Origin of the sequence: Streptomyces sp. NPDC001137 (assembly GCF_040298885.1) — a bacterium.
In the GTDB taxonomy this organism is placed as follows: domain Bacteria; phylum Actinomycetota; class Actinomycetes; order Streptomycetales; family Streptomycetaceae; genus Streptomyces.
This window is the reverse complement of the sequence record NZ_JBEPBA010000022.1, coordinates 56,688-114,358: the sequence shown is the minus strand read 5'-3', so window position 1 is coordinate 114,358 and position 57,671 is coordinate 56,688. Positions and strand designations below refer to the sequence as shown.

Below are 57,671 nucleotides of genomic sequence, written 5' to 3'. Positions count from 1 at the left end.
GTGCGGTGCCACCTTCACCAGGGTGTTCGACGCCGACGGCGGTGAGCCGGAGTACCCGGGCCGGTCCTCCTGACTCACGCCTGGCCAACTCCATGGCACGGCCCTTGCCGGTGATCGCGGCCCGGGCCCCTCGTAGGGGCGGGGCATACCTCCAGGCCTCACCCGGACGGCGGAACCGTCCCCACACGGACTCCACACCCGCGACAGCCGGGAAAGCCCGAGTCCAGCGCCGGCGTTGCCACATGACGAGCGTGCTCCCAGCCGGGTGATCTTCGCGTGAACCGCGCAGGATGGTTCCGGCTGCTCAGCCGTCGGAGGACAGCGGGCTGGGTGGTCGCTCGACGCCACCCGCCACCGCATACAGGGAGCAGTCCCCTATGGCGATGACACAGACCTTGATACCGGTGCTGGAGGATGCCCGCCACGCCCATGCCGCAGCGCGCGACCGGCTGCGGGCGGATGCGGCACTCGCACCGCCCGGCACCCACCGGCAGATGCTCGAGCGCGAGGCCGACGAGATGGAGGAGCGTGTGCACCGCATCGAAGGCCATGTCCGCGGCCTTCGGCCCCGTGGCCTGCTCGGCGGCGCGACCGACATGGCGCGGTTCGCCGCCCGCACCACCTGGAAAACAGCCACGCTCCCGCTGGCCATGGGGCAGAGGACGGTGGCGGGGGTGATGCACGGCCGGGGGCCGGCCGACGACCAGAAGGTGCTGAGGAACACGGAGGACGAGTACGCCGCCGCGGCCAGGGCCCTGGCCAGCGCTCGGGCCGGCGAGGTCCTCGCCGATCAGGCCCAGGACCAAACCACTCTCCACCTGCTCCAGGAACTGCGCAGCCAGGACGAGGAACTGCTGGCACTGCTCGAGGACAGCCTCGCCCGGCAGGCCCGGATCGTGGCCGTCGCAGGCAACGGCTTCCGCGTGGAGCAGACGACGAATGGCAGCCTCGCCGATGCGGCCACCCGTCCGCTGCGCGCCGTCGCCGACCGGCTGCTCCAGGCGGCACGCCCCGGGCAGAGGTCCGACGACGAAGGGTCGGTGGCAGAAGAGCCGGAAGTGACCGCCGCGGCCGAGCAGATCCAAGGCGCGGTCAGCAGCGAGGAAAGCCTGCCGATCGTCGGCTTCAGCCAGCTCAGCGTCGAGGAGATCGAGCGGCGTCTGCCCTCCTTGTCCGGCTCCGACCTGCGCGTTCTCGAGGGCTACGAGCGCACGCACGCGCGCCGCAAGCATGTCCTGGAAGCGATTGAGCGGCTGAGCTAGCTGAAGTCGGGTCCTCACTCCGCAGGCGTACCTGTTTCGGTCACACCGCCACGAGGGGAGGCTGTTCCTTCGTTCTTGGTCTGCGTTCCGCGTCCCCCCGCATGCGATGCGGCCGCACCACGTGGGCGGTGTCGCCTTTGTGACGGCAGTCCATGTCACACGGTGTGCGAGGTGCACGACGATGGCCTGGGTATCTGCTCTCCTTGCCGCTGCCGGCCACGGCGGTGACCGGGCAGCACGGCTCGCGACGTGCCTGCGCCGTCCGAAGGCCCCCGCTACCGGTGGGGCTGACGGCGATCAGGGCCGCATCCTCCCGGAGCCACGGCCGACCTGGTACGTCCGGGGCGAGGCAGCCGGCCTGGGCCCTGTGACGGTGGCGTATGACCGGGAGGGGTCGGGCGAACCGGTCGTGCTGCTGCACCGGCAGCCGGCCCGGCCCGCGTGATGCTGGCTCCCCTCGACCGGCGGAGGCGGTCGGTGGGGGCGACGGCTAAAGCGAGATGCAAGCCGAGCGGCATCGCCCGGCACAGTGCGGGCCGGGCGCATGAGAAGAAGGGGCGGCCGGCTCATGCGGCGACAGTGCCGGCCGCCCCTGCGCTGCCCATCCTCAGCCTCGGAGAAGAGGACGGGCATTCGGCTTCTACCGTGCAGGAACACAACAGGACCGGCGAGCTGGACTCGGCCGCTTCAGTGATCATTGCGCAGGCGCGGGACACGGCCCTCAGCGCCCGCAGCCGAGAACAGGAGCTACGCGGTGGCGGCGAGCACACCGACACCGGCGTGCCGCAGCATGCGCTGCGGATTCACCGTTCGTCGAACCCGGACCGTGATGATCGACGGAATGCGGACTGGGGCCGGGGCGCATCCTGTTGGCAGGAACGGCCTGGGGCCTTCCGGTACAGCCAGGCCCCGGCTGGGCGCCGGGGCCTGGAGCGGTTGTTCGCTGCTCAGTTACCGAGTTCCTTGCGGTCGCTGCCACCGCTGATGGCGATCTTGCGCGGCTTGGCCTGCTCGGCCACCGGGATCTGCAGCTTGAGAACGCCTGCCTCGTAGGAGGCTTCGATGCGCTCGGTGTCGAGGGTTTCGCCGAGGAACAGCTGCCGACTGAACGTCCCCGCAGGCCGCTCGGTGATCACCGTGTCGGTGCCCTCGCCGTACGTCGGCTTGCGTTCGGACCTGACAGTCAGGACGTTGCGCTCGACATCGAGGTCGACGGACTCCGGGTCCACGCCCGGCAGATCCAGCTCGACGAAGAACGTGTCCCCCTCGCGCCAGGCGTCCATCGGCATGCCGGCCGGATGTGCCGCTGTGCCCCACACCCGCTCGACGAGCCGGTCAAGATCGCGGAAGGGATCGGTACGCATCAGCATGTTCATCCCTCCTTGGCGTCGTTTCCATAGCCCTTCGCTCTACTTCTGATATACCACAGCGTCGGAAAGTTGACACCCTTCGACTCAACTTTTTTCCGCTACAGGGGCCCGTCCGCGGCAACCGACGTCCACACCGATCCAGAGCAGAAGCAGATCCGAGCCGCCAAACACGGACAAAACCCCAAAAAATCTTCGGACCGAATGCATAGATATCCCAGAGTCCGGAAACAACCATGGTGTCAGTGCAGTCGGAAACCGTGCAGGAGAGGGAGGTGGTTGGACCCTGCTCAGCACAGATCCACGTCAGGAACGCGGACGCTGGACGAGGCAGCGGCTCGGCCTGTCCGGCCGCCTCGCCGGTGCCCACGAAAATCCGGCGTAGCGGCGGCTGCCCCGTCTCGCCCCGGCCTCGGCCGCCGCGGCACACCGCAGACCTCACGGCTGACGCGATCCGCCAACGCCACGGCGCTCACAGGCGGAGCACACCAGGGCCCGGGGAAACCAGGCAGAGGTCCCGGCGCAAGCGGCGGCCTGGCCGGCACGCCGGCAGTTCGCGACCAGACCCCCAGGGTGGCCTGGGGGTCACCTATGCCGCAGAAGGGAGGGCAAACCCATGACTCTACCGAGGTGGCTCCTTGCACCCCTGGCAGCCGGCATCGGCGCCAGCGGCAGGTGCGCACCCGTCAGGCACCCGCGGCCGAGTGAGATCTGGACCGACGTCGACTGGTACGACCGCCTCCGCGCCCGCCGGCCACCTCTCCCCCTCCCGGCGGGCCGCGGCGGCTGACACGGGCCGACGTCCCGCTCGGACCGCACCTTTCGGCGAGCTCCCCGCGACGGCGCAACGCGAGCCAAGAACGCGCCTTCACATCCGCGCCGACGGCACCTGCGCACACGCGGCGCATGGGCAGGGCAGGGCTGCTGCACCACCGGGATTGCGGTGCTGTCGGCCGGGCGCCCCCGCAGCCTGTGCAGAAGCCGCGGGATGCGCGGGCGCCGCCGGGGATGCGGGCCCACTGCCCCGCCCGTCCGCGGGATCGTCCTGCAGCCCGTCGGGGGGCCGGCCGGCTGCGGTGCGCCAGCATCGCACCACCGGTTCCCCGAACAGCTCATAGACGCTCACCGGGGAAGGTCACGCACCACGGCGGACACCACCGCGACGATCACGGTGGTCACCGCGATGCCGACCATCACCATCCGCCCATGCAGGCGCCTTCTGCCGCGTTCGCAGAGGGTGACACCGGTCTGATCACCGGCCCCGGGCGTAAGCCGGTCGGCCTCCGTCAGGCCCGCCAACGGCTCCACCACACGACCGCGAGCATCCATGCACGGCCCAACGAACGATCAAGGGCCTTCATCAGCGCAATATCACCCGACTGGCCTACTGCCTTCGCGTCCGGCGTGCGAAATTCCCCCAATCGGCCCAGTCTTGGACCAGGAGTCCGTCCGCCGCGTTCCCGTGATCACTGCTTCACCGGGAGGCGTCATGGTTGCGATAGCTCTGGTCCTGCCGGTGATTCTCCTGCTCATGCTGTTCGGGCTGGACGCCTTCGAGAGCTTCCTCTTCCCCCCAACGTCAGCACCCCCGCCGGGCGACATCGGCCCGACAGCAGGCCTGTCCGTCGTCGATGCCGACACCGACGCTCAGCTCGAACCGGCACCATGGGTGAACAGTGAGTTCCCCGTTCCAGCAGCCGAGCCCTGCGACCCCTAGACGTGCATGCCCGCACGCGCAACAGAGTGGATCAGGGCACTCGTCCTGGCCCTGGACATGTGTCATGCGATGCTCACGTCATGACTGATCAACACGCCGTTGTCGTCGCCCGCCGGCCAGGTCGGGCCCTGTCCGCCCAGGATGGCCTGGCAAGTCTGCTGGCTGCCTACCACGTGCAGACGCAGGCCGAGAAGGGTGAGGCCGTCGCCGGTGTGGATGGGTTGCCGGACCGCTACCGGTCAGAGATCGCGGATCCACAGGCCGCATTCGTCGACGATGTCGTGCTGCTGGCGATGAGCGGGGACACCGCGGTGGGCTGCCTGGTGGTGACCGCGCCGGTCGACGGACGTACCGAGGTCAAAAGGCTCTGGACGGATCCGGCGTTCCGGGGGCTGGGCGTCGCGTCCAGCTTGGTGAGCACCGCCCTCGTACATGCTGCGGAAAGCGGCCTCAGCGCGGTGCGGCTGTCGGTGTGGAAGTGGCGGACCGGCGCGATCGCTCTGTACGAGCGGCTCGGATTCACCGCCACCGAGTCGTGGGACGCGCGGGATCAGCTGGTCTGCATGGAACGTGCCGTATGAGTGGTCACAGCCGTTCGTCGCCACCACCAGTACGGGACCGGCCGCCTCGAACCCGACCGGCCCGCCGAGTTGGGCAAGCTCGTGACCGACACCGCGGCGGAGATCACCGCACCGGCACCGCCAGGTACTGGTACTCCAGGAACTCGTCGATCCCGACGCGGCCGCCCTCGCGGCCCAGACCGGACTGCTTGACGCCGCCGAAGGGCGCGGCCGGGTTGGAGACGAGACCGGTGTTGAGGCCGACCATCCCGACCTCCAGCCGCTCGCTGACGCGCAGAGCACGGTCGAGGCCCCCGGTGAAGAGGTAGCCGACGAGGCCCCACGGGGTGTCGTTGGCGCGCCGGACGACCTCGTCCTCGTCGTCGAAGGTGAGAATCGCGGCGACCGGGCCGAAGATCTCCGTGTCCATCAGACGGCTCTCGGCCGAGACATCCATGAGCACGGTCGGCGGGTAGAAGCAGCCCGGTCCCTCCGGCGTACGTCCGCCGACGAGCACTCGCGCGCCGCGCTCCACCGCATCGGCGACCAGCTCCTCGACCTTGGCCCGGCCGGCCCGGTCGATCAGCGGGCCGACATCGACCCCGTCCCGGGTGCCCGGGCCGACGACGAGCGCGCCCATCCGCTCGGCCAGCCGCCGCCCGAACTCCTCGGCCACCGAGCGGTGCACGAAGAAGCGGTTGGCGGCCGTGCACGCCTCGCCCATGTTGCGCATCTTGGCGACCATCGCGCCGTCCACGGCCTTGTCCAGGTCGGCGTCCTCGAAGACGATGAACGGCGCGTTCCCGCCCAGCTCCATCGAGGTCCGTACGACCGCCTGCGCACTCTGGGCGAGGAGCAGCTGCCCGACGGCCGTGGAGCCGGTGAAGGACAGCTTGCGGATCCGCCCGCCACGAAGGAGCGGTTCGCACACCTCCCCCGCGCGGGAGGTGGTGACGACGTTCAGCACGCCGTCCGGCAGCCCGGCCTCTTTGAGGATCGCGGCCAGGGCCAGGCTGGACAGCGGGGTCTGCGGGGCCGGCTTGAGCACCATCGTGCAGCCGGCCGCGACGGCCGGACCGATCTTGCGCGTGCCCATGGCCAGCGGGAAGTTCCACGGGGTGATCAGCAGGCAGGGGCCGACGGGTCGGCGGGAGAGCAGCATGCGGTTGCGGCCGTCCGGCAAGGTGGCGAGGCCGCCGTCGATACGGACGGCCTCCTCGGAGAACCAGCGGAAGAACTCCGCCGCGTACGCCACCTCTCCCCTGGCCTCGGCCAGCGGCTTGCCCATTTCGGACGTCATCAGGTGGGCGAGCTCGTCGGTGCGCTCGACGATGAGCTCGTAGGCACGGCGCAGGATCTCACTGCGCACGCGGGGTGCCGTACGGGCCCACTCCTCCTGCGCCTGCACGGCCGCTTCCTCGGCCAGCTTGGCGTCCTTCGGGCCGGCGTCGGCCACGTGGCAGAGCACCTCGCCGGTGGCAGGGTCGACGACGGGCATGGTGGCACCGTCCGCGGCGTCCACCCAGACACCGCCGATGAACAACTGCGTGGGTGTGTCGGTCATGAGCTTGCTCCTGGTCGGTCGGCGGCGGGGTCGCGCAGTTCCGCGAGGTGAAGGGCGCGGATGCCTCGGTCACCTGCGAGGTGGTCGATCTGGGTGGCGCAGCCGGAGCCGTCGGCCACGGCGACCGCCGGCGTCTCCTGGTCGATGGCGTCGAGGCGCGGCTTCAGGGCCAGGTCGGCGACGGCCGTCGAAGTGTCGTAGTGCTGGGCCTTGAAACCGAAGTTCCCGGCGAGCCCGCAGCAGCCCTCGGCCTCGTCGACGTTCCGTACGCGTTCGTCGGCGCTGCGGGGAAGGACCACGGCCCTCCGCGGGACCCGGTAGTTGGAGACCTATGGACCCGCGCGACCAGCGGCTCCAGGGCCGTGGTGGTGTCCGTCATCACCGTGCGGCTCCCGCGGTTCCGGCCTCGACCGCTGCCGCCCACGCACGGAGTCCCTCGTCCACCCCGATCTCGTCGATGACGAGGGCGGGGATCATGCGGACGACCTGGTTCCAGGCGCCGCACAGCAGCAGAAGCAGGCCCTCGTCGACGGCGGCCCGCTGTACGCGGGCGGCGGTGTCGGGGTCGGGGCTGCCGTCCTCGGTGACGAACTCGCAGGCGAGCATCAGGCCGAGACCGCGCACGTCGCCGATGGCCGGAGTACGCTCCGCGACCGCCTCCAGTCCGGTGCGCAGCCGCTTGCCCATCGCCTCGGCGTTCTCCACGAGTTTCTCCTCGCGCACGACGTCGAGCGTGGCGCAGGCCGCCGCGCAGGCAACGGCGTTGGCGCCGTAGGTGCCGCCCTGCGAGCCGGGCCACGCTCTGCTCATCAGTTCCTCGGAGGCCGCGATCCCGGACAGGGGGAAGCCGCTGGCCAGGCCCTTGGCGGTGACGAGGATGTCGGGCGTGACCCCGAAGTGGTCGTGGCCCCAGAAGCGGCCGGTGCGGCCGACGCCGGTCTGCACCTCGTCGAGGATCAGCAGGAAGCCGTGGCGGTCGGCGCGTTCGCGCAGGCCTTCCATAAAGGCGCGGGTGGCGGGCACGTAGCCGCCCTCGCCGAGCACCGGCTCGACAACGACCGCGGCGGTGTCGGCGGGCGAGGAGATGGTCTGCAGGGTGTAGTCGAGTTCCTTCAGCGCGAAGCGGGTGGCGGTGTCCTCGTCCCAGCCGTAGCGGTAGGCGGTCGGGAAGGGGGTGACGACCACTCCGCTCATCAGCGGCGAGAACCCGGAGCGGAAGCGGGTTCCGGAGGTGGTCATGGAGGCGGCGGCGACGGTACGGCCGTGGAAACCGCCGTGGCAGACCAGCACGTTGGGGCGGCCGGTGGCCTGGCGGGCCAGCCGCAGTGCGGCCTCGACCGCCTCGCTGCCGGAGTTGGTGAAGAACAGACTGTCCAGGCCGGCCGGCAGCACCTCGCCGAGCTTGTCGACGAGGCGGCGCAGCGGCTGGTGCAGGACCGTCGTGTACTGGCCGTGGACGAGGGTGGCGACCTGCTCCTGAGCGGCCGCCACGACCCTGGGGTGACAGTGGCCGGTGCTGGTGACGCCGATGCCGGCGGTGAAGTCGAGGTAGCGGCGGCCGTCCTCGCCGTAGAGGTGGACGCCCTCGCCCCGGGCCGCCACGACGGGGGTGGCCTGGCGAAGGTGCGGCGACAGTGCGGTCATGTTCGTCTCCCGGCCTCGGTGTTCGGTCTGCTGCACTCCCCCGAGCATCTCGGCGGACCAGGGCCGCGCCGAGGCGCGATCTGTCCGGCCGGGACGCGATATCCGGACGTTGTGTCAGGCCACGTCGTGCCATGCCGGACGCCGCTCGTCCACGGAGCGCTCTTGCGCAGGTCAGCGACGCTTGTCACAGTGACCGGGCACTCCCCCGAGCTCTCGGCTCAGCCCGGGCCTCTCTTACGGATCAGGTCGGCTGCGAACGACGGTGTCTTGTCGCGGGGCCCGACAAGGTGCGAAGGGGAGGCCCGCGGCACGGCCTCCATGGAGACATCGTGAACGACAGCCATCCGGCCGGCCAGGGGCCCATCCGTCCGCTCACCGTGGCCGACGTCCTGGCTCTCCCCGTCCTGACTGCCGGACAGCCTCAGGTCGTCACCGGCTTGCGTCACCTGGACCGGCCGGTCAGATGGGTCCACATCACCGAACTGACAGACCCCGCGTCCTTCCTCAAGGGCGGCGAACTCGTCCTCACCACCGGTATGCCACTTCCGGAGGACTCGGCCGGCGTGCGCCGGTACGTCGACGAACTCGCCGGCATCGGGGCGGCGGCCCTGGTCATCGAACTCGTACGGCGTTATCACCGCCCACCGGAGGCGCTCGTCGACGCCTGCCATGTGCACGGCCTGCCCCTCGTCACTCTGGCCAAGGACGTGAACTTCCTCGAGGTCACCCAGGTCGTGCACGCGCTTCTGCTGGGCAACCAGGCAGACGTCATGCGCCGTACGCAGCGCATCCACGAGGCATTCACCTCCCTCACGCTGCGCGGAGCCGGCCCGGAGGACGTGGTGCGCGCGGCGGCGGAGATGAGCGGCCGCACGGTCGTCCTGGAGAACCTGGTGCATCAGGCCCTGATCTGCGAACCGTCCGCAACCACGGTGGAGGAAGCGCTCGCCGACTGGGAACAGCGCTCGAGAGCCACCGGTCCCGGCGATCCTGCGGCGATCTGCGGCCCGGAGGGCTGGCTTACGGCACCCGTCGAGTACCAGGGCGAACGCTGGGGCCGTGTGGCCATGCTGCCCGCCCGCACCGGCGACGGAGGGGCCTTCGGCCCTGAGGACACCATCGTGCTGGAGAGGACGGCCATGGCGCTGACCGTCGCCCGCCTCATCCACTCCACGCCCTGGGAACGTGGCGCACACCGAAACGCCCTGCGCGACCTGGTCGAACAACGCCACCGCTCCGCCCAGGACGCAGTCGCCCGTTGCTCGGCACTGGGCCTGCCCACGGATCGAGGCCGCTACCTCGCCACCTTGCTGGACGTGAGCTCGGGGCAGCGGGGAAAGGAACCCGGAGCCGAGTTGGAAACCCGTCTGTTCGAGGAGCTGCGCACGGCAGGCATCCCGGCGCTCGTCGGCGAGCTGGCCCCCGCACGGCTCGGTGTTCTGCTGGCTCTGCGCCCCTCCCAGCCCTGGCGCCCCGTTCTCGAGCGATTGTGCGACGCGGCCCTGGGCGTCGCCCCGCAAGCGGTCGTGAGCGTCGGCTCGGAGGTCGGGGAACTCGCCGACGCTGCCCGCTCCTTCCGTGAGGCGGCCTGGGTCGCCGAGGCCACTCCGCCGGGCCAGCCCCTCCCCCTTGACCGCTCCTTCCACGAACTGTCCGACATCGGCCTGCGCCGGCTGCTGTACGCCCTCCGGCAGGACACCCGGCTCCAGGACTACACCGAACGACAGCTCAGCCGGCTCATCGACCACGACACAAACCACGGCACCGAGCTGCTCGCGACCCTGCGCCACTACCTCGAGGCCGCCGGCAACAAGACCACCGCCGCCCGCCGGGGCGGCCTCTCCCGCGAAACCATGTACCAGCGCCTGCGCACCATCGAGCGTCTGCTCGACTGCGACCTCGAATCCGGCGCCCAGCGCACGGAACTCCACGTGGCCCTTACGGCACTCGACGTGCTTCGAGCCCATTGACCCGCTCGTCTGCTTGAACAGGTTGAACAGGTTGAACAGGCGAAACGGCCAAGGATGCCACTACGTCGTCGTGCCGTAACGGACGCGTCAACTACGGCGTGTGGGTGCGAGGGGGGGAGGTGGACAGTGACAAGCTGCCGACCCCCTCACAGGACAACCAAGGAGTGCGCTGTGGAACGTCTGGGACTCGTGGCCGTGCTGGTCGCTCTGGCCGTCGCATCGGGCTGCTCGTCCCCTGCCCCTGACGACAAGGCCGCACCCCCAAGCCCTTCGAGTTCGGCATCCGCCGATGGGGCGCGCGAGGCCGTCGAAGCCTATGTGACCGCACTGAACTCCCGCAGTGCCACGGACCTGATGGCCGTCGGCGGTGTCCCGGACGCGAAGTGGTCAAGGCAGGAGGCGACACAGATCCTCGCGGACCGGGGCGGGCGCGGATGGAAGATCAAGGAGGTGCAGATCGAGCACGACATGGGCCCGGACACCGGCTCCGCCCGCCTTGTGGCCGAGGACAAGGCGGGTAAGCCGTTACAGGACACCTTCACCGTGACGCGGCAGCAGGGCACCTGGCACGTCGTGGTCTTCACGCACCAGCCGACCGGGCCGGGCAAGGAACCCGCCTCAACCGACAAACATGGTTCCTGACGTCGGTGCCTTCGGCCTGCTCCGGATTGACCAGGCCGCAGGGGTTCTTGTCATCCTGGTCGGGGTTACGAAGGCGACCGGCAGCGGTTGCCGAACGGTTCAGGCTGCTGCGGCACCCCCGTGGTTCCCGGTGACGAAGGCCAGGATGTGCGGGACCGCCTCGCGCAGGCTGACGAAGTGGCGGTGCACGCCCTCCACGGCGGTGGCGGCGTTCACCCCCCACACCGTCATCCCGGCCCGCAGCCCGGACCGCACTCCGGACGGGGCGTCCTCGATGACCAGGCAGTCTCCGGGCTCCGCTCCCAGCCGTTCGGCGGCCTGAAGATAGGGGACGGGAGAGGGCTTGCCCTCCGCCAAGGCTGCGGCATCCACGATCACCGCCGGCATCGGCAGGCCCGTCCGCTGGAAACGCCCGCGCACCCGGTGCTCGTAGTTCGAGGTCACCAGCGCCCAGGCCCCGGGGGGCAGGCCGTGGAGCAGCTCCGACGCGCCGTCGAAAGCGGCATAGACTCCGGAGCGGACGTCTTCGTCCTCCAACTCGTGCAGTACGGCCAGGCATTCCTGCGGATCGCGGCCGGCAGCGACCTGGGCGAACGTCTCCACCGGCCGCGTCCGCAGGGCGACCTGGTAGACCTCGTCCGCGTCCAGTCCGTATCGCTCCGCCCAACTCCCCCAGACCCGGCGCTGGTTGCTCACCGCGTCGATCAACGTGCCGTCGACGTCGAACAGGACGTACTTGCTGTGCAGTCCACTGGTCACGCATCGATCATGCCAGGTCGCGGGCGGGCGGCCACGGGCGCGCGGCAGTGGGACGCATCGTCAGAGGGGTGTCGACGCCGACAACACGAACACGGTCGGGGGCGAAGCGGTCGCCGCCCGGGCCCTCGGCGGTCCACCGCAGATGGGTCAGGACCACCAGGCCCTCATCGGCCGTGACCAGGGTGCTGGCGTCCTCTGCGGTGTGACCGGGGGTCGTCATGAGCGTGATCGACGGGGAGAGCCGGTATCCATCGGGGTCGTGAGCCAAGGCCCCCGGCCCCGTCGCGTGGCGCGAAGTCACCGCGGCGGGGCCGCCGAGACCTGAGCCACGCGTCCCGCTCCGACGCCGTAGAGAAGGGATGGGCAGATCCGTGCCGGCCGGAGGCGCCCTCGCCCGCGGTGAGACCTCCACGGCCGGCCTCTCCTCACCAACCAACTGAGGTCTGCCACCGGGTCCGTCGGCCTTACGCCCCGGCCGCCTCGATGAACTCGCGTACGGCAGTGCGCGGGTCTCCCGAGCGGACCAGTGCCTCGCCGACCAGAACCACGTCGGCTCCCCAACCGCGGTACTCCGCGACGTCCTTGGGTCCCGTCACTCCCGATTCCGCGACCTTGACCGTGGCCTCGGGGATGGCCGTCACGAGGTCGGCGAACACGTTGCGGTCCACGTCCAGCGTCGTCAGATCCCGGGCGTTGATGCCGAGAAGCTCGGCCCCCGCGGCAGCGGCACGCCGCACCTCGTCGGCCGTGTGTGCCTCCACGAGCGGCGTGAGGCCCAACTCCTTGCACAGCCCCATCAGATCGGCGAGTTGGCCGTCGTCCAGCGACACGACCATGAGGAGCGCAAGGTCGGCGCCGTGTGCGCGGGCTTCCCACAGCTGGTAGGGGTCCACGATGAAGTCCTTGCGCAGGACGGGCACGTCGACCCGGGCGCGTACGGCGTCGAGATCGGCGAGCGAGCCGCCGAAACGCCTGCGCTCGGTCAGCACACTGATCGCGGCGGCACCGCCGGCCGCGTACTGGGCCGCCAGGGACGCAGGGTCGGGGATGTCGGCCAGCGCACCCTTGCTGGGGCTCTTTCGCTTCACCTCGGCGATGACGGACACCCCGGGTGCCCGGAACGCGGGCAGCGGGTCGAGCGCGGGTGCCGCGTCGGCCACCCGGGAGCGCAGCTCCGCCAGCGGCGTCGCCCGCTTACGCTCCTCCAGGTCTTCGCGAACTCCCGCGAGGATGCCGTCAAGAACGCTCATCATTGTCTCCCTGTATCGAAATCGTCTGCCGCGTGGGACGTGCCTCGGCCGGAGTGAGGCGGTGCGCCGTCGTCGTCCCGGTTGTCCTCAGAAGACGGTCCCATCCGGATCGATCATGGTGTGCATACCGGCCTGCGCGAAGCGCGGAAGGTGAACTTCTCGCGGATGATCCATGAAATGCCGTGATCCCGGCAGGAGCGAACTCGAGGCTGCATGCAAGCGCTCGGCGTTTGCATGCAGCCTCGGTGTGTTCGATCGATACCGTCGCGGGCGGCTCAGGCCAGGCCGAACCGCTCGGCGTGGATCTGCCGCTGGGGAACCTTCAGCGTGCGCAGTGAGCCGAGCACGGCCGCGGTCATCCCGGAGGGGCCGCAGACGTACACGTCGCGTTCGGCCATGTCGGGAACCAGTGCAAGGAGAGCGTCCGGTCCGAACGGCGAACTCCCTTCCCTCGTACGGCCGGTGAGCAGGTGCAGCTTCCCACCGCGGTCGGCGACCAGGTCTCGTACCTCGTCGGCCAGCACGGCGTCGTTCTCGCTGCGCACCCGGTAGAGCACGACGACGTCGCCGGGCGTTTCCTCCTCCAGCAGGGCCCGGACCGGCGTGATCCCGACCCCTCCAGCGATGAGCAGCGCGCCGGGCCGCGTCCGGTGCAACGAGGTGAACGCACCGTACGGCCCCTCGACGAACGCGCGGGTCCCGATCGGGAGGTGCCGCAGACCGGCGCTGGTACCGCCGACCGCCTTGGCGGTCAGGCGCAACGTACGGCCGTCGGGTGCCGCCGACAGCGAGAACGGGTTCGCCAGCCACCAGTGGTGGTGCCCGGGAAAGCGCCAGATGCAGAACTGGCCGGCCCGGGCAGGCAGCCTGTCCAGGTGGCGGCCGGTGACATGCACCGACACCACGTCGTCCGACTCCGGCACCACAGCCGAGACTTCGAACCGATGATAGGCGTTGCGCCACACAGGTATGACGATCCGCCCCGCGACCAGGGCACCGAACGCGAACAGCCACAGGGCCCACCAGTAGATCTTGGCGAACGCGGAGGAGCTGAAGGTCGTGGTCTCCTGCAACTGATGAACGAACGCCAGCCCCAAGGCCACGTAGAGCAGCAGGTGCAGGCCGTGCCAGACCTCGTACGGCAGCCGCTGCCTCACATACCGGGCGGAGACCGCGGCGATCACGACGACGATCGCCGCGGCGCACATACCGAGCAGGGAGGCCGGCACTCCGGCCAGCGAGAAGAACGTCTTCGCCATCGACGTGTCACCGAGCCTCGCGAAGCCCAGCACGATCAGCACGGCGTGAGTGAGGACGGTCCACAGCAAGGTGAAGCCGAGCCACCGGTGCCACACCGTCAACCGGTCCATGCCGATACGGCGGTCGAGCCACGGCAGCCGGGCCACCAGCAGCAGCTGGAACAACATCAGCACGGCGGCGTGCAGGCCGAAGAACTTGGCGACGGTGAGCACCCCGTTCTGGCCCGTCCCGGCGGTGAGAAACAAGACCTCGACGATCACCAAGTTGACGATGACGAACGTCCACAGCGCCCGCCGCGCCGCGACCACCGGAGGTATGGTGCTCTGCCGCACCTGCGAAATCGTCGCCTCCACCGCTTCCCCTCTTGTCCAAGTGACGCACTCGCGCCCGGCACACAGGCCTCGAGAACCCCAGGGTCCTCACCCGGCGACCGTCCCGGCCGGTGTCGCTGGGTACGCTGCGTGATTAAGGGCTTAACCACAAGCCGTCACAGGGCTGTTGAGGTACACATGACGAGCTCGCGTGCCTGGCGGCGTCCCACGCTCGGCGCCGTGGCCGCACGAGCCGGGGTCTCCACCGCCACGGTGTCGAACGCGCTCAACGGCACCGGCCGGCTCTCCGAGGCGACGAGGCAGCGCGTGCTCGCCGCCGCCCGCGAACTCGGATACGCCCCGGCCAGTACGGCCCGTGCCCTGGCCCGCGGCAGAACCGGAGTCCTCGGCCTGACCATGACGACGTACGGCGACCTGCCCGTCCCGTACATCGAGATCCCGTACTACGCACAACTGGCACTGGGCGCCATGGCGGCGGCCCATGAACGCGGCTACCTGCTGACGGTGATGCCGAGTTCGATGTCGCCGTGGATGTGGCTCAACACGCCGATGGACGGCGTCATCCACGTCGGACCGCGTGCCGAGGACCCGGTGCGTGCCATCCTGCGGGAGCGCGGCATACCGATGATCAGCGAGGGCCGCCCGCCCGAGTGCAGCTGGCGCGACGCATGGGTGGACGCCGACCACGGAGCGGGGGTGCGCCTGCTGCTCGACCACCTCACGCACTCCGGCGCCCGGCGGATCGCGCTGTCCCTGCCGGTTCACGACGACGCGTATCCGCATCTGATCGCGGACGCCTACCGGTCCTGGTGCGGCGACCACCGAAGGCCCGTCCTCCTCGAGGAATACGCCACGCTGCCCGACTACTTCACGGCCGAGCAGAACGCGGTCAGCCGGCTGCTCCGCCACGATCCACAACCCGACGCCGTCATCGGCGTCTACTCCGACTCCGGCCACAACATCCTCGCCGCCGCGCGCCAACACGGCCTGCGGGTGCCGCGAGACCTGCTGGTGGCCTGCGTCAGCGAGGACCCCGACTACGCGGCGACCACCCCGCCCCTCACCACCGTCAGCCTCTGCCCGGACCAGGTGGGCGCCGAAGCGGTCGACCTGCTGATCGCTGTCATCAACGGCCGCAGCGGCGTGGACCGGCGCAGACTCGTCGCACCCGCACTGGTCCCTCGTCGCTCCACCTGGCGGCCAGGACGGCAAGACATGGGATGTCAACAGGGGTAACGAGACAGAAAACAGCCCCTCCTTGCCATCGGTCCCAGACTTCCAGCTATTCATGGGATGTCTAAGTCGGCGTCGTGGTATCCCATACGGGTGCGCTTCGCACTCGCAGAAGGGACGCTGCATGAGAAGAACCTGGTTAATACCGCTGATCACGCTTGTCGCTGTCGCGCTCGGGGTGACGGCGGCAGGGGTGGCCCCCGCCTCCGCCGCCTCCAACACGCCCTTGCGGGTCATGCCGTTGGGCGACTCGATCACCTGGGGCGTGGGCAGCAGTACCGGCAACGGCTACCGCGGGCCGTTGTGGAACCAGCTCGCGGCGGACGGCCATCCGCTCGACTTCGTGGGCACGGTGCGGAACGGTTCGATGTCCGACCCCGACAACGAAGGCCACTCCGGCTACCGCATCGACCAGATCGCCGCACTCGCCGACGCCTCGCTGACCCGCTACCGGCCCAACGTCGTGACACTGCACATCGGTACCAACGACCTCCAAGGGGCCTCCGAGGTCAACACCGCCATCGCCCGGCTGAGGTCGCTGGTCAACCAGATCACCGCCGACGTTCCCGACGCGACCGTCCTCGTCGCCTCCCTGGTCGTGTCCACCAGCAGCTCGGAGGAACAGTTCCGGGGCGCCTACAACCAGGCCACCCGGCAAATCGTCAGCGACGCCCAGGCCGCGGGCAAACACGTCGGATTCGTCGACATGAGCAGCCTGACGACGGCCGACCTGGCCGACCCCCTGCACCCCAATGACTCGGGCTACCAGAAGATGGCCGACGCCTTCCACCGCGGCATCCAGTCCGCGGACGGCGCCGGGTGGCTGAGGAACCCCGCCCCCGCTCCGGCGCGTGTGCAGTCCGGCATCGCCGGCAAGTGCATGGATGTCAACGGCGCCAACACCGCCGACGGCACCGCCGTCCAGACCTGGAGCTGTGGCGACAGTGCCAACCAGCTCTGGTCCGCCTACACCGACGGCACCCTGCGCTCCATGGGCAAGTGCCTCGACGCCGCCGGAGGGGCCACCGCCAACGGCACCAAGGTGCAACTGTGGGCCTGCCACGGCGGCGCCAACCAGGTCTGGCAGCCCTACAACGGCGGCTACCGCAACCCCGCCTCCGGCCGCTGCCTCGACGTTCCGGGCTTCTCCACGACCGACGGCACGCAGCTCCAACTGTGGGACTGCAACGGCGGCAACAACCAGAAGTGGACCACCCTGACCGCTGGATAACCCCCACTCCCGGGATCCGGCCCCGCTCCGGGCTCGGATCCCGGGAGACCATCGATGGCGGGCGGACCTGCTGCCGCAGCGGGGCGGTCCCGCAGACAAGCTCGTCCCCTGCCGGCCCTCATAGGAGTGCTCCGTGCTGGGCGGGCCGTAAGCGCTGGATGCGGCGCTCGGCGGCAGAGGGATCCTCACCGGAGTGCAGCGGCTCCCGGATCCTCGGCCGACCGCCAACTCCCCCGGCGGGAGTACGCCTACGGCGCGTTCCGGAATGCCCTCCGGCCCGGGAGGCCGAGGTGCTCTGCCAGGTCGGACAGGATGAGCCAGCCCTCCCCGCCTGGGCGGAGGTGGGCGGACTGTCCGTCGAGGAAGCTGTGGAGCATGGTGCTGTCAGGGTCGTAGACGCCTTGCTCGATGGGACCGGCCGGACGGGCAGGAAGCCAGGGCGGGTTGCACACGACGAGGTCGGCGCGGCCTGACGGGAACAGGCCGGGGCCCGACACCTCGATACGGTCACTCAGCGCGAGGCGGTGGACGTTCTCCCTGGCGCAGGCAAGGGCGCGCGGACTATGTCGGTGGCCACGACTCGTGCGACACCCCGGTGGGCAAGGACCGCAGCGAGGACGCCGGTTCCCGTGCCGAGCTCGAATGCCGTACTGGTGGCAAGGCTGCGCCGGTTGCCAAAAACACAGTCAGGGGAAGCCTGAGTGCCGTAGCCGGCCGCTACGGCACTCAGCCCTGCGTACCGTCGAGGCCGACGGAACCGGCGGCCTCACCCGGCGCGGTGCGGTGTTCAGCGCTGCAGCGTGAGCACGCCCGGTCGGTACGGCAGCTGCTCGTACGGGGCGCCGTCCGAGTTGGGAGACCTGCCCTGGTAGAGGAGCTGCAGGTTGCAGGGGTCGATGGTCATGGTCTGGTCGGGGTTGTTGCGGACCAGGTCACCGTGGCTGATGTCGTTGGTCCAGGTGGCACCGCTGTTGGCCTTGCCCGCGAACGGGTTGGACTCGGTGGCGGCCTGCGGCGTCCACGAACCGCTCAGGCTGGAGGCCGTGAACGAGCGGAAGTAGCGCTGTTCACTCGCACCCCGAGCCTCGACGATCATGAGGTACTGATTCTGGCCCTGCACCTTGTAGACCTGCGGCGCCTCGAACAGGTTCTTCACCGTGTCGCTCATGACCGTCGTGTACGACGAGCCGAAGCTGCCCGGGAAGTTCCCGATCGGCATGCTCGACCTGTAGATGCTGCCGTTGTCACCGGCGAAGAACATGTACATGTTCTGGCCATCGGCGATCAGGGTCGGGTCGATCGCGCTCCCGCTGGGGAGACTGCCGGTGAACAGCGGCTGCGGCGCGGACCAGCCGTTGGCGTTGGTGGGGTCGCTGGACGTGCGGTAGGTGAAGGGCCAGGCGGTGCCCCAGCCCAGTGAGGCCAGCACCCAGATGTTCTTGGGCGCGAAGTAGAACAGCGTGGGCGCCACAGCGCCCTGGCTCATACCGGTCTGCGTGGCCGAGGCCATGTCGGACCAATTCGTGAAGGGACTGAACGTCATCGAACCCCATCCCGATCCCGAGGAGTTCGTCGCGTAGACCAGGTGCTTGCCGTTGTACGTCACGTTGGTGAAGTCCTTCAGCGAGTACCACCCGTTCGACGGCTGCGCCAACGGACCGGTCGAGCTCCACCGGTAGGTCGACGGAAGGGAACACGAGTTGGACGTCCCGGACAGGCCGGTCCACTTCTGGTTGCCGGCGCCGGTGCAGTTCCAGAGCTGCACCGCCGTGCCGTTGGCCGTACCGGCGCCCGAAACGTCCAGGCACAGCCCGGACTCCACACCGACGACCGTGCCGTCCGCGTTCACCCGCCACTGCTGGTTCGCGCCGCCGTTGCAGGCCCAGATCTCCACCCGGGTTCCGGCAGTGGTGGCATGGCCCGGAACATCCAGGCACTTGTTGCCGTAAACCGTCAGCTGGTTGCTGTCCGTCAGCGTCCACTGCTGGTTGGACCCGCCCGTGCAGTCCCAGATCTGCAGGAGGGTGCCGTCGGCCTGCCCGGCGTTCGGCACATCGAGACACCGGCCGGAACCAGTGCCGCGCAATGCGCCGCTGGTGGCCGCCTGAGCCGGGTTGGCGACGAGCATCGCAGCCATTGAGATCAGGGCCGCGACCACGGCGGCGAGCATCACAGACAGATGTCTGCGGCTGAACGGTCTTGTGTGCATGGGAACCTCGCATCCCTCGAGTTAATGTTCGTCATGTCGAACGTCGGTCGAAGTGTCGAGCAAGCCGAAGGACCAGAACGAACGAGTTGAGGCAGCGATCTAGCGGTCGGCCACGCTCGAGCCGTTCCACTGCGGAGCGCTGCCGCCGTCGGCCCTGTGATGCGCGCGAGGCTCATCCGGCACCGTGGTTCGTCCTCTTCGATCGTCGGAACCCCGCCCGAACTCAAAACCTTGGGCATGACAACAGCCCGGCTCGGCAAGGAGGTTCGGGATCCATATGGGGTTCGGCTCCATCGCTCGTCTCCACTGCGACATGGGATGGATTAACGGATATGAACGTTGCCTGTGTCTAGTCTTGTGACGCAACTTCCTTTGCAGTGCAGGAGAACGTCCTCACTATGTCCTGAGGCCACGGAAAACATTGGGTGTTTCGACGGCTGTTTCGACGGGTGTTCGACAACGCACGGCGACCCGAGCGTGAGGTGATCGAGCGCCGCGCGGCGGCTTCCTCAGTGGTGAGGAATGGATGCCGCCGCCGCAGCCGATGCACCGCCGTCGCGGGCGGTGCATCACGTTCCACCGCCTATTCGCTCTCCAGTTGTGCCTTGTTGATGGCGGCTTGAAGTCGAAGCCAGGTCGGATCGGTTGCGTCGGCGGCGGTCACCGTCGCCAGATCGTCTGCTTCCCATGTGCGGGTTCCGTCGGTCAGGACGAGGTGCGACTCCAGGTCGTCGCCGTCGTCCGGAATCTCGGCGGTGGACTCCAGGAACGCCACGGCTGCAGCCCTGGCGATGTCCCTGCTCGTGGTCCAGGTCTGCGTGGAGCCGGAGAGCACGGACAAGAGCACCAGATCTCCCCCACTGCCGGCGACGAGAAGCTCACCGGTCGCCGTGGCAGCCAGCGCGGACAAGCGAGACCCGGTCAGTACATCGTGCTCGACCGCTTTGCGGGTTTCGACGTCCACCTCGACCAACGCCCCCGTGGGCGTTGCGATCCACAGCACGCCCGGTCGCAGCCCGAAGGCGATGTTGTGACGCGACCAGGTTTCCATCTGGTCGAGCCACTCCTGCGGGTAGGGATAACCAGGGCTGGGGTCGCCGAGAGTCGTGGCCAGAACCCGGTGCAGCGAAGGAAACTCGAAAACCTCCACCGAGTGGTCGTACGCGTTGCCACGGATCGCAATATGACGTCCGTCTGCGCTGAAGAGCGGAGTCTCGTAGCCGTCACAGTCCAGAATCAGCGCCCGGCGCAGCGGCCGCATCACGGCAGACGCGGTCTCCTGATCGACGCGCGCGAAAAGGCAGTGGGTGGCCCCCTGGTCGCTGGAGAGCGTGGCAACAAGTCCGCCCCCGGGATGCTCTGCGACTCCTGTGTCCCACGCGGGTCCGGCACCGATGGTCCCGGAGGCAAGGTCGAGGACGTCCGAGCTCTCCCACCCGTCGCCTTCGTCGCGAAACGACGGTGAACCCCACAGGGTCTGCCCGTCCGGGCTGAATGCCAGACTGCGGTAGGAGGCCGTGGCCGAAGCACCTTCCGGTTCGGAAACCCCGGCAGGAGTCCACTGCCGCAGTCCGCCCTCCCCTGCCACCACAAGCAGGGGCTGCTCCGGATGCCACGCCACAGCGGGCGTCCGCTCTGCCCGCTCCCACCCGAAGGCCTCTCCATAGGTGTTCGACGTGAGGCCCACGGAGCCGAGTTCGCGTAGCCGCCCCGCGCCGCAGTCCCAGATGTGGACTGCCGGACGCTCGGAGTCCAAGCAGGCCACCAGAGGAAGCCGCGGATGGCATCTCAGCTGTTCAAAGGAGCGTTCGCCGCCAACCAGCCCACGTGCCATCACCTCAAGATCAGTCACCCCAGCACCGTAGTTCTCGTCGGCCTGCGCGGCGAGGCCTTAACCGTCGTGATCCCGCGCCGCTGAACCGGGTGCTCCGGTGGGGCGTGTGAGCGCGCCGATCCCGTCACTGTGTGGTGACGCCGCGAGACAGCGGTGCCGCAGATTTGAGGTTCGGGCCAAACGCCGTCAGGCAGACAGCAGGTGGCGCACGGCCGTCTCTGCCAGATCGGCGGTGCGACCTCGGCCCGCTCGCACACGGCGTCGATGGTGAACGCTTCTGGCGGCCTGCTCAGCGCAGTTGCTCGGCCAGTCCGACGATGATGCCCTCCGGGCCGCGGACGTAGCAGAGCAGATAGCTGTCCTCGAACCGGGCGATCCCGCCGACGAGTTCGGCGCCATGAAAACGCAGGCGGGCAACGGTGTCCTCGATGTCGTCGACGGCGAACATGACGCGGTGCGTGCCCACAATGTTGTGCGGGCGGTTGCGCGGCCCGGCGCTGATCGCCGCGGGGCTGTGGTATTTCGCCAGCTCGAGCCGGCTGTGACCGTCGGGGGTCCGGATCATCGCCACGTCGCAGCGGACGCCGTCGAGTCCGGTGCACTGGTCGGCGAACGGTCCCTGGATCTCCCCCCTGCCCTCCAGTTCCATACCGAGCTCCACGAAGAACGCGATGGCGGCATCCATGTCCTCGACGACGATGCCGACGTTGTCCATCCGCTGGATCGCCATGCTGTCTTCTCCTTCTTCCTCGTGCGGCCGGTGGTGGCCGCTGATGTCCCTGGGACGGAGCCGGTGACACGTTCTCGACATCCGCAGATCCCCGAACTCCGAAAGGGAAGCAACATGCCGATGGCCCACGAGCCCTTAGGCACCGTCTCTCTGCCCCGCCCAGGGGCCGCGCAGTTCGCTGACCACCGCCCATGCCACCGACACCATCGGCACCGCCACGACCGCACCGACCACCCCGGCCAGGACACCGCCGGCGATCACCGAGACGGCCACCACCACCGGATGCAGCCGCACCGCCCAGCTCATCACCAGCGGATGCAGCACATGGCCCTCGATCTGGCCCACGACGACGATCAGCGCCAGCACCACGATCGCGATGACCGGGCCGCGCGACGCCAGGGCCACCACCGTGGCCATCCCCAGCGCAATCGGCGATCCCACCAGCGGGACGAACGCGGCGAAGAACTCCAGCAATGTCAGCGGCAGCGCCAACGGCACCCGCAGTACGAACAGGGCGATGCCGACCAGCACCGCATTGGTGGCCGCCACGATCACGATGCCCCGCGTGTACCCGGCAAAGGTCCGCCACGCCGCACCACCCGCGCGGCCTAACGCATCCCCCGCCCGCCGCGGCAGACCCCCCTTGAACCAAGACCACAACCGGTCACCGGAATAAATGAAGAACACGGAACAAAACAGCGCGAGTGCCCCAACCGTCAACACCTCGACCAGCCGGCCGGCCCCGCTCACCGCACCGCTGACCAAAGCCGAGCGATGCGCGGACACATAAGAACCCACCTTGCCCTGAAGGTCCGACATCACCGTGGGACTCACATGGAAAGGAGCCCCTTGCAGCCACCGCTCGATGCGCCCCACTCCCCCGCCGAACTCCCGCCCCAAGCGTCCCCATTCACTCGCCACCAGCTCACCCACCAGGGCGAGCAGCCCAAGGACCGCCATCACGCTTCCCGCGACACCCACCACCACCGCCAGCGCCCTCGGCAGCCACCGGTCCAGCAGATCCACAAGCGGACGCAGGACTGACGTCACCACCAGAGCAAGAAAAAGCGCCACAGCCACCAGCTGCAAACGCCCCAGCATCACGAAACACGCATAAGCGACCACCCCCACCACCAAAAGCCGCCACCCATACGCAGCCCCCACCCTCAGCCCCCGGGCGACCACCACACCCTCCCCGGCTCTCCCCCCGGCCACCCCCGCCCTCCGGGCACGCGCCACCGATCCCACCCTCCGCGCCGGCCGACTGCCCAGCACCACAAACCGCAGCCGCTCCCCGCCACGACGGCCGCCACCGCCACCCGGATACCGACGCAACCAGCGCTCGGCACCACCCACCCGCACATCACCACCTCACCTCGCCAAAGCCACGCAGCGATGTGTCCCCCCGGAGGCCCCCTTCTCAATCGCCGCTGCACTCACGGACCAGGAGAGAAGGGAAACCACCACCCTGCGTACATGTCCAGCGGCCCGGTGAGGCGATCGTTCCCCCGCTCCGTCTGGCCTGTAGGTACAAAACCGGCTCACCCGTACCAGTCCGACATGCATCCACAGAGAGGTGCAAATGACCCTAAACTGGGAAAAGCACTCCATGGATGATCGAGGGCAGCGTGTCGGCCAACGGTATGGCATCGAGTTCATACCCGCTCAGCGCCGCGGGTGTCGGTGAAGCGCCCGAGCGCGACGACGCGTTGGTGAGGGCCGTGGTCCATGCCGTGGAGGTCACCGGAGCGCATACGGGAAGCGTGTTCCTGCTCTCTGGTGACCGTCGCTCGCTCGTCGTGGCCGCGTCCTGCGGGACACCGCCCTCCCTGCTCAGCGGGTGGCGTCGGATCCCGGTCAACAGCCGTATGCCGGTGGCGGAGGCGTGCCGCTCCGGGCGCATGGTCCACCTGGCCGGCGCGGAGGAGACGATGCGGCGCTTCCCCCAGCTCTCGATCGCCCTGCCCTACCCGTTCGGCTCCGCATCGGTCCCCGTACGGGCGGGCGAGCGGACCTTCGGCGCCATCGCCGTGGTGTGGACGCCCAGGCCGGACGGAACCGGACTGTCGAGGGCGCAGCGCGCGCAGCTGCGCTCCGTCGCCGACCGGCTGGGCACCGCCCTCGCCGGACTGCGGGCCCGCGGCACGCTCGGTGAGTACGACGAGCGGACGGCTCCGGTACTGGTCCCGCTGCCGTCCGCTCCGGCGATCCGGGTGGGCCTGTTCGACTGGAACCTCGACACCGGAGCCCTCACTGTCGACGACGAACTGTGCGCGATCTTCGGGATTGCGCCCCGCGCGTTCGACGGTCGGGCGGCCACTTTGGAGGCCTGCATCGAGCCGACGGATCTGCCCGGTTTTCGGTCCGCCGCCCGCGCCGCGGTCGAGGAGGGACACCTACTGGCCCACCGCCTGCGCATCCTGGACGACCATGGTGGACACCGCGTCGTCGAGCTGTGGGGCCGGGTACCCGAGAGCCCCGACAACCCGGAGCCCTCTTGCCACCTGGTCGGCGCCGTGCTGGACTCCGGGAGCGGCATGGCCGCCGTGGCGGCGATCGAGCAGCTCGCGGACGGCTTCTTCGCGCTCTCCCCCGACGGGCGCCTCGCCTACGCCAACCACAGCCTCGAGGATCTGCTGCGGGTCCGCCAGGAGGAACTGCTCGGCCGGCGCCCCTGGGACATCCTGCCCTGGCTGGCCGATCCCGTGTACGAGGACCGCTACCGGGCCGCCGCCGTCTCCCAGCAACCGGTCTCCTTCCTGGTCCGCCGCCCGCCGGACGAGTGGCTGGTCTTCTCCCTCCACCCCGGCGCTCAGGGCATGACGGGATGGGCCTCACGAGTGCGGCAGCCCGTGCCGGCCGGCACCGGACCCGGTGCACCGGTCACCGAGGAGGGGCCGCCCTTCTCCTCGGCGCCTCCGCCCGCGGCCCCCCGCGTGGGTTCCCTCTACCGGGTGCTCACGCTGGGCAGCGCCCTCACCGAGGCCGCCACCGCGCAGGAGGTGTTCGATGCCGTCGCCGAACAGTTGCTGCCGGCCTTCGGCGGCCAGAAGCTGGCGATCACCGTGGTGGAGGAACAGCGCCTGCACCTGCTCGCTCAGCGCGGCTACTCGAAACGCTATCTCGCCCGGTTCGAAGGCACCCCGCTGCACGCCCGGCTGCCCGTGACGGACGCGCTGACCTCCGGGGTCCCGCTGTTCATCGAGTCCCGGGAGCAGCTCCTCAAGAGCTACCCCGGGCTCATTGTGGGCCACACCAACTCCTGGGCGTTCCTGCCGCTGATCGCCTCGAACCACCCGGTCGGCGCCTGCATTCTCGGCTTCGACGACATCCACCGGTTCCCCGACGAGGAGCGCGGAGTCCTCACCGCGCTGGGCGGCCTGATCGGCCAGGCTCTGGAACGCGCCAGGCTCTACGACGCCGAATTCGCCCTCGCCCGCGGTCTGCAGGACGCGCTGCTGCCGCACCGGCTGCCCACTCTGCCGGGGCTGCGCGTCACCGGGCGTTATCTACCGGGCACCAGGGGGATGGACATCGGCGGCGACTGGTACGACGTCATCCCCACCGGCGACGAGGTCGCACTGATCGTCGGGGACGTCGAGGGGCACAACGTCCCCGCCGCGGCCGCCATGGGCCAACTGCGCAGCGCCATGCGGGCATTCGTCGCCGCCGGCCACCGACCGAGCGACGTCGCCGCCGGCACCAACCGGCTCCACATGGACCTCGACCCGGTGCTCCTCGCCAGCTGCTGCTTCGCCCAGTTCCATCCCCGCTCGGGGATCGTGCGCATCGTCCGCGCGGGCCATCTGCCGCCCCTGCTGCGCCTGCCCAACGGGCACACCAAGATCCTGGATGTGCCCGGCGGCCCCCTGCTCGGCATCGACGCGACGGCACGCTTTCCGGAGTCGGAACTGCGTCTGGCTCCCGGGTCGGTCCTGGCCCTCTATACAGACGGGTTGATCGAGAGGCGCGACTCGGACATCGGCTCCGACATCGAGCGACTCCGGGGGGCGCTGGCCCGGCTCGGCGGGGGCGGCCTGGACGATCTGGCCGACGGACTGCTGCGGGATGCCTGCCGCGCTTCCCCCGACAGGGCGGACGACATCGCGCTCCTGCTGACCGAGTACGCCCCGCCACGTTGACCAGTGCCTGCCGCCACCGTCACGTGCCCCAGATCTTCCGGTACGCCTCCCGGTATCCCGCCGGATCCCAGGTCGTGGCGCCGTGGCTGTTGCCGGCCGCGCTGATGTGGACGGGGGCCACATACCCGCTGGCCGGCCGGCCCGAGAAGGCGCGATTGAACTCGTCGACGATCTGCCACCCCTGCAGGGACAGCGGCTCCGGCACGGTGGCCGCCTGGTACTGCCTGCTGTTGATGCGCTGGAAGGCGGAGGGGTCGCCGTCGCCGGCGCCGATGTTGAAGGGCGGGCCGGAACCACTCTTGCCGGCCGCGCGGAACGCCGGGGCGGCATCGGCGAAGTACAGGTCGTTGATGGCGACGGAATGGGTCCATCTCTCCTGGAAGCGGGAAAGCAGCGAGGAGATCTCCCGGGGCGTGCGGCTGCCGGCATCCGGGATCGGGATGTTCTCGTACGCCAGCAGCCTTACCCCCGCGCAGGTGGCCAGCTCCTTGTTGATCAGGTCGGACTTGTACTTGGCGAAGGGGATCGAGGCATCGGTGAAGACCACGGCCCCGGCGGTGCCGCCGGAGCTCGCGATGACCCACTGCGCGCTGGCTCTGGCCACGTCCTCGACTTTGGTGGTGATGTTGGTGAAGAGCCTGGGGCGCCGGCTGGGGCCGGGGGAAGCGACCGCGTGCCAGCCGATGAGCGGGATGCCTGCCGCGTTCGCACGCGCCACCTGCTGCGAGGTCGAGCCCGGGTCGAAGCCCCCGATGACGATGCCCGACGGTCTGACGTCCACGGCCTCGCTCATCGCCGCCTGGATGCCGGCGGGTGTGCCGCCACCGTCGATCACCCGGACGTGCCATCCGATGACGCGCGCGGCCTTCCGCACGCCGTCCGCGGCGCCCGCGACTCCGGGATTGGTCATGGTCTGGGCGACGTAGACGATGGACTTGCCGGCCACCGCGGTGGGACCGCTGGTCGGTCCGTTCCAGGCGATGTCGGTCCGCTCCGCCCGGCTGACGGCGGCCTGGGCCCTGGTCTGGGCCGCGGGGCAGCCGCTCGCACCCGAGGTGGAGTGCGCCGGGCCGCTCGAAGAGCCGCGTTCACAGCCGGCCAGCACGAAGACCGCGACCACCAGGGCGGTGGCAGTGAACCCCGCGTTGCGGACGGTGGAAGTGTTGCGGTTGCGGTGCACGGAAGCTCCTTGCGGAGGATGCCGCCCGGGCACACCGGCGGTGCCCGCGGCGTGGGTCATGGAGGGCTGCCCGGCGTGCCGTCGCCCTGTGTCACGGCGGGCACATCGCGGGCGACGATCGCACCGGTGCGCAGTCGGCGACGAGCGGAGTAGCCGGCCAGTCCGACGGCGAGGAGCAGGGTGCCGCCGTAGAACAACGGGACCGTCCAGAAATCGCCGCCCATCTGGGCGATGCCGGTGAGGCCGACGGCGAGGACGGCGACGGCGACGAGGGTGCCCAGGGCGTTGGGGCGCCCCGGTTTGATGGCGGTGGAGCCGAGGAGGGCCCCCACGAACGCGGGCAGCAGGTAGTCGAGTCCGACGCTGGGATTGCCGATCTGCTGCTGCGCCGCGAGCAGCACTCCGTCGAAGCCGACGATCAGTCCCGACGCGGCGAAGGCGTAGACCGTGTACTTGCGGGTCGGGATGCCGACCAGGTCGGCGGCGCGCGGGTTCGACCCGACGACGTGCAGGTACCTGCCGAGCGGCAGCCGCTCCAGAACCACCCAGAGGGCGACCGCGAGCGCGAGCACGTAGAAGGCGGGAACCGGCAGGCCGACGAACGTCGAGTCGTAGACGTCGGTGAAGGCGGCCGGGAGGCCTTGCGGGCCGGGGACGATCCGGCCGCCGCCGGTGACCCATCCGGTCACCGCGTACATCATGCTGCCGGTTCCCAGCGTGGCGATGAACGAATCGATCCGTCCGAATTCGACGACGACACCGTTGAGGACGCCCACGACACCCCCTCCGGCGATCACCGTGAGGCAGGCGAGCGGCCAGGGCCACCCGGCGTCCACGACGAGCTGCATCACCATGACGTGCGCCAGGCCGAGACCGTAGCCGATGGAGAGGTCGAACGCGCCGGTCACGATGGGGACCATCGCGGCGAGTGCGAGGACGGCCGGGATCGACTGGTTGGACAGGATCGAGTCGACGGTGTCCCGGGTGGGAAAGGTACGCGGCAGGGTGAGGGAGAAGATCAGGAAGAGCAGGGCGGTGAGGGTCAGGAGGCCGTAGGCGCCGATGAGTTGCCCGCCACGGCCGTGCAGTCGGGCGAGTCGCCTCGCTGGTCCCGAGCGACGCGGCCGTGGCGGGGGCGCAGCCGGAGAGGGGGAGCCGGTCACGGATTCGCCGCGGTTGTGGAGGGGGGCAGGGCCGAAGCAGCCCGCGTGAGCTCGGTGACCGTGAGGGCCGGGCCGCTCAGCTCGGTCGTCACGGATCCGCGGACGAAGACGAGGGCGCGCCGGCACACGCCCGCGACCTCCTCGAAGTCGCTGGAGATGAGGAGGACCGCGAGGCCGGCGGCGAGCGCCTCGTCGAGCAGGCGGTGGATCGCGGCTTTGGCACCGATGTCCACGCTCGCCGTCGGTTCCTCGAGGATCAGCAGGCGCAGGGCCGGCCGCAGCCACCGGCCGATCATGACCTTCTGCTGGTTCCCCCCGGACAGGGTGGCGATGGCAGCCTCGCTGTCGTCGGGACGCACCGAGAACCGCTCGATCAAGGTGCCGGCCTCGGCGCGTTCGCGGCGGGGACTGATCCAGCACAGCGCCGGCATGCCTCCCGCCCGGGGGTTGGCCAGGAGGTTCTCCCGTACGGTCAGCTCGGGGAGGCAGCCCTCCCGCTGTCTGTCGCCGGGTACGAGGGCGACACCCCGTCCGACGGCGTCCGCGACTGTGCGGGGACGGTACGGGCGACCGCCGAGAAGGGCCCGTCCGCCGAGGAGGGGCCGGGCGCCCGCAAGGGCTCGGGCGAGGCCCGTGTGTCCGGCGCCCGTGAGGCCGACCAGGCCGAGGACTTCCCCCCGCCGGAGCTCCAGACTGACCGGTCCCGCGTCTGGGGTGCGCACCCCGTCCAGGGTCAGGATGGCCGGGCCGCCGGACGGGGTGGTGGCGGGGCGGTGATCGGTCGGCCCCTCGCCGGTGATGGCGCGCACCAGGCGGGCAGGAGGGTGGCTCGCCGGCGAGCCGTGGCTGACCAGGCGTCCGTCGCGCAGTACGGCGAAGGTGTCGGCGACCTCGTACACCTCGTCCAGGCGATGGCTGACGTAGAGGATGCCGTGCCCCTGGTCGCGCAGGGTGTGCAGCACCCGGAACAGCCGGGTGCAGTCCGCGGCGGGCAGGCGGGCGGTCGGCTCGTCGAGGACGATGAGGCTTGCCCGTGCCGCCAGGGCTCGTGCGACGGCGACAAGCGAACGCTCGGCCGGGGCGAGGCGGGAGATCGGCGTGTCGGGGTCGAGATGTCCGGCGACGACCCGCAGGGCCTCGGTGCAGTGTTCTCGGGTGAGCCGCCAGGAGATCAGTCCCGCCCGGCGCCGATACCCGGCGCTCAGAGCGATGTTCTCGGCCACCGTCATCCACTCCACCAGGCCGAGATCCTGATGGATGAAGGACATGTGCCGGGAAGCGGCGTGACTCCCGAGCGGGTGCCCGGCCACGGTGACCTGCCCCGAGTCGGCGTGGTGGACGCCGGCGAGCACCTTGATGACCGTGGACTTCCCGGCTCCGTTGGGGCCAAGGAGGGCGAGGACGCTGCCGGCGTGGACATCGAGGTCGACCCCGGCGAGTGCGAGGGTTCCCCCGAAGCGCTTGGCAAGTCCGCGGACACGGACCAGAGGTTCCGCCCCGGAGGGCGGCACCGCATGCGCAGAGGTGTCGTGGGCCTCGTGCACGGACCTCTCCGGGGTTGGACCTGTCGTGTTCTTCCCGATGCGCATCAGTGACATTAGCTGCTCATGTCGCATGTTTTGGGACATCTGGCCGCTCCCTGTCACCCCGACGGAGCAGCGAATCGTCGGGGTCGGCGCCTCAGGTCCCCTCGAGCCCGCATTCGGCCCAGATGACCTTGCCCTGCTGGGTGTAGCGCGTGCCCCAGCTCTGCGTCAGCTGCGCGACGAGGAACAGGCCGCGGCCGCCCTCGTCGGTGCTGGCCGCTCGGCGCAGGTGCGGGGCGGTGTTGCTGGTGTCGGAGACCTCGCAGATCAGGGTGCGGTCATGGAGCAGCCGTACCCGGATGGGCCCTGAGCCGTGGCGGATGGCGTTCGTGACCAGCTCGCTGAGCACCAGTTCGGCGGCGAACGCGGCCTCGTCGAGTCCCCAATCGGTCAGTTGCCGGGTGGCGGAGGCGCGCACCTCGCTGACCAGGGCCGGATCGGCGGGCAGGTCCCAGGTGGCGATCCGCTGGGGGTCCAGGGCGTGGGTGCGGGCGACGAGCAGGGCGATGTCGTCGCAGGGGTGGGCGGGGGCCACCGTGTCGAGTATCGCCTCGCAGGTCTCGTCGGGCGTGCCGTTCTCTTGGGCCAGCGTGGCGCTCAGCTGATCGAGGACCACGTCGACGTCGCGGTGACGGTCCTCGATGAGCCCGTCGGTGTAGAGGACCAGCCGGCTGTTCTCAGGGAGGTCGAGCTCGGCGGTTTCGAACGGCAGACCGCCGAGGCCGAGCGGTGGTCCGGCGGGCAGGTCGGGGAACCACACGGTGCCGTCGGGGCGGACCAGAGCGGGCGGGGGATGGCCGGCGCGGGCCATGGCGCACTGCTGTGTGGTCGGGTCGTAGATGGCGTAGAGACAGGTCGCGCCGATGATGCCCGCGTCCACGGCGTCGGGATCCTCCCGGTCCAGGCGGCCCACGAGTTTGTCGAGGTGGGTGAGGACCTCGTCCGGGGGGAAGTCGAGTTCGGCGAAACTGCGGGCGGCCGTGCGCAGCCGCCCCATGGTGGCGGCGGAGAGCATGCCGTGGCCGACGACGTCGCCGACGAAGAGCCCGATGCGGCTGCCGGACAGGGGTATGACGTCGTACCAGTCCCCTCCCACATCGGATTCGGCGGGCAGGTAGCGATGGGCGACCTCGACGGCGTCCTGGTCCGGCACACCGTGCGGGAGCAGGCTGCGCTGCAGGGCCAGGACCATGGCGCGTTCGCGCGTGTAGCGCCGGGCGTTGTCGATGGACAGTGCGGCACGGGCGGCCAGTTCCTGGGCCAGCGACCGGTCGTCGTCCCCGAACGCCGGCGAGCCCTGCGCGCGGTAGAAGCCGGCCACGCCCAGGACTGCGCCGCGGGCGACCAGGGGCACCGCGATGAGGGAGTGGACGTGGCTCAGCAGCTGTGCGGAGTGCTCGGGGTCCTGCGCGAACCAGCCCGCGGCGGCCTTCAGGTCCGGTTCCAGCACTGCCTGGCCGCTCGTCAGACACCGCGACTGCGGCATCGTCGGACCGTAGTCGACCTGTTTGCCGACCGGGTGGAAGGGACAGTCGTCACGGATGCCGTGGACCACCGTCCGGCGTAGCTCACTGCGGGGATCGGCGGACTCCTCGCCGCGGAGCACGGCTTCCGGCAGGTCGATGGTGACGAAGTCGGCCAGTTGCGGCACCGCCGACTCGGCGAGCTCCCGGGCGGTACTGCGCACATCCAGGGTGGTGCCTATGCGGACGCCGGCCTCGGACAACAATTCCAGGCGCCGGCGTGCGGCCAGGGCGTAGGTCCCCACGTGCGGCTCCCCCACCATCACGAGCCCGCTCGCCGGGGGCGGGGAGTCGGAGTGTTCGTCCGTCGTGCCGTCGTCGGCCGTGACGCGCTCGACGCCCACGGCGGCAGGGGCGTGCTCCGTGCCGGGAAGATACTCCGCCGGCGAGGTGAGGTGGAGCTGCCCGGGCGCCACGTCGCGAACAGCCCCGAAGGACGTGAGGGAGGTGGCGACGGCAAGCTCGGCAGACAGGCCCAGCGGCTTGTGGACCTGCTGCGGGAAGGCGAGGGGCTCGCGGGGTGAGGGCCCGGGGGCAAGGGCCTCGATGGCGAAGCCCTCCACTCCGGAGGCGCTCGTCATCGGCCGGCTCACGAGCGTGACCCGACGGCCGTCGGACAGGGGCACGTCGACACGGGCCCGCTGCGCGCAGGCGATCAGCTCGGCGGCCTTCTCCATGAGGATGGCCTGGTCGCGGGGGCTCATCTCCACGGCCAGTTCCCGCACCCCTGTGCGGTGCCGAAAACCTCCGGCGGCCTCGGCTCCGCTGTCCAGGTACGCCCGCAGCAGAGCACGCTCACGCGAGGAACTCTGCCCCAGCAGCCGCCGCTCGATGCTCTTGGCCGCCTTGCGTATCACGGTGTCCAGCGCCGGGTCCTCGGCGCTGCGCGGATAGCCGAAGCACAGGACGCCCTCGATGCGGCCGCTGAGCGGGTCGCGGACGGGAAGCGCGCGGCAGGCACTGCCCTGGGAGCGCTCGGCGAAGTGCTCGGCACCATAGACCCGGATGGGTTGGCGCTCGGCAAGGGCGAGACCGATGCCGTTGGTACCTGCGACCTTCTCGGCGAACACGAACCCGGGGACACTCTGGATGGCCGGGAGAGCTCTGGCCAGCGACGCTTCCCCGAAACGGCGCAGGAGAACCGTCCCGCTCGCATCGGCGACGGAGATGTTCATAGCGCTGCCGGCGAACATGGCCTGCAGCCGGTCGAGCACCGGAACGGCCGCACGGACGATCCGTCCGTCCGGTTCGAAGTCCTCCCGGAAGGGAAGGTCGGACTGGTCCGGCGACAGCCCCAGAGTCCGGCAGCGCCGCCAGGAATTCAGGATCGACGTGCGCACGCCCGAGTCGACCGGCTCACCCTGCAGGAACCGCTCACGGAAACTGGCGGGCCCCGTGCCGCCTGACGCACGCCCCGCCGGTATCGGATCTTCGCCGGCCCGAACCACGCTCCGCCTCACTCGCGCCTTCGACAGTCAACCCTTCCGAAATGTCTGATATGGACGAGGATACGGGTATTGGAGGCGCGAGTCACCGCTCACAAGGCCCCACACACAGGGTGACCGGGCCGGATCGGCGTCACAGGACCGCGACCGGGTTGACGGGCGAGCCCGTCCCTCCCGGGACGTTCAGCGGCGCCACGACGAGCATGAAGTCGTAGCGGCCCGCCGTCGCGGTCGCGGCGGACAGCGCTTCCAGGTCGAGGTTGTCCAGCAGTGGCACCCCCATCGCGGCCACAGCCAGGGCGTGGACAGGCGAGTGCACGCCGTCCACGGGTGAGGGCCGTACGTCGCTGTCGCCGTCTGCGCCCAGCAGCGCGATGCCACGCTCGGCCAGCAGCGGCAGGGCGTCCACATGAAAGCCCGCGCTGGCCGTGTCGGGGTCCCAGGCGCCGAGTTCCTCGCGGCGCCGGACGTGTCCGGAGCGCAGCAGTACCGCGTCGCCGTCGCCGATCGTCACATCGAGCGCCTTCTCCGCCACGGCGATGTCCCTCGCGTGCACCGCTCGCCCCGGCTCCAACCAGTGGATCCCGAGGACGGCGGGCAGGTCGAGGAGCACTCCCCTTGTGACGAGGGACCCGAGCGTCGACACCGCGCCGAAGCGCGCGCCTGCGGCATCGACGACCTCGTGTGCCGTGCGGCCGTCGAAGAGCTGCCCCCGATAGGCGATGTGGCACAGCGCGTCGAGATGGGTGATGCCCTTGCCGTGGTAGTCGGCGGCGATGAAGTCCTTGTGGGTGGAGGGTTCCGGCTCCTCCACGTCACCGAGGTCGGTCATGTGGTGCAGGGCAGGCTTGCGGTTGCCGGGGCCGGGCCGGGTGTTCCACGGCAGCGCCAGTGGGACGACCGTCCCGGTCCGCACGCGCGCTGCGGCCCGCCGCACATGGTCCGCGGTGACCCGGTTCCAGGCACCGCGGTCGGCCGGGGACCAGCGACCCCACGTGCGAACCGCCTCGAAGAGTGCGTCGAACTCCCGACGGGAGACGGCGGGCCCGTTGCCGACGCCGGTCGGCGCGGGATTCGCGGCATCGGCGGAACTCGGACTCATCTGTACTCACCGCTCCCGGACTGGAACGGCTCCAACGGCACGACGGCACCGGACGCGACACGGACCGGGCTTACGGGGTGTGCGCCCGGCTGACGCCGTGACACGGAGAAGCACCGTCCTCGTGATCGGAAAACCAGCTTCGCACATTCACGGGTGCTCTTGGAGAGGTGTGCCCGCAGGGAGGGGTTGTGGGGCCCGTTCACCGAGGTGTTCGAAGCGCGCGGACGATCTCCGAGAAGAACGGTTCCGCGAACTGCCTCCAGTCCGGCTCCGTCAGCACCAGGGCCACAGCGTCCGCCCGCTGACCGGCCAACCTGCGCGCCGCGAGATGGGGCACAAGACCCAGCTCCTCGATGGCCCGCTGCACGGTCCGGCGCATTGAACGCGCCCCTGGCCGGCCAGCTCTGGCCAGGGCCCGCAGTTCAGAAATCGGCCCCTTCTCTCAGTCGGCGCGCCGTCCCACGCGCAGGACGCTCAGATAGCGGCGCGGTGCCCGGTCCCCCATCCGTGTGCGGATGCGCTCGGCGACAGCGTCCAGCAGGGGCTCACGGACCTCCGGGTCGAGCCTGCGATACAGCGACTGCGAGCGAAGGAGGTCGGCGAAGCCCTCCCCGGTCAACCACTGAACCGTCGGATACCAGCGCACCGTCGTCGGGCCGAACAGGTCTCCGGGATCCTCGACCAGGCCCCACCCCTGGTCGGTGGCGCGCACGTCGTCCTCCAGCGGCGGATGACCCCAGTCGGGGTTGCCCGGAGAGAACCGCTCGTGCAGATCGGCGCTCTCGGCATACACCTCCGGCTCTCCCGTCCGGCGGACCACGACGTGGCCCAGCAGTGCCATCCAGCCTCCGGGCGAGACGACCTCGTGCGCCCTCCGCCAGCCGACCGACGGGTCGACCCAGTGCCACGACGAGGCGGCGACCAGGGCATCGAAGCGCCGGCCACGGTCGTCCCACTCCTCGAACCGGGATGTCTCGACCGCTACCTCGGGAAAGGAGGCGAGTCGCCGGCGAGCGAGCGCGGCCATGTCTGCGCCCGGCTCCACGGCGGTCACGGAGCATCCCAGCGCTGCCAGCGATCGCGTGGCCTGACCACTCCCGCAGCCCACCTCCAGCACCGACGATCCCTCGTCCATGCCGGTGATGGCGACGAGATCCGCGAACAACTCGTCCGGGTACCCCGGCCGGACCCGGTCGTAGAGCTCCGCCACCTCGTTGAACACCCGGCCGAGGCCGTAGGGATCCGGACGCGTCTTCGGGTCATCAGTCACGAGCGCAGAACCTACGAGGCCGCCGGTCACGACGCCACCGGTTTCCCCGCAGCCGGAGACACGCTGCCGCCCGTCGCGGTATGCCGGGCGCCGCCGCTCGGAACGTTGACGCTGTCGAGTCGTTGAGCACTGGCACGGTTCCCGGCCCGCTCCTGTCTCGCGACGCCTTGCGTACCCGGCCGACCCGGTAGGGCCTCGCCGGTTCTACGCTGAAGCCCGTCCGTCTTGGCGGTGTCCCCCACGACCGCCGTGGCGGCCCTGGTGCGCCCCAGCTCATGCGATGCCGCCGGCCGAAGGCATCGTCGTGCGCCGACGCGGCCGTGGAATGTGGAAGATCCGAACAGTGAAAGGACTGTCGTGGTGACGGCGGAAACCCGTGACATCGAGAAGGCGGCCGGTGTGCTGCGCGCCGGAGGGCTCGTGGCCTTCCCGACCGAGACCGTCTACGGTCTGGGCGCCAACGCCGAGGACCCCGCCGCCGTCGCACGCATCTTCCAGGTCAAGGGGCGCCCGCCCTCTCACCCGCTGATCGTCCACCTCGCCGACGCGCAGCACCTGGCCGACTGGGTCCAGGAGGTGCCCCCGACGGCGCGCCTGCTGGCGGAACACTTCTGGCCCGGGCCCCTCACGCTGGTCCTCCGGCGCGGTCCCCGGGTGCCCCTCGAAGCGACCGGTGGTCTGGAAACGGTGGCCGTGCGTGTGCCCGACCACCCCGTCGCTCTCGCGCTGCTGTCAGCCTTCGGCGGCGGTGTCACCGCCCCGTCCGCCAACCGCTTCGGCCAGGTCAGCCCCACCGCTGCGCACCACGTTCGTGCGGAGCTCGGTGACGCCGTCGACTTCGTGCTCGACGGCGGCCCCTGCGAGGTCGGCGTCGAGTCGACCATCGTGGACGCCACCGGCGAGATGCCGAGCATCCTGCGGCCCGGCGGGGTGACCCGCGAGGACCTCGAAGCGGTGCTGGGGCGCCCGCTGACGGTCCACTCGACGAGCCACGTCCGGGTGCCGGGCCAGCATCCGTCCCACTACGCGCCGCGCGCCAGGGTCGTCCTCGTCGAGCCCGAGAAGGTCGCCGACGAGGCGGAGATCGCGCAGGAGCGGGGGCACCAGGTCGGAGTCCTCCTTCCTCCCACCATCGCCGACACTCCGGTGAAGGCACACACCGTGGTACCCGTCCCCGCCTCGATGGCCGAATACGCGCGCGACCTGTACGGCTTCCTGCGCGAACTCGACCAGCGGGGATGCGACCTCATCATCGCGTCCTTGCCGGTGGAGGAGGGACTGGGCCTGGCGATCGCCAACCGGCTCCGCCGCGCCGCGGGACCCCGAACCACCGAGTGACCAGCACCGCCGTCGACGCCCATTGAGCATGGGGGGTGGCCACCTGAGGGAGCCACCCCGCTCCGTCCCTCGGCGTCCTCGGCGACCAGGGCTCGCTGCGCCACCGCCGGACGGCCGCGGCAACGGATCCGTCCGGCCAGGGAGTTGGAGGGCCACAGGGCGGCGGTCGCCGCGTCGCCCTGGGCGGGCCCGCACCTACTGGCCGTCGCCTGGCGGGACGCGCCTCGAAGTCGCCCGGCGGGCCCTCGCGTGCCTCGACTCCAGCGCAATGCCGGAGCACATACGGCCAGGTCAGAAGCTGTCCGGCTGCGCAAGCCCGGCGGTTTCCAATCCGCGGGTCGCGACGAGCTGTGCGCTGCCGTCGGCCAGGCGGTAGCACAGGCCCACCACGGCGGCCTGGCCGGCGGCGACCTTCTCGGCCAGCACCCGGGAGCGATCCAGCAGCAGATCGACGGTGTGCCTTATGTGCTCGGCAAGGATCTCCTCCGGCTCCACTCGTCCCGCGGCCCGCGCCGCCAGCACGCTGGGGGTCACCCGCTCGACGACATCACGGACGTATCCGGCCGGTGCCATGCCGTCCTCCAGCACGGCGCAGGCCGCGCCCACCGCGCCGCACGAGTCGTGGCCGAGCACCACCACCAGCGGGCAGCCCAGGACATCCACCCCGTATTCGATGCTGCCCAACACCTCCGCACCCACGACGTGGCCCGCGGTGCGTACCACGAACAGGTCGCCCAGGCCGCGGTCGAAGATGATCTCGGCGGCCAGCCGGGAGTCGGAGCACCCGAACAGCACGGCGAAGGGCTGCTGGGACGGGGCGGTCTCGGCGCGGCGAGCGGCGTCCTGGTTCGGGTGCTCGGGGGCACCGGCGACGAAGCGCTCATTACCGGCCAGCAGCAGCTCGAAGGCATCCCGGGGTGTCGGAGTCTTGATCTCGGTCATGACCGCAGCCTACGAGCCCACACCGCTCATCGCGTCGCATGGCCCCCGCTCCACATCGCCGGGCTGGGCCACGCACGGCACGTCATGTCCCTGCCGGGACGCCGCGGGCGAATGCGGCAGCAGTCGCCAAAGGGCCCTGCGCCGACGGGTCGGCGAGCACCGGCAGCGGCAACGAGCCCGGATTCAGAGCGACTTTCGATGAACAGGCAACCTGAATCGGCTTTTCGCACTTTTCACAGTTGGCACACAAGAACCTCCTTCCGTGCCTGCACGACGTGCACGACTCGTCCCGACCAGACGTAGAAAGAGCACTCATGACCAGACATCACCCCACCGCTTTACGGCGTTCGGCGATCATCGCCGCCACCGCCCTCACCGTCGGCGCCGCGGGAACCGTCGCCGCGCCCGGCGCGGGAGCGGCGACGCCGACGGGCACGCCTAAGCTCCAACTGATCGCCGCCACCCCCTCGGTGACCGTCGACCGCTACGAGGGCGAGCCAGGGGTCTACCTGAACCTCGGCACCTACATCACGGTCGACGGGGGACCGCTCGAGATGCGGGTGACGCGCAAGTCGTACAACGACCCCGTGGTCGCGACACAGGTGATCCACTCCGGCAGCCGGACGGTGACCAAGGCCCTGCCGGCAGGCCTGGTGAAGGACTTCTCGGGCCTGCCGGACTTCCTCAAGATCAGCATCAGCGACGCGTCGGGCGCGAAGGTGGCCGACACCACGCAGTCGTTCTGCCCGAACACCCGGGCGGGCCGGATCCGGCCGGACGCCCCGGCCACCTCCAAGTACCCCGACGGCTGCTCCGACAACCCGTTCGCGCTCGGTGGGGTGTGGGGTGTCGAGAAGGGCTGGGCGGCGGCCACGTCGCCGGGGTTCCGCGGAGACAATCCCCTCGACCTGCCGGCCGGCGTCTACACCGCCAAGGTCTCGGTGGCGAAGAAGTACCGTGACCTGTTCGGAATGCCGGACAAGGCCCAGACCGTCAAGGTGACGGTCCGCCAGAACTCCGGCGGGGGCCAGGGCCTGGTCGGCAAGCACGGGCGGAAGAACGCGTCGAAGAGCCTGAAGCCGGCCGCGCACCGCCCGGTCGGCAGGGCGACCGTTCCGGCCGACGTGCCCAAACCCGACCTGCGTGCCCTCCCCGCGTACGGCATCGCGATCACCAACGGGGACGAGGGCGGAGCGGGCGCCGCCCCGACCAAGGACTACCTCGCGTTCAGCGCCACCGTATGGAACGGTGGCCCCTCGCCGCTGGTCGTGGACGGGTTCCGCAAGCCGGGCGCGGAGAAGATGGACGCGTACCAGTACTTCTACGACGCCCAGGGCAAGCAGGTCGGGTACACGCCCACCGGCACCATGGAGTGGGACCCGCGGGAGGGCCACCAGCACTGGCACTTCAGCGACTTCGCCAGCTACCGGCTGCTCGGCGCGGACAAGAGGGAGATCGTCCGCAGCGGCAAGGAGGCGTTCTGCCTGGCCAACACCGACGCCATCGACTACACGGTGAAGAACGCCAACTGGCACCCGTACAACACCGACCTCGCCACCGCCTGCGGTGAGGAGACCGCCATGTCGGTGCGCGAGGTGCTGGACGTCGGCAACGGCGACACCTACAGCCAGTACCGGCCCGGTCAGTCCTTCGACGTCTCGGACCTGCCGAACGGCACCTACTACATCCAGGTCATCGCCAACCCCGACAACCGGCTCAAGGAGCAGAGCACGGCCAACAACGTCACGTACCGCAAGGTGATCCTCGGCGGCACGCCGGGGGCCCGCACGGTGACCGTGCCGAAGTACGGCCTCATCGACGCTCCCTGACCACCAGCGGGCGGAGGCGCGTGCCTCCGCCCGCCGGCCACAGCCGGTGGACTGGCAGTAGCCCGGGCGGGGGCAGCCGCCCGAGTGTCGGTCGCCTGAAAAGCGTTCGCCGCCCGTCGTCCAGCGGCGCTAGCCTCGCTGATCATGGGAGCCCGAGCGCAGTACGTGGTGGTCGAGAACGGCGCCTGGCAGCGGTACTACTCGCACTGGGCCGCCAGCCGGGTGGTCGACGACCTGCTGCCCGGCCCGGCCGCGGCGACACGCTGCTTCCGTGCCAACCGGGAGATCGACGAATGGCTCGACGACGTGTGGTGCGAGGGCGCCGCACTCGTCGACCACGACCGCCGGATCCTGTGGTGGTTCGCCTTCGCCGACAGCTGGGCCGAGCACACCGCCGCCCGCGCCGTACTGGCCCGGACATGGCCCGGCTGGGACGTCCGCTTCGCGCACGACGGCATGGGCGATCTGACCCACCACCTGGGCCTCGGCAGAGACCTGACCCGTGCACCGGGCTGGTTCGAGACGTTCGAGCCGACCGGGTTCGCGGCCACCGAATACACCGAGCCCTGCTCCGTGGCCTCAGTGCGCCTGCCCGACGGCAGCGTGCGCGCCTGGGGCAGCGACTGGGAGCCCGTCGAGCACCTCGCCGGCGGACCCGGCCTCATCGACCTGGCCGTCGCGTGCCCGCCCACCCCCGCACTCACCGACATGCCGTACGGCGGCGTCCACTTCGACCCGCGGGCCGGCACCGTCTCGCTCTGGGCCGTGCAGAACGTGGCCGGGATCCACAACTGGCCGTTGCCGGGCTGGGAGAACTGGGCCCTGGACTTCCGCGGCGACGACCACACCCGGCAAGCCGCGCTGCTCCCCGCGGACTTCCCTTTCCCGCAGCCTCCGCTCACGGACGCACTGCGCAGGCTCGCTGACGGCCTCAGCACCCCGCCGCCCGACAACGGCGCTCTCCTCGCCCACGCCATGGCTGCGCCTGGCCCGGAGGGCACCGTCCCCGTGGTGAACCCGGCCGCGCTGGTGCCGCATGCACCGGCCGACCCCACCCCGGCCGAACTGGCCGCCGTGCGCACGGCGCTCGATGCACTGGTCGCGGGGGCGGAGGCCGACTGACCACGGTTTCATGAGCTGCGCGTGGGCCGGACCGGACAGCACCGCAACCATCTCTGCCGACTGTGCGGGGCGGTGTGGCGGTGTGGTGCCCAAGCACCGCGTCTCACTGGGGACTTCCGCCTTGCCCGGTAGCAGGCTGCGCGCCCGCCAGGGCCTCGACGGCTGCCGCGACCTCACGCGGACTGGAGATCATGGCCAGGTGCCGGGCCCCGGGGATGAGGGTGGGCGGCGGGGCACCGATGCGCCGCGCGGTCTGCTGAGGGGTCTGCCTGCTGAATACGTCGTCCTCGGCACCGAACACGACCGACTTGGGGATGCCGACGGCCGCGAGACGCGCCACCTGGCTGGCTGGGAGGCCGGGCACGCCCTCACCGAGCATGCTCCACAAGGCGGCCTCCGCGCCCGCCACCCGCAGCGGCCGGCGCCACTCATCCAGTCCGGCGGCGTTGAGGTGTGGGCAGGCCGGTCCGCACTGGGCGTCGTAGAAGGAGCGGATCAGCCAGTCGACACCGAGCCCAAGGCGCAACAGGCTGGTTCGATACGGGTCGATCAGCAGGTATTTGAGGGCCGGCGGTGGACCGGCGCCGGTGTTCAGGGCATCCCCGTCGAGCAGCATCACACTCCCCATCCGCCCCGGTGCGCGCAGTGCCGCCTCCGCGACGACTGCGGCGCCGCTGGAATGGCCCACCAGCAGGGGGCGCTCCCCCGGCCCGCCGAGGTGCATGGCGCTGAGGAAGCCCAGCAGCTGCTCGGTGAAGTGGCTGACGGTGTACGGACCGCGGCGCTCGCTGTAGCCGTCTCCGGTCAGGTCCAGTGCGTAGACGCGGTGATCGCGTGCGAGGAGCGGTGCCAGGCGTGCCCAGGTGTCCACCTGCTCGAAGGCACCATGAACGAGGACGACTGGCGAACCGGTCGTGCCCCAGGTCTGGTAACGGGTGCGGACATCGGCCGCCTGAACGTAGCGCAAGCCTCTTGGAGGAGCGGCACTTCGGGCCGTGGCCGCGTTGTAGGCCAGCGAGGCGGTCGTGACGACTGCGAGCAGAACGGTGCAGGCGAACGCCAAGCGTCTCAACCATCGCCCGAGCCGCGGGTGGCGCGGCGCGGGCGTGCGCGGCGCGGCATCGGAATCCGGCGGCGGGGCTTCGGTCCGCTCGGCCAGAGAGTCGGCATCCACGCGAGTTCCCATTCTGTTTCAGGCCGACAACCCCGGCGGCCGACACGGTCACGGACGATGCGGAAAGCCGCCCTGGCGAAGACCACTCGTCCTGCCCCACAGCATCGCCCTGCCCCGAACGGGGATCATCCACCGAGAGTCGTCATCTCGCGTACTCCCGTGGGCGTAAGAACCCTCCCGGCGAAACCGCGAGCGGCTTGCTCGAGACGTGGGAGGGCCGGCCCGGAACTCCTGCTCCGGGCCGGCCCAGCCAAGCGGCGTCAGCTTGCGGCGGGGACGGGGTCTCGGGTGGGTGCGGGCGTCTCCTTCGTCCCGGGCTCGGCTGTCACCAGGGAAGGAGCGGGGGCAGGCGTGTACGGGATCTCGCCGCGCAGGACGGCCTTGGCGCGGTCCTCGTCGAGTTCGCCCTCCCAGCGGGCTACGGCGAGGGTGGCGACGCCGTTGCCGACCAGGCTGGTCAGGGCGCGGGCCTCGGACATGAAGCGGTCGATGCCGAAGATCAGCGCGAGGGCGGCGACCGGGACGTGCGGGACGGCGCTGAGGGTGGCGGCCAGGGCGATGAAGCCGGAGCCGGTGACGCCTGCGGCGCCCTTGGAGGTGAGCAGCATGACGGCGAGCATGGTCAGCTGCTGGGTGAGGCTGAGGTCGATGCCGAGCGCCTGGGCGAGGAAGACCGAGCCCATGGTCAGGTAGATGGCGGTGCCGTCGAGGTTGAAGGAGTACCCGGCGGGCAGCGTGATGCCGACGACCGGTTTCGAGGCGCCCGCGTGCTGGAGCTTGGCCATCATGCGCGGCAGGACGGGCTCGGTGGAGGAGGTGCCCAGGACGATCAGCAGTTCTTCCTTGATGTAGCGCAGGAAGGGCAGCAGCCGCAGTCCGTTCAGGCGCATCACGGTCCCGAGGACGACCAGGACGAAGAAGAGGGCGGTCAGCCAGAACGAGCCGACCAGCAGGGCCAGATGGCGCAGGGTGCCCAGGCCGTAGTTGCCGATGGTGAAGGCCATCGAGCCGAACGCGCCGACGGGGGCCAGCCGCATGATCCAGCGGATGAGCGTGAACAGGACCGTGGAGAACTTGTCGATGCCCCGGGCGATGCCCAGCCCGGCCTCCCCGCTGGCGTGCAGGCCGAAGCCGAACAGCACCGACACCAGGAGTACCGGCAGGATCTCGTTGCCGGTCAGGGCGCTGACCAGGGTGGCCGGAATGACGGCGAGGACGAACTCGGCGAAGCCCTCGTGGGTCGTGGTCGCCTCCGGCGGCAGTCCCTTGGTGGACAGGGTCGAGATGTCGATGTGCAGACCGCTGCCCGGCTTGACGACGTTGACGACGACCAGGCCGATCACCATGGCGACGGTGGTCAGCACCTCGAAGTAGACCAGAGCCTTCAGGCTCACGCGGCCCACCGCGCGGGCGTTGCCCATGGAGGCGATGCCGTGGACGACCGTGCAGAAGATGATCGGCGCGATGAGCATCTTCACCAGCGCGATGAAGCCGTCGCCGAGCGGCTTGAGGTCGGCGCCGGTGGAGGGCCACAGCCAGCCCACGGCAGCACCCAGGAAGACGGCGATCAGGCACTGGACGTAGAGGTGGGACAGCATGCGTCGGGTGCGGCCAGGTGGAGCGGTGACGGTACCCGGGGCGGCGTCGTTGCGGCTCATGCGGGGCGTCCTTCCAGGACGGGAACGAGAAGTTCGGCTCGGGCGATACGCCGGGCGGCGCGGTGCAGGAGCACCGTGGGGGACGCGCCGTCCGGTGCGGGGACGGCTCGGGTGGTGATCACGCCGGCGGGGGTGCCCAGGCGTAGCGTGCCGTCGGCGGTCTGCCGGGCGACGCGGTGGGCGAGGGTGCCGGGGGTGGCGGCGGCCGTGGCCAGGGCCACGGCGGAGGTCAGGCCGATCGCCGGGTGCGGCGCGTGCATGGAGACCATGCGCACGGCCAGGTCGTACTCGTCCTGGTTGACGAGTGTGCCTTGAGTAGTGCGGTAGGGGGCGGGCCGGGCGACGATGCCCACCTTCGGCACCGCGTGGCTGACCGGATCTCCCTCGTGGGCCAGGCCCATGGCCAGCGCTGCCTGGCGGCGCAGCAGGGTCAGCGCGGGCACTGCGGTGGCGAACACGGTGAGGGATTCCGTGCCGTCGAGGCCGAACGCCTTGGCCTCGAACAGCGCGGCCGGTGCGCCGGCGTCCACCAGTGATGCCTCGACGGAGCCGTCCGGGCCGGTCAGTTCGTCCAGTGCCCGGCCGGTCGGCAGAGCGCTGCCGGTCGTCGAGCCCGCCGGGTCCTGGAACCCGAGCAGGACCGGCACGCCCGGTGCCGAGGTGCCCGGCACCAATGCCCTGCCCTGCTCCGGTGCCACGCCCGCCGGGGTGGGGATGGTGCCGGTGAGGCGGGCCCCCGTGTTGACGTTGAGCATGCGGACGGTGGTGGTGTCCGGCGCGATCGGCACGAGATGGTGGTGGACGGCGTAGAGGGCCACGGCGGTGGCGCAGTTGCCGCAGTTGCTGGCCCACTCCACGCGCTCGTCTCCGATGCCGACCTGTGCGAAGGCGTACTCGACGTCCACGCCGGACCGGCTCGAGGCCTGTACGACGGCGGCCTTGGAGGTGGTGGAGGAGGCGCCGCCCACGCCGTCGATCTGACGGGGGTCGGCGGCGTTGAAGGCGGCGAGCAGCAGGTCATCGACGTCCACGCCCGTGGCGACCACGTCGCGGTGGTCGAAGATCCAGCACTTGCTGGTTCCTCCGCGGATCATCTCGCCCTGCAGACGCAGCACAACCGACTCCTCACAGACGTGGAAAGGGAAGTCCACCGACGGCCTCGCCGTGCGTGGTGTCCTCCACGGTGGGTTACGCCAGCGTGAAGTACAATCTCGGAAATCTGCATGGCTATTAAGTTGAAGTGAACGCTGGAGGTGGCGGCATGCTCGACGTCCGGCGCATCCTGCTGTTCACGGAGGTCGCCCGGCGCGGCTCGGTGACCGCGACGGCCCGCGCCCTCAACTACACACCGTCAGCGGTGTCGCAGCAGATCAGCCGCCTCGAAACGGAGGCGGGACAGCCCCTGCTGGAACGCCACGCGCGGGGCGTCACCCTCACCGACGCCGGGCGGGCGCTGGCCGAACGAGGGCACCGGATCGAACGGGAACTGCGAGCCGCGGAGAACGAACTCGCCGACTACGCCGGGCTGCGCGCGGGCACGCTGCGCATCGGCACCTTCCCCACCGTCGGCGCCTCGCTCCTCCCGCAGGCCGTGATCGCCTTCCGGGACGCGCACCCCGACGTACGGCTGACCGTGCGCAGCGCCCGCATCGCCGGACTCTGGACCATGCTGGAGAACCGGGAGATCGAAATGTCGCTGATGTGGGACTACGACTGGAGCCGAATCGACCGGGAGGACATCGTCGTCACCCCACTCCTCGACGACCCGCCGGCCCTTCTCGTCAGTGACCACCATCCGCTCGCCGGCCGTGACGCCGCCTCACTCGCCGACTTCGCCCACGACCCCTGGATCACCCGCGCCGACCATCACCCGGTGGCCGAAGCCCTCGTCCGCGGCTGCCGCGCCGTCGGCTTCGAGCCCCACATCGCCTACGAGGCCCACGACTACCAGGAAGCCCAGGCCATGGTCGCCGCCGGCATCGGCGTCGCCCTCGCCCCCACCCTGGCCCTGGAGGGCATCCGACCCGGCGTCAACGTCCTGCCCCTCCAGCCGCCGTCCCCCATCCGCCGCATCCTCCTGGTCCGCATGGCCGACCACTCCCCCACCCCCGCCGCCCTGACCTTCGCCGAACTCCTCCGCGACGCCGCCGCGACCCGCACCCTCTGACGCCGATCACGCCCCCCTACGTCAATCCAGGCCCCTCACCCGGGTGTTACTCAGTTCTGGGCTCCGCTTCCGGCACACCGGTGCCGATTTCCGTGGCCGGCGGACATGAGGCTGCGGGGCGGGGCGCGCGGTTAACGGCGGGGAAAGCAACCGCGTACGCCGGTACAACCAACCGGCTCTCCGGTGTGTCGTACTGGGCGGCGTGAGGACGCGTACGCCGGTGCTCCCGGCGCGCTCGCGAGCGGCGCCTGGCTCGGCTACGCGTTCCCGCGCCGATCGCCTGCCACCCCCCTACGCGCTCTCTTCTCCGCCTACGTCAGGAAAACCATGCGTTCCCGTTCCCTTCCTCGACGCCGCAGACGGCTCGTCCTCGCCACCGGTATCGCCCTGGTCGGCGGTGCCATGCTGGTTCCCGTCGTCAACGCCGCCGGCCCGGACGCGACGACCACCGCCACGCCCAGCACCAAGCGCCTGCACGACGACTTCAACGGCGACGGCTACCCCGACCTGGCGATCGGCGCACCGGGCACCACCGTGAACGGGCAGACGAAGGCGGGAGCCGTCAGCGTGCTGTACGGCTCCTCCAGCGGCCTGTCGACCTCGCGCAGGCAGGTGCTGACCTGGTCGAGCCGGTCGACGACGCCACCGCAGACGCGCTACGGCAGCGACGTGCAGAGCGGCGACCTCGACCGGGACGGCTACGCCGACCTGCTGTCACTCGTGGACATGTCGCCGGTCAGCGGCTACGACGGGCGTTTCCTGGCCGTCAACTGGGGCGGCCCCAAGGGGTTGTCCGCCACACCGACCCTGCTGAGGAACGTGCCGGCGAACTCGCGCGGCACCTTCGTGGTCGCCGACGTCGACGGGGACAAGAACCCGGACGTGACGGCATGGGGCGACGACTACGGCGACGAGACCACGCCGGGTGACGGCTCGGTGCTTCACGGCCCGTTCCAACGGGACGGCAGCAGCGCGAGCACGGCACGGTTCACCCTCTTCCCCGGCGAGGAGTGGTACGCCCTCGCGATGGCCGCCGGTGACGTCACGGGCGACGGCATCGCCGATCTGGCCGTCAGTGCCAGGCAGCAGGACGGCGAGGTCGGTACCGGCGGGGTCGCCCTTCTGGTGGGCGGCCCTTCCGGGTTCACCAACAAGGGCATGCTCAAGGACGCCCAGGGCCGGCTCATCCGCGGCGACGACGTGGAGATCGGCGACCTCGACAAGGACGGTCACGCCGAGATCGTCGTCGGCCACTCCGTCGACGGCACCGACTACGACATCGGCCTCCCGGTCAAGGGCGGTGCGATCGCCGTCGTCCACGGCGGCCCGAACGGCGTGTCCACCACCCGCAAGCCGGTGTGGATCAACCAGGACACCGCGGGCGTACCAGGCGTGGGGGAATGGCATGACGGCATGGGTTCGGGCCTGTCGATCGGTGACACCGACGGCGACGGCTACCTCGACGTGGTGACCGGCCTGCCCGGCGAGGACTTCAACGGCCTCACCGACGCCGGCGCGGTGCTCGTGCTGCGCGGCAGCGCGAACGGTCTGACCGCCGCCGGCAGCAAGTCGTTCACCCAGAACACCGCCGGGGTGCCCGGCACCGCCGAGAAGCTGGACCGTTTCGGCAGCGAGACGGCCCTCTTCGACGCCAACGGCGACAAGAAGGACGGCCTGGTCGTCGGCGACCCCGCGGAGAACGCCAACAACGGCGCCGCATGGGTCTTCTCGGCCGGCTCCAGCGGCATCACCGCCGGCGGTTCCTTCTCGTTCGGCCCGTCCACCATGGGCCTGCCCGCGACCGGAGCCCTGTTCGCAGCATCCGTGGCCGACTGACCGCGACCGCGACCCCGTACGCCCGAGGCCGGTACGGGGTCGCGGCGACCGCGCCCGGCGGCGGCAGCACAGCCGGAGAAGACGTCGTCGCGCCCCGCCCCGTCATCCGGGCAACCACCGGGACAGCACAGCTAGGACCTGTTTCGGAGTCCGGATCATTTGATCTTGTGGCAAGATCGCGGGATGCTACGACTAACCGACTTCATCATCGACTGCCCGGACACGATGAAGCTGGCAGCCTTCTACTCCGAGGTGACGGGGCTCCCGGTCAAGGAAGACAGCAACGAGCACTGGGCGGGTATCAAGCTCGGCGACATCGAACTTGCCTTCATCCAGGTGGATGACTACCGCGCCCCGCAGTGGCCCGACAGCGAACACCCCAAGCAGTTCCACCTCGACTTCGAAGTCGACGACATCGAGGCCGAAGAGCGCCGCGTCCTGGCCCTCGGCGCGACTCTGCAGCGGAACTGCGTGGGCCCCAACGGCTACGGTTTCCGCGTCTACACCGACCCCATCGGCCACCCTTTCTGCCTGTGCCGCAACAAGGGTGTCATCTGGACCGATCAGGGACCCGTCTGGCCCGAGCGCGACCAGTAGGCCTTGTTTCGAAGTAGCCATTCGTTGACGCCGGTGACCGGCATGGTCCGCGGGCTGGGGAATGGTGCAGGCGATCCGGCGCCGCCGCAGGTGGGCGCGGGAGGAGTACTGGAGCGGCCCAGCGCGTGATCACCTGGCTCCGGGGTGCTCCCGCCGGGCGGCTCGCGCTGGGTATCCGACGGCGTCATCCCGCCTCTCAGACGCCCCAACCGTAGGCATCGTGTGTCGCGAGTTCCCGCCAGAACGTCGGCTCGATCTGCGCCGACACCCCGGCGGCTTCGAACATCGGCCTGATCTCGGGTTCCTGCTCCTGGAAAAACGCCTCGAAGCTCTGCCGGTCGGGCCACTCGTCGAGCACCATCAAGCTGCCGCCGTCCTCTGAGCCGTAGAAGCGGTGCGCAATGAGGCCATGGCGCTTCGCCGCTTCGAGGACAGCCTGCGCCTTCTCCGTGTTGGCTGAGGCGTACTCCTCCATCCGCTTCGGCTCGCCGGCGACCACCAAAGTCAAGATCACAGACATGGCTCCTCCTCATTCACTCGCACACTCGTCACTGGGATTTTTACAGCAAACATCCCTAATTGCGACAAATGCACCGACCCCAGGTGGCCGCTGATCGGATCAAAGCCGGTTACAGGTTTTCGGGGACCCGATCCGCAGTGACGGCGGCGTCCATTGGCCCGGCGGCCGCCGAGAGCGCCTGGGCTGTCGCCGCGTCGGCGGGCAGGAACGCCTCCAGCTTCAGCTCGGCGAGTGTGACGTCAATGGCGGTGGCAAAGGTGGTCACGGTCGTGATCAGGTGCAGCTCACCGTACGAAGACCGCAGATGGAGCGGAACCGCGAAACCGAGCAGCCCGGCGGAGGGATCCAACTGGGGAACGTACTCGGTGAGTTCGGCGCGCAGCTCCTCCAGGTGGTCGAGGCGGGCCAGGATGTGGCGCGCCCATTCGGCGAGATTGCGGATACGGGGAGCCAGGCCGTCGGGATGCAGCGCGAGGCGGTAAACGTTCGTGCCCGGACCGAGCAGCTCGGGGCTCACCCCCTCGGTGATCCGGTCGAATGCGGAGTTCGCGGCGATCAGATCACCGCTGCGGTCCACCACCAGCGCCGGATACGGCAGATGCCCGTGCAGGATGTGACCGATCGCCGTGCGCACGGGAGCGAGCACCGGGTCGTCGAGTGCGCTCTCCGGATAGGCGGGCGCGTACCCGGCGGCCAGCAACAGCTCGTTGCGCTCCCGCAGCGGCAGTTCCAGTGACTCGGCCAGGCGTACGACCATGGTGCGGCCGGGGACGGACCTGCCCGATTCGATGAAGCTGAGATGGCGCTGGGTGGTGCCCGCCCGAAGCGCCAGGTCGAGTTGGCTGAGATGACGGCGGGTACGACGGTCGCGAAGCGCACGGGGGAAGTCCACGCGCCCTGTTGTAACGGGGTGAGCGGGTCCCTGGCCATTCCCCGCAGGGAATTGTCGCCTCGCACACCGGTCACCGACGATCGCCGGCATGGACATCGGCGTACTGCTTCCGACCGGAACCGCCCAGTGGGGCCCGGCCGACGACCCTCGCGAGCTCATCGCCTTCGGCCGCCGGGCCGAACAACTGGGCTTCTCCTCGCTCTTCGTCAACGACTCCCTGATCAGCCCGCGCATCGAGGCGCTCACGATGCTGGCCGCCCTCGCCCCCACGACCGAGATCGTGACGCTGGGTACGGCTGCGCTGATGCCGTTCCTGCGGCGGCCGGTCCAGGCCGCGCAGTCACTCGGATCGATCGACGTGCTGTCCGGTGGCCGGCTCACCGTGACCGTCGGAGCCGGCTTCCCCGGCCGCTTCGGACGGCCCCTCTACACGCTGTCCGAGCTGCCGTGGGAGAGGCGCTTCGCCCGCCTGGACGAGACTGTCGCGCTGTGGCGGGCCCTGTGGGACGGCGCCGACTCCTACCACGGCGAGATCCTCCACTTCGATGACATCCCGCCCACGCTCAGGCCGTCCCGAGCCGCCGGCCCGCCCATCTGGCTCGGCGGCGCGACACCCGCAGCTCTGTCCCGCACCGGACGCATCTACGACGGATGGCTGCCCTATCCACCCGATCCCGCCGACTACGCATCCGGCCTGCACCATGTCCGCGAAGCGGCGGCCGGCGCCGGGCGCGCGGCCAAGGACATCACCCCCGCACTGTTCGTCTCTGTGAGGATGGACGACGACACCGAGAAGGGCCGGCGAGCACTGGACGCCTACGCACGAGCCACCTACGGCATGCCGCTGAACGAGTTGGAGAAAATCCAGGCCGTGGTCACCGGCTCCGCCCACCAGGTGCTCCAGCGCCTGGAAGAGTATGTCGCCGCCGGCGCCCGGCACATCGTCGCGCGACTCGGCGCCCTGGACCTGCACTCCCAGCGAGAGCAACTCGAACGGCTCGCGGACCTGATCCCCGCTGTCCGGAAGACGGCGGATCACGCCGCTGCGTCGGCAGCCTCCTGAGCTCTGAGCCTGGGGCCCAAAGGCGAGTTCGCCTTCGGACCCCAGGTTCTTCGCCGAGTGATTTCACAGCATGATGAGGAGACGTGTATTCGGCTTGAGTTTCCTGTTCACCGAACGGCTCTGCACGTACACCTCCAGCTTGGGGTTGTTCCCCGCCTTCACGGAAACGGTCCCCCGGATATCCGTGCCGAACAGCAGGCTGCGCGCCGCATCACCCGTGTAGGCGCGGTCGGTGTCCTTCTCGACCACGATGACTTCCTTGTTCAGCTGAACCTGAGCCCGGGCGCCCAACTGGTAGTAGCACGAACCACGTTCGTATGTCACCCCTGGGTGCGAGTTGACGAAGGGGCGGATCTCGACCTCCTGGTCGACTTTCAGAAGCCGGTATTTGTTCGCCGGAATCGGTTCGAGGTTCGCCCGAACCTCGTCCAGTGATATGTCCTGGCCCACGGCGAACAGGTTCTTCGTGCCGCGCACGCCTTGCTCCCGCCCCCGGAGGAAGCTGGTGGCGGCAGCGCGCACGGTGCCGATCGCCTCCTCGACGCCCTTCTGGGAATCCGCGTCCCAGATGGCGATGTTCCCGGCCGGGAAACCGTAGTTCTGGGCGGTCCGCTTGGCCAGGGAGTTCGGAACGAGGATCGCGGACGTCCAGTGGCCCGGGAGCCCGCTCATCTTCGCCGTGATTTTGTCGAGCCAGGGGCCGAGGATGGTCATGTCGCCGTCGTGCCGCTTGTCACCGCCGGACGCGTTCTCCTCGCCGTCCGTCACCACGATCTGGAGGAAGCTGTGTTCGCCGTATTCCTCCCAGATATGGCCCAGGTCGTCCAGGGACTTGAGCGAAGCCTCAATGAGGGCTGTAGCCCCGTTGTTGACGTGGTACAGGCCCCGCATGGACGGCAGATGCTTCACGTCCATGTCCCACACCAGGTTCTCCACCCTGTGGTCGAAGGAATAGAGGCTGATCCGGGTTTCGTGGCCGAGGCTGTCCGATTCGGCTTTCAGTCCTGCCACGAACTCGTCCACAACGCGGATGAGTTGACTCTCGTGCGGACGCATGGAACCCGAACAGTCCACCACCAGCGCGACATGGTTCACCTTGTGCTGGATCTTGTTTGCGGACATGCTTCTGCTCCCCCTCCGAGCTGCCCCGAATGATGCTTTCACTCTATGGGGAGGCACTGACAACGGCCTGTCCCGCAGGACGGGGCCCAGCAGGCTCGTGCCGCAACGCACTGACGAGCTCGCCGAACTGACGGTGGATCAACGACCGCCTCCCATGACGAGCCGTCAACCACCGTCGTACGTACGGATTTCAGGTCGGCACAGCCGCCGCAACCATGCACTCCCGCCCCATTGTGTTGCGTCTTGCGTGGCCTTACTGTTCGACTTTGCCTGAGTCTGTTTGATGCTGATCGCTCAGGCGGTATGGAGGCCGCAGTGTTAAGTGATCGGTTCGGTTCAGAGGCTGCGAGACCCGGCCGCGGTCGATGGTGGAGGGCAGTCCTTGCGACAGCCGCGACCATCGCCCTGGCGGCGGGCATGACCGCGCCCGCGGCGGCGCAGGACAGCGGCGGGCAGACCCCCGCCGCCGAGGCTGCCGCAAGTCCACCGACGCACACGGTGAAGCTCGACGGTTATTCGTTCCTCGTCGACGGCAAGCGCACCTATCTGTGGTCCGGCGAGTTCCACTACTTCCGGCTCCCGAGCCCGGACCTGTGGCGCGACATCTTCCAGAAGATGAAGGCCGCCGGATTCAACTCCACCTCGCTGTACTTCGACTGGGGATACCACTCGCCGAAGCCGGGTGTGTACGACTTCAGTGGCGTACGTGACGTCGACAAGCTGCTCGACATGGCCGAGGAGGCCGGGCTCTATGTGATCGCCCGCCCGGCGCCGTACATCAACGCGGAGGTCGACAGCGGCGGTCTGCCCGGCTGGATGACGACCAAGGCCGGACACAACCGCAGTGACGACCCGCAGTTCCTGAAGTACGCGGACGAGTGGCTGACGCAGATCGACCGGATCATCGCCCGGCACCAGCTGACCAACGGCACCGGGTCGGTCATCGCCTACCAGGTCGAGAACGAGTACTACAACGGCTCGGCGGCCGGCCGCTCCTATATGCAGCACCTGGAGGACAAGGCCCGAGCCGACGGCATCACCGTTCCGCTGACCGGCAACAACAACGGCACCTTCAACTCCGGCGCGGGCGCCCTGGACGTCGACGGCCCGGACTCGTACCCGCAGGGATTCAACTGCTCGAATCCCTCGAAGTGGAACGGTGTCCCCGACATCAGCTACGACCACCCGGACGGCAAGCCGCTGTACTCCCCTGAATTCCAGGGCGGCGCCTTCGACCCCTGGGGCGGGCCGGGCTACGACAAGTGCGCCCAGCTGATCAACGACCAGTTCGCCAACGTGTTCTACAAGCAGAACATAGCCGTCGGCGCGACCGCGCAGAGCTTCTACATGACCTACGGCGGCACCAACTGGGGCTGGCTGGGCATGCCGGAGAACTACACGTCGTACGACTACGGTGCCGCGATTCGTGAGAACCGCCAGCTCGATCCGAAGTACTACGAGGACAAGCTCATCGGGTACTTCACGCAATCGGTCGCCCCGCTGACCAAGACCGAGGCGATCAGGGCCACACCGCCGGACGACTCCGCGGTCGTCGACACCGCCCGGATGAACCCGGACACCAAGACGCAGTTCCACGTCCTGCGACACGGCAACTCCACGTCCACGGCTGTCGACAAGACCCACATCTCGCTGGACCTCAACGCCCAGCCCTCCGCGGACACCACCTACACCTGGGACGACCCCGACTCCGCGCTCCAGTACAGCGGTTCGTGGTCGCACGTGGCCGACACGAGCTACACCGGGGGCGACTACAAGCACACCGAGTCGTTCTCCAACAAGGCCGGCGACTCGCTCACCGTCCCCTTCGACGGCACCGCGATCCGCTGGATCGGCTCGAAGACCGACAACCACGGCAACGCCGACGTCTACCTCGACGGCACCAAGGTGGCCACGGTCGACGACTCCGGCGGCGAGAACCAGGCGGTGGTCTTCCAGAAGACCGGTCTGACGGCCGGGTCGCACACGCTGAAGATCGTCGTCGCCGGGAACCACAGCTCGGGTTCCACGGACAACTACGTGGCCATCGACGCCATCGATGTGCCGACGGGTTCCGCCGCCGCGGAGCCGACCTACCCGGTCGTGCCCCAGCAGCCGGGCACCGCGATCACCCTCGACGGGCGCGACTCCCACGTGATCACCGCCAACTACCGGCTCGGGGAAGCGCAGTTGCAGTACTCGACCTCGGAGATCATGACCAGCGCGGCCATCGGGAACCGGGATGTCGCCGTGCTCTACGGCGACCCGGGCAGCGACGGAGAGACCGTGCTGCGCTACTCCTCCGAGCCCACCGTGACCACCAGCGGCGGCACGGTCACCACCACCTGGGACAAGGACACCGGTGACCTGCGGCTGAACTACACGCACAAGGGCCTGCTCCGCATCAGCATCAGCGGCGGCGGAAAGCCCCCGCTGCTGCTGCTCGTCGGCGACAAGGCCACCGCCAACACGTTCTGGCGTCAGGACACGGCGAGCGGCCCGGTGCTCGTCCGCGGCACCCACCTGCTGCGCACGGCGACCAGCCTGGACGGCGGCCGCACCGTCGCACTGACCGGCGACAACGCCGACGACAAGAACATCGAGGTGTTCACCTCCGCCGACCAGGTCAGCTGGAACGGCAGGACCCTGAAAACCGGGGCCACCGACACGGACAGCCTCACCGGCACGATCCCCGTGGCCGCTCCGGTACACCTTCCGGCCCTGACGACCTGGAAGCACGCCGAGGAGTCCCCCGAAGCGGCCCCCGGCTTCGACGACACCGGCTGGCAGGTGGCCGACAAGACCACCACCAACAGCGTCTCCGGCGTCAACTCGCTGCCGGTGCTCTACGCCGACGACTACGGCTTCCACACCGGAAACACCTGGTACCGCGGCCGCTTCCACGCCACCGGCAAGGAGACCGGCATCCACCTGGTCTCGGACTCCGGAGGAGACGCGCAGGCGTTTTCCGCCTGGCTGAACGGCACCTTCCTGGGCAGCTCCACCACAGGCAGCGCCGACTTCACCTTCCCCGCCGGGGCGGTGAAGGCCAAGGGCGACAACGTTCTGTCCGTGCTCACCGTGAACATGGGACACGAGGAGGACTACAACTCGACCAACGGCAACAAGACCGCGCGCGGACTGACCAGCGCCTCCCTCGTCGGGGCGCCGCTGACCTCCGTCACCTGGAGGCTGCAGGGAGTACGAGGTGGCGAGGACCCGCAGGACACCGTGCGCGGCCCGCTCTCGACGGGCGGCCTGTACGGCGAGCGCGCCGGCTGGTCCCTGCCCGGCTACCCGGACGACAAGTGGAACCGGGTGTCCCTGCCCACGAACGACACCCGCCCCGGGATCTCCTGGTACCGGACCGACGCGACACTGGACCTGCCGCGCGGCCAGGACACCTCGCTCGGGCTGACGTTCACCGACGACCCGTCCCGCAAGTACCGCGCGACGATCTTCGTGAACGGCTGGCAGGTCGGCAACTACGTCAACTACCTCGGCCCGCAGCACACCTTCCCGGTTCCCAACGGGATCCTCGATCCGAACGGCCGCAACAGCATCGCCATCGCCGTGTGGAACCTGGACGGCAGCACCGGCGGGCTGGGCAAGGTCTCGCTCACCGATTACGGCAGCTACGCCTCGTCCCTGCGCGTGGCGCAGAACGACAGCCCCCGCTACGACCACAAGAAGTACGCGATGCCCGCGCGTCCGGGAGCAGTTGTCGCCCTGGACGTGCCGGACACCGCTCAGCCGGGCGAGGCCTTCACGGCCGTGGCCACGGCAGGGGTGCCGGAGGACCGGCCGTCCGCCTCCCAGCTGACGGCATCGCTCTCCGCGCCCGACGGCTGGAGCGTGAGCGCTCCGGGTCCCGCCTCGGTCAAGCGCGTACAACCCGGCGCGTCGGCCACCTTCACCTGGAAGGTCCGGCCGCCGACCGGGACGCTGCCGTCCGCATCGGCGCTCACGGCGACGGTGCACTACCGGCAGGGCGGACGGCTGGCCGCGGGCGATGACGAGCGCATCGTCGGGGGGATCCCGCCCGCCCCGCCGGCCGGGAAGAGCGCGGTGAGCGAGCTGCCGTTCCTGTCGTCCACCAACGGCTGGGGCCCGGTGGAGCGCGACAGCAGCGTCGGCGAACAGGCCGCCGGGGACGGCCGTCCGATCACCATCAACGGGGTCGGCTACACCAAGGGCCTGGGCACCAACTCGGTCAGCGACGTCCAGCTCTATCTCGCCGGAAAGTGCTCGCGGTTGACGGCGGACGTCGGCGTCGACGACGAGACAGGAGGTGCGGGAACGGTCACGTTCTCCGTCATCGCCGACGGCAAGACCTTGGTGACCACGCCGACGATCCACGGCAAACAGGCCGCGGTGCCGATCGACGTCGACGTCAGCGGCGCCCAGGTGGTCGACCTCAAGGTCGGCGACGCCGGCGACGGAAACGGCAACGACCACGGCGACTGGGCAGTGCCGACACTGACGTGCGGTTAGCGTAGGGGCCGCTTCCCGGGCATCCGCCCGGGAAGCGGCCCTGCGTCATCAGTGCCGCCAGGCCCTTACTGTCCGAAGCCGTAGGCGAACAGGTGATCGGCGCCCGTCGCACCCGTCACCGGCAGCGTGATCGAGGCCACCTGCTTGGACGCGTCAAGCGGGACCTTCGTGGCGAAGGCGTAGGTCTTGACGCTGTCCCGGCCTCCGCTCGCGGTGTTGCGGTACGACGTCGTGACGGCCGTCGTATCGCCCTCCATCGGCTTGCCGGCGCCGCCGTTCAGTGTCCAGTCCGAGAAGCCGACCGTCGCCTTCGAGGTGGTGCCGTCGGTGTAGGTGACGGTCAGCGTGCCCGAGATGCCGTCGCTCGGCGCGTTGGTCGCCGCACCGAGCAGGCCCAGCGACGCGCCCGAGGTGCCGGCCGGCATCGGAATGGTCTGGCCGGCCATCTCCAGGTTGTCCAGCTGACCGGATGTCACGCTCGGCCAGGTGTAGGAGATGCCGTCGACGGTGACGGTCGAGCCGCTCGTGACCCCGGCCGCCGACAGCGCGTTCTGCGAGAACGCCCAGCCATCGTTGTCGAAGCCGCCCGAGAAGGTGGCGCCGTCGGGATAGATGCCCTCGTTGGTGTTGTACGGCCACAGCGCCCCGGCCTTCGCCACGGCCACACGGAGGCTTGCGCCGCTCACTGTCCCGCCGGTGCTGTGGTCGGTCAGCGCAAAGGTGACCGGGTAGGTTCCCTCGCTCGTGCCGGCCGTCACGTGGATCTTCGCCTCGGCGCTGCCCGAGGCGGGCACGGTCAGCGATCCGGACGACGTGTCCAACGTGACGGCGGAGGGAGCCGTGGCCTTCCAGTCGACCGTGACGGCGTTGCTGCCGAGGTTGGTCAGGTCGAGGGTGGCGTCACCGGACGTACCGGGCTGGAGCACCAGACCGTCGCTGGAGGGGCCGGTCGCGGCCAGCACCCGGTTTCCGCCCGTGGCGTCCGAGGGCGGTGCGGCCGACGGGTCGGACGCCCAGGAGGTGTTGGGCTGGGTGCCGAGCGTGAAGTCGATGCTCCCCGCGCCCTTGAGCTGCCCGTACGTCAGCCAGGAGGTCTTCCAGTCCTTGCCCTTGACGGTGAGCGACTGCACGTACGGCGCGTCGGGCGCGGCCTGCGGTGCGTTGATCCGCACCGTCCTGCCGCCGGCGAGGGTCGCCTGGGCCACCGGGAACGCCGGGCTGCCGAGCGCCAGGGTGTCCGTGCCCGGGGTCTCGGGGTACATGCCCAGCTCGGACCAGACGTACCAGGAGCTCATCGCGCCGAGGTCGTCGTTGCCGAAGGAGCCGACCGGAGCGTTGAAGTACAGCTTCTGCTGGGCTTCGCGGACGGCCGCCTGGGTCTTCCACGGCCGGCCCGTGTAGTCGTACTCCCAGGGGATCTCCACGCTGGGCTCGTTGCTCAGGTCGGCGTCGGTGTTGCCGGGATCGGTGATGTTGTCGAGGAGGCTGTCCAGGAACGACGAGTACGCCTTGGGGCCGCCGCGTGCCTGGATGAGCTGCTGCAGGTTGAACGGGACCATCGGGGTGTACTGGGCGGAGGTGCCCTCCACGAACCCGTTGGAGGTGCCGGGGGTGAATCCGCCCGCGAACTGGCCGTCCTTGTTCTTGGCCTGCAAATGGCCGGTCTGCGGGTTGAAGACGTTCATCCAGTCCTGGGCCCGGGTGGCGAACTTCTCGTACACGTCCGTCTTGCCCAGGGACTTCGCGAACGCGGCCAGCGCGTAGTCGGCCGAGTCGTACTCCAGTTGAGTGGAGACCGGTCCGTAGAAGTTGCAGCAGCCGTAGTCGTTCTCGTCCAGCGGGAGATAGCCCAACGCGTCCCGTACCGACTCCCCCGGGCGGTCGTTGTTGGGGACGGTGGCCTCGTGCTGGAGAGCCGTGAGCGCCTTGCCGGTGTCGAAGTCCG

44 protein-coding genes and 2 pseudogenes (2 of these 46 cut by a window edge) are annotated in these 57,671 nt (G+C 69.9%); 17 read left to right on the top strand and 29 right to left on the bottom strand.

The window, feature by feature from the left end; all coding sequences use genetic code 11:
• Both ABT254_RS34350 and ABT254_RS34345 read left to right on the top strand, forming a co-directional pair.
• A protein-coding gene (locus ABT254_RS34350) for a hypothetical protein (protein ID WP_351478968.1) crosses the window boundary here: on the top strand, positions 1-73 show its 3' end. The gene continues 83 nt to the left of window position 1, outside the view; 73 of the gene's 156 nt are visible here — the last part of the coding sequence; its start codon lies off the left edge, out of view; it ends in the stop codon at positions 71-73.
• 310 nt (positions 74-383) lie between these two features.
• Positions 384-1,262 carry a GCR1 C-terminal domain-containing protein gene (locus ABT254_RS34345; protein ID WP_351478966.1) on the top strand — a complete coding sequence of 293 codons (879 nt, stop codon included), beginning with the start codon at positions 384-386 and terminating at the stop codon, positions 1,260-1,262.
• A 947-nt stretch (positions 1,263-2,209) separates the two neighbouring features.
• Here the strand turns inward: ABT254_RS34345 and ABT254_RS34340 are convergent.
• Positions 2,210-2,632, bottom strand: coding sequence for an Hsp20/alpha crystallin family protein (locus ABT254_RS34340; RefSeq protein ID WP_351478963.1), 423 nt, complete (start codon positions 2,630-2,632; stop codon positions 2,210-2,212).
• 1,119 nt (positions 2,633-3,751) lie between these two features.
• On the bottom strand, positions 3,752-3,958 hold the full coding sequence (locus tag ABT254_RS34335; protein ID WP_351478960.1) for a hypothetical protein: 207 nt from the start codon (positions 3,956-3,958) through the stop codon (positions 3,752-3,754).
• A 160-nt stretch (positions 3,959-4,118) separates the two neighbouring features.
• Between ABT254_RS34335 and ABT254_RS34330 the strand changes: the two genes are divergently transcribed.
• Both ABT254_RS34330 and ABT254_RS34325 read left to right on the top strand, forming a co-directional pair.
• Positions 4,119-4,346, top strand: a complete 228-nt coding sequence (locus ABT254_RS34330; protein ID WP_351478957.1) for a hypothetical protein — start codon at positions 4,119-4,121, stop codon at positions 4,344-4,346.
• Positions 4,347-4,426: 80 nt separating this feature from the next.
• The gene (locus ABT254_RS34325) at positions 4,427-4,927 is read left to right on the top strand and encodes a GNAT family N-acetyltransferase (protein ID WP_351478954.1); all 501 of its coding nucleotides are present in this window, start codon (positions 4,427-4,429) and stop codon (positions 4,925-4,927) included.
• Positions 4,928-5,030: 103 nt separating this feature from the next.
• On the opposite strand, the gene ABT254_RS34320 is transcribed toward ABT254_RS34325, so the two are convergent.
• From ABT254_RS34320 to ABT254_RS34310, 3 genes are all read right to left on the bottom strand, one after another.
• Positions 5,031-6,470 (bottom strand): NAD-dependent succinate-semialdehyde dehydrogenase, encoded by a 1,440-nt coding sequence (locus tag ABT254_RS34320; protein ID WP_351478951.1) that lies wholly within the window; start codon positions 6,468-6,470, stop codon positions 5,031-5,033.
• Positions 6,467-6,769, bottom strand: coding sequence for a hypothetical protein (locus ABT254_RS34315; RefSeq protein ID WP_351478949.1), 303 nt, complete (start codon positions 6,767-6,769; stop codon positions 6,467-6,469). Before ABT254_RS34315 ends, ABT254_RS34320 begins: the two co-directional genes overlap by 4 nt.
• A 79-nt stretch (positions 6,770-6,848) precedes the next feature.
• The gene (locus tag ABT254_RS34310; protein ID WP_351478946.1) at positions 6,849-8,114 is read right to left on the bottom strand and encodes an aspartate aminotransferase family protein; all 1,266 of its coding nucleotides are present in this window, start codon (positions 8,112-8,114) and stop codon (positions 6,849-6,851) included.
• A gap of 329 nt (positions 8,115-8,443) precedes the next feature.
• Here ABT254_RS34310 and ABT254_RS34305 point away from each other — a divergent pair, with 329 nt between their 5' ends.
• Positions 8,444-10,084: a PucR family transcriptional regulator gene (locus ABT254_RS34305; protein WP_351478943.1), complete on the top strand. Its 1,641-nt coding sequence runs from the start codon at positions 8,444-8,446 to the stop codon at positions 10,082-10,084.
• A gap of 171 nt (positions 10,085-10,255) precedes the next feature.
• Complete coding sequence (locus tag ABT254_RS34300; RefSeq protein WP_351478941.1) at positions 10,256-10,726, top strand: hypothetical protein; 471 nt, start codon at positions 10,256-10,258, stop codon at positions 10,724-10,726.
• A 99-nt stretch (positions 10,727-10,825) separates the two neighbouring features.
• Here ABT254_RS34300 and ABT254_RS34295 read toward each other — a convergent pair whose 3' ends face one another.
• From ABT254_RS34295 to ABT254_RS34280, 4 genes are all read right to left on the bottom strand, one after another.
• Positions 10,826-11,485, bottom strand: a complete 660-nt coding sequence (locus ABT254_RS34295) for an HAD family hydrolase (RefSeq protein WP_351478938.1) — start codon at positions 11,483-11,485, stop codon at positions 10,826-10,828.
• Between the two features lie 7 nt (positions 11,486-11,492).
• The gene (locus ABT254_RS34290; RefSeq protein ID WP_351478935.1) at positions 11,493-11,705 is read right to left on the bottom strand and encodes an MBL fold metallo-hydrolase; all 213 of its coding nucleotides are present in this window, start codon (positions 11,703-11,705) and stop codon (positions 11,493-11,495) included.
• 244 nt (positions 11,706-11,949) lie between these two features.
• Complete coding sequence (gene trpC / locus ABT254_RS34285; RefSeq protein ID WP_351478932.1) at positions 11,950-12,735, bottom strand: indole-3-glycerol phosphate synthase TrpC; 786 nt, start codon at positions 12,733-12,735, stop codon at positions 11,950-11,952.
• A 275-nt stretch (positions 12,736-13,010) separates the two neighbouring features.
• Positions 13,011-14,327, bottom strand: a complete 1,317-nt coding sequence (locus ABT254_RS34280; protein WP_351478929.1) for a ferredoxin reductase family protein — start codon at positions 14,325-14,327, stop codon at positions 13,011-13,013.
• A gap of 177 nt (positions 14,328-14,504) precedes the next feature.
• Between ABT254_RS34280 and ABT254_RS34275 the strand changes: the two genes are divergently transcribed.
• Together ABT254_RS34275 and ABT254_RS34270 are read left to right on the top strand one after the other, a co-directional pair.
• Entirely contained in the window at positions 14,505-15,563 is a 1,059-nt protein-coding gene (locus tag ABT254_RS34275; protein WP_351478926.1) for a LacI family DNA-binding transcriptional regulator, read from the top strand.
• Between the two features lie 121 nt (positions 15,564-15,684).
• Entirely contained in the window at positions 15,685-16,791 is a 1,107-nt protein-coding gene (locus tag ABT254_RS34270; protein WP_351478923.1) for a ricin-type beta-trefoil lectin domain protein, read from the top strand.
• Positions 16,792-17,045: 254 nt separating this feature from the next.
• Here ABT254_RS34270 and ABT254_RS34265 read toward each other — a convergent pair.
• The 5 genes and pseudogenes from ABT254_RS34265 to ABT254_RS34245 all read right to left on the bottom strand — a co-directional run.
• Positions 17,046-17,440: pseudogene (locus ABT254_RS34265) on the bottom strand (methyltransferase); the annotation flags it as partial.
• 138 nt (positions 17,441-17,578) lie between these two features.
• Positions 17,579-19,000 (bottom strand): non-reducing end alpha-L-arabinofuranosidase family hydrolase, encoded by a 1,422-nt coding sequence (locus ABT254_RS34260; RefSeq protein WP_351478920.1) that lies wholly within the window; start codon positions 18,998-19,000, stop codon positions 17,579-17,581.
• A gap of 583 nt (positions 19,001-19,583) precedes the next feature.
• The gene (locus tag ABT254_RS34255) at positions 19,584-20,852 is read right to left on the bottom strand and encodes a WD40 repeat domain-containing protein (RefSeq protein WP_351478917.1); all 1,269 of its coding nucleotides are present in this window, start codon (positions 20,850-20,852) and stop codon (positions 19,584-19,586) included.
• Positions 20,853-21,123: 271 nt separating this feature from the next.
• On the bottom strand, positions 21,124-21,564 hold the full coding sequence (locus tag ABT254_RS34250) for a VOC family protein (RefSeq protein WP_351478914.1): 441 nt from the start codon (positions 21,562-21,564) through the stop codon (positions 21,124-21,126).
• Between the two features lie 135 nt (positions 21,565-21,699).
• Positions 21,700-22,926 carry an AI-2E family transporter gene (locus ABT254_RS34245; protein ID WP_502972091.1) on the bottom strand — a complete coding sequence of 409 codons (1,227 nt, stop codon included), beginning with the start codon at positions 22,924-22,926 and terminating at the stop codon, positions 21,700-21,702.
• Between the two features lie 251 nt (positions 22,927-23,177).
• Between ABT254_RS34245 and ABT254_RS34240 the strand changes: the two genes are divergently transcribed.
• Entirely contained in the window at positions 23,178-25,706 is a 2,529-nt protein-coding gene (locus ABT254_RS34240; protein WP_351478908.1) for a SpoIIE family protein phosphatase, read from the top strand.
• Positions 25,707-25,725: 19 nt separating this feature from the next.
• Here the strand turns inward: ABT254_RS34240 and ABT254_RS34235 are convergent, their stop codons facing one another.
• The 7 genes and pseudogenes from ABT254_RS34235 to ABT254_RS34205 all read right to left on the bottom strand — a co-directional run bounded on the left by ABT254_RS34235 (position 25,726) and on the right by ABT254_RS34205 (position 34,975).
• Positions 25,726-26,886 (bottom strand): substrate-binding domain-containing protein, encoded by a 1,161-nt coding sequence (locus ABT254_RS34235; protein ID WP_351478905.1) that lies wholly within the window; start codon positions 26,884-26,886, stop codon positions 25,726-25,728.
• Between the two features lie 56 nt (positions 26,887-26,942).
• Complete coding sequence (locus ABT254_RS34230; RefSeq protein WP_351478903.1) at positions 26,943-28,049, bottom strand: ABC transporter permease; 1,107 nt, start codon at positions 28,047-28,049, stop codon at positions 26,943-26,945.
• On the bottom strand, positions 28,046-29,593 hold the full coding sequence (locus tag ABT254_RS34225; RefSeq protein WP_351478900.1) for a sugar ABC transporter ATP-binding protein: 1,548 nt from the start codon (positions 29,591-29,593) through the stop codon (positions 28,046-28,048). The genes ABT254_RS34230 and ABT254_RS34225 overlap by 4 nt, the downstream gene beginning before the upstream one ends.
• Positions 29,594-29,729: 136 nt before the next feature.
• A complete protein-coding gene (locus ABT254_RS34220) occupies positions 29,730-32,606 on the bottom strand; it encodes a SpoIIE family protein phosphatase (protein WP_351478897.1) in 2,877 nt (958 codons plus the stop codon).
• Between the two features lie 130 nt (positions 32,607-32,736).
• Positions 32,737-33,705, bottom strand: a complete 969-nt coding sequence (locus ABT254_RS34215; protein WP_351478894.1) for a cyclase family protein — start codon at positions 33,703-33,705, stop codon at positions 32,737-32,739.
• A 214-nt stretch (positions 33,706-33,919) separates the two neighbouring features.
• Positions 33,920-34,084: pseudogene (locus ABT254_RS34210) on the bottom strand (LacI family transcriptional regulator); the annotation flags it as partial.
• A gap of 63 nt (positions 34,085-34,147) precedes the next feature.
• Positions 34,148-34,975, bottom strand: coding sequence for a class I SAM-dependent methyltransferase (locus ABT254_RS34205; protein WP_351478892.1), 828 nt, complete (start codon positions 34,973-34,975; stop codon positions 34,148-34,150).
• 360 nt (positions 34,976-35,335) lie between these two features.
• Here ABT254_RS34205 and ABT254_RS34200 point away from each other — a divergent pair, with 360 nt between their 5' ends.
• A complete protein-coding gene (locus ABT254_RS34200) occupies positions 35,336-36,313 on the top strand; it encodes an L-threonylcarbamoyladenylate synthase (RefSeq protein ID WP_351478889.1) in 978 nt (325 codons plus the stop codon).
• A 291-nt stretch (positions 36,314-36,604) separates the two neighbouring features.
• Here ABT254_RS34200 and ABT254_RS34195 read toward each other — a convergent pair whose 3' ends face one another.
• On the bottom strand, positions 36,605-37,255 hold the full coding sequence (locus ABT254_RS34195) for a carbonic anhydrase (RefSeq protein ID WP_351478886.1): 651 nt from the start codon (positions 37,253-37,255) through the stop codon (positions 36,605-36,607).
• Positions 37,256-37,569: 314 nt separating this feature from the next.
• On the opposite strand from ABT254_RS34195, the gene ABT254_RS34190 reads away from it, so the two are divergent.
• Together ABT254_RS34190 and ABT254_RS34185 are read left to right on the top strand one after the other, a co-directional pair.
• Positions 37,570-39,084 carry a lysyl oxidase family protein gene (locus ABT254_RS34190; RefSeq protein WP_351478884.1) on the top strand — a complete coding sequence of 505 codons (1,515 nt, stop codon included), beginning with the start codon at positions 37,570-37,572 and terminating at the stop codon, positions 39,082-39,084.
• Between the two features lie 144 nt (positions 39,085-39,228).
• Complete coding sequence (locus ABT254_RS34185) at positions 39,229-40,206, top strand: hypothetical protein (RefSeq protein WP_351478881.1); 978 nt, start codon at positions 39,229-39,231, stop codon at positions 40,204-40,206.
• 103 nt (positions 40,207-40,309) lie between these two features.
• Here ABT254_RS34185 and ABT254_RS34180 read toward each other — a convergent pair whose 3' ends face one another.
• The 3 genes from ABT254_RS34180 to ABT254_RS34170 all read right to left on the bottom strand — a co-directional run bounded on the left by ABT254_RS34180 (position 40,310) and on the right by ABT254_RS34170 (position 44,153).
• The gene (locus ABT254_RS34180) at positions 40,310-41,173 is read right to left on the bottom strand and encodes an alpha/beta fold hydrolase (protein WP_351478879.1); all 864 of its coding nucleotides are present in this window, start codon (positions 41,171-41,173) and stop codon (positions 40,310-40,312) included.
• Positions 41,174-41,640: 467 nt separating this feature from the next.
• Positions 41,641-43,038, bottom strand: coding sequence for a C4-dicarboxylate transporter DctA (gene dctA / locus ABT254_RS34175; RefSeq protein WP_351478876.1), 1,398 nt, complete (start codon positions 43,036-43,038; stop codon positions 41,641-41,643).
• On the bottom strand, positions 43,035-44,153 hold the full coding sequence (locus tag ABT254_RS34170) for a PrpF domain-containing protein (RefSeq protein WP_351478874.1): 1,119 nt from the start codon (positions 44,151-44,153) through the stop codon (positions 43,035-43,037). The genes dctA and ABT254_RS34170 overlap by 4 nt, the downstream gene beginning before the upstream one ends.
• 146 nt (positions 44,154-44,299) lie before the next feature.
• Between ABT254_RS34170 and ABT254_RS34165 the strand changes: the two genes are divergently transcribed.
• From ABT254_RS34165 to ABT254_RS34155, 3 genes are all read left to right on the top strand, one after another.
• Positions 44,300-45,205 carry a LysR family transcriptional regulator gene (locus ABT254_RS34165; RefSeq protein WP_351478871.1) on the top strand — a complete coding sequence of 302 codons (906 nt, stop codon included), beginning with the start codon at positions 44,300-44,302 and terminating at the stop codon, positions 45,203-45,205.
• A 327-nt stretch (positions 45,206-45,532) separates the two neighbouring features.
• A complete protein-coding gene (locus ABT254_RS34160; RefSeq protein ID WP_351478868.1) occupies positions 45,533-47,041 on the top strand; it encodes an integrin alpha in 1,509 nt (502 codons plus the stop codon).
• A gap of 183 nt (positions 47,042-47,224) precedes the next feature.
• Positions 47,225-47,638, top strand: coding sequence for a VOC family protein (locus tag ABT254_RS34155; protein WP_351478865.1), 414 nt, complete (start codon positions 47,225-47,227; stop codon positions 47,636-47,638).
• Between the two features lie 196 nt (positions 47,639-47,834).
• Here ABT254_RS34155 and ABT254_RS34150 read toward each other — a convergent pair whose 3' ends face one another.
• The gene (locus tag ABT254_RS34150) at positions 47,835-48,158 is read right to left on the bottom strand and encodes a hypothetical protein (protein WP_351478862.1); all 324 of its coding nucleotides are present in this window, start codon (positions 48,156-48,158) and stop codon (positions 47,835-47,837) included.
• 109 nt (positions 48,159-48,267) lie between these two features.
• Complete coding sequence (locus ABT254_RS34145; protein WP_351478860.1) at positions 48,268-49,050, bottom strand: helix-turn-helix domain-containing protein; 783 nt, start codon at positions 49,048-49,050, stop codon at positions 48,268-48,270.
• An 88-nt stretch (positions 49,051-49,138) separates the two neighbouring features.
• On the opposite strand from ABT254_RS34145, the gene ABT254_RS34140 reads away from it, so the two are divergent.
• Positions 49,139-50,113, top strand: a complete 975-nt coding sequence (locus ABT254_RS34140) for an LLM class flavin-dependent oxidoreductase (protein WP_351478857.1) — start codon at positions 49,139-49,141, stop codon at positions 50,111-50,113.
• A 63-nt stretch (positions 50,114-50,176) separates the two neighbouring features.
• Here ABT254_RS34140 and ABT254_RS34135 read toward each other — a convergent pair whose 3' ends face one another.
• Positions 50,177-51,235 carry a vWA domain-containing protein gene (locus ABT254_RS34135; protein ID WP_351478854.1) on the bottom strand — a complete coding sequence of 353 codons (1,059 nt, stop codon included), beginning with the start codon at positions 51,233-51,235 and terminating at the stop codon, positions 50,177-50,179.
• Between the two features lie 417 nt (positions 51,236-51,652).
• Here ABT254_RS34135 and ABT254_RS34130 point away from each other — a divergent pair, with 417 nt between their 5' ends.
• Positions 51,653-55,726, top strand: a complete 4,074-nt coding sequence (locus ABT254_RS34130; RefSeq protein WP_351478851.1) for a beta-galactosidase — start codon at positions 51,653-51,655, stop codon at positions 55,724-55,726.
• Positions 55,727-55,791: 65 nt separating this feature from the next.
• Here ABT254_RS34130 and ABT254_RS34125 read toward each other — a convergent pair whose 3' ends face one another.
• On the bottom strand, positions 55,792-57,671 hold the 3' portion of the coding sequence (locus tag ABT254_RS34125; protein ID WP_351478848.1) for a lectin. 1,429 nt of this gene lie beyond the right edge of the window; the window shows 1,880 of its 3,309 coding nt (coding positions 1,430-3,309); the start codon falls outside the window, past its right edge — the gene reads right to left on this strand; it ends in the stop codon at positions 55,792-55,794.

Bases quoted from the DNA above. Each gene is read 5' to 3' on its own strand.
- ABT254_RS34130 (WP_351478851.1), top strand. From the start codon at position 51,653: ATGACCGCGCCCGCGGCGGCGCAGGACAGCGGCGGGCAGACCCCCGCC.
- ABT254_RS34270 (WP_351478923.1), top strand. From the start codon at position 15,685: ATGAGAAGAACCTGGTTAATACCGCTGATCACGCTTGTCGCTGTCGCG.
- ABT254_RS34320 (WP_351478951.1), bottom strand. From the start codon at position 6,470: ATGACCGACACACCCACGCAGTTGTTCATCGGCGGTGTCTGGGTGGAC.
- ABT254_RS34325 (WP_351478954.1), top strand. From the start codon at position 4,427: ATGACTGATCAACACGCCGTTGTCGTCGCCCGCCGGCCAGGTCGGGCC.
- ABT254_RS34250 (WP_351478914.1), bottom strand. From the start codon at position 21,564: ATGGCGATCCAGCGGATGGACAACGTCGGCATCGTCGTCGAGGACATG.
- ABT254_RS34290 (WP_351478935.1), bottom strand. From the start codon at position 11,705: ATGACGACCCCCGGTCACACCGCAGAGGACGCCAGCACCCTGGTCACG.
- ABT254_RS34140 (WP_351478857.1), top strand. From the start codon at position 49,139: ATGGACATCGGCGTACTGCTTCCGACCGGAACCGCCCAGTGGGGCCCG.
- ABT254_RS34215 (WP_351478894.1), bottom strand. From the start codon at position 33,705: ATGAGTCCGAGTTCCGCCGATGCCGCGAATCCCGCGCCGACCGGCGTC.
- ABT254_RS34260 (WP_351478920.1), bottom strand. From the start codon at position 19,000: ATGCACACAAGACCGTTCAGCCGCAGACATCTGTCTGTGATGCTCGCC.
- ABT254_RS34135 (WP_351478854.1), bottom strand. From the start codon at position 51,235: ATGTCCGCAAACAAGATCCAGCACAAGGTGAACCATGTCGCGCTGGTG.
- ABT254_RS34185 (WP_351478881.1), top strand. From the start codon at position 39,229: ATGGGAGCCCGAGCGCAGTACGTGGTGGTCGAGAACGGCGCCTGGCAG.
- ABT254_RS34345 (WP_351478966.1), top strand. From the start codon at position 384: ATGACACAGACCTTGATACCGGTGCTGGAGGATGCCCGCCACGCCCAT.
- ABT254_RS34330 (WP_351478957.1), top strand. From the start codon at position 4,119: ATGGTTGCGATAGCTCTGGTCCTGCCGGTGATTCTCCTGCTCATGCTG.
- ABT254_RS34150 (WP_351478862.1), bottom strand. From the start codon at position 48,158: ATGTCTGTGATCTTGACTTTGGTGGTCGCCGGCGAGCCGAAGCGGATG.
- ABT254_RS34310 (WP_351478946.1), bottom strand. From the start codon at position 8,114: ATGACCGCACTGTCGCCGCACCTTCGCCAGGCCACCCCCGTCGTGGCG.
- ABT254_RS34165 (WP_351478871.1), top strand. From the start codon at position 44,300: ATGCTCGACGTCCGGCGCATCCTGCTGTTCACGGAGGTCGCCCGGCGC.
- trpC (WP_351478932.1), bottom strand. From the start codon at position 12,735: ATGAGCGTTCTTGACGGCATCCTCGCGGGAGTTCGCGAAGACCTGGAG.
- ABT254_RS34240 (WP_351478908.1), top strand. From the start codon at position 23,178: ATGATCGAGGGCAGCGTGTCGGCCAACGGTATGGCATCGAGTTCATAC.
- ABT254_RS34190 (WP_351478884.1), top strand. From the start codon at position 37,570: ATGACCAGACATCACCCCACCGCTTTACGGCGTTCGGCGATCATCGCC.
- ABT254_RS34195 (WP_351478886.1), bottom strand. From the start codon at position 37,255: ATGACCGAGATCAAGACTCCGACACCCCGGGATGCCTTCGAGCTGCTG.
- ABT254_RS34155 (WP_351478865.1), top strand. From the start codon at position 47,225: ATGCTACGACTAACCGACTTCATCATCGACTGCCCGGACACGATGAAG.
- ABT254_RS34335 (WP_351478960.1), bottom strand. From the start codon at position 3,958: ATGGATGCTCGCGGTCGTGTGGTGGAGCCGTTGGCGGGCCTGACGGAG.
- ABT254_RS34160 (WP_351478868.1), top strand. From the start codon at position 45,533: ATGCGTTCCCGTTCCCTTCCTCGACGCCGCAGACGGCTCGTCCTCGCC.
- ABT254_RS34340 (WP_351478963.1), bottom strand. From the start codon at position 2,632: ATGCTGATGCGTACCGATCCCTTCCGCGATCTTGACCGGCTCGTCGAG.
- dctA (WP_351478876.1), bottom strand. From the start codon at position 43,038: ATGAGCCGCAACGACGCCGCCCCGGGTACCGTCACCGCTCCACCTGGC.
- ABT254_RS34275 (WP_351478926.1), top strand. From the start codon at position 14,505: ATGACGAGCTCGCGTGCCTGGCGGCGTCCCACGCTCGGCGCCGTGGCC.